The organism is Chryseobacterium sp. BGA-UO-ETr-SB22 (genome assembly GCF_059567885.1).
The window spans coordinates 634,255-691,925 of record NZ_JCAQOV010000005.1 but is presented as its reverse complement, the minus strand read 5'-3'; the positions used below and the strand labels follow the sequence as shown (position 1 = coordinate 691,925).

Annotated in this window: 58 protein-coding genes and 1 riboswitch (2 of these 59 only partly in view); of the genes, 28 read left to right on the top strand and 30 right to left on the bottom strand. The window is 36.2% G+C overall.

The annotated features are described in order from the left end of the window. From AC57AW_RS10410 to dnaA, 4 genes are all read right to left on the bottom strand, one after another. Positions 1–305: the start of an SAM-dependent methyltransferase gene (locus AC57AW_RS10410; RefSeq protein WP_496351803.1), read on the bottom strand. 394 nt of this gene lie to the left of the window's left edge; the window shows 305 of its 699 coding nt (coding positions 1–305); it begins with the start codon at positions 303–305; the stop codon falls past the left edge of the window. Positions 306–309: 4 nt separating this feature from the next. Beyond that, a complete protein-coding gene (locus tag AC57AW_RS10405) occupies positions 310–810 on the bottom strand; it encodes a DUF4440 domain-containing protein (protein ID WP_496351802.1) in 501 nt (166 codons plus the stop codon). Between the two features lie 2 nt (positions 811–812). Further along, the gene (locus AC57AW_RS10400; RefSeq protein WP_496351801.1) at positions 813–1,265 is read right to left on the bottom strand and encodes a low molecular weight protein-tyrosine-phosphatase; all 453 of its coding nucleotides are present in this window, start codon (positions 1,263–1,265) and stop codon (positions 813–815) included. 99 nt (positions 1,266–1,364) lie between these two features. Beyond that, positions 1,365–2,819 (bottom strand): chromosomal replication initiator protein DnaA, encoded by a 1,455-nt coding sequence (gene dnaA / locus AC57AW_RS10395; RefSeq protein WP_496351800.1) that lies wholly within the window; start codon positions 2,817–2,819, stop codon positions 1,365–1,367. Between the two features lie 115 nt (positions 2,820–2,934). Here dnaA and AC57AW_RS10390 point away from each other — a divergent pair, with 115 nt between their 5' ends. From AC57AW_RS10390 to AC57AW_RS10370, 5 genes are all read left to right on the top strand, one after another. Beyond that, positions 2,935–3,366 (top strand): acyl-CoA thioesterase, encoded by a 432-nt coding sequence (locus AC57AW_RS10390; protein ID WP_496351799.1) that lies wholly within the window; start codon positions 2,935–2,937, stop codon positions 3,364–3,366. A gap of 200 nt (positions 3,367–3,566) precedes the next feature. Continuing rightward, positions 3,567–4,415: a prephenate dehydratase gene (gene pheA / locus AC57AW_RS10385; RefSeq protein WP_496351798.1), complete on the top strand. Its 849-nt coding sequence runs from the start codon at positions 3,567–3,569 to the stop codon at positions 4,413–4,415. A gap of 362 nt (positions 4,416–4,777) precedes the next feature. Next, positions 4,778–5,488: a hypothetical protein gene (locus tag AC57AW_RS10380; RefSeq protein WP_318848045.1), complete on the top strand. Its 711-nt coding sequence runs from the start codon at positions 4,778–4,780 to the stop codon at positions 5,486–5,488. A gap of 110 nt (positions 5,489–5,598) precedes the next feature. Continuing rightward, positions 5,599–7,830, top strand: coding sequence for a DUF2339 domain-containing protein (locus tag AC57AW_RS10375; protein ID WP_496351797.1), 2,232 nt, complete (start codon positions 5,599–5,601; stop codon positions 7,828–7,830). Positions 7,831–7,945: 115 nt separating this feature from the next. Further along, entirely contained in the window at positions 7,946–8,383 is a 438-nt protein-coding gene (locus AC57AW_RS10370) for a hypothetical protein (RefSeq protein WP_496351796.1), read from the top strand. A 48-nt stretch (positions 8,384–8,431) separates the two neighbouring features. Here AC57AW_RS10370 and AC57AW_RS10365 read toward each other — a convergent pair whose 3' ends face one another. After that, a complete protein-coding gene (locus tag AC57AW_RS10365; RefSeq protein ID WP_496351795.1) occupies positions 8,432–9,709 on the bottom strand; it encodes a replication-associated recombination protein A in 1,278 nt (425 codons plus the stop codon). Between the two features lie 102 nt (positions 9,710–9,811). Here AC57AW_RS10365 and yidD point away from each other — a divergent pair, with 102 nt between their 5' ends. Further along, a complete protein-coding gene (gene yidD / locus AC57AW_RS10360; protein ID WP_496351794.1) occupies positions 9,812–10,063 on the top strand; it encodes a membrane protein insertion efficiency factor YidD in 252 nt (83 codons plus the stop codon). 443 nt (positions 10,064–10,506) lie between these two features. Then, the gene (gene lgt / locus AC57AW_RS10355) at positions 10,507–11,388 is read left to right on the top strand and encodes a prolipoprotein diacylglyceryl transferase (RefSeq protein ID WP_318848311.1); all 882 of its coding nucleotides are present in this window, start codon (positions 10,507–10,509) and stop codon (positions 11,386–11,388) included. 99 nt (positions 11,389–11,487) lie between these two features. On the opposite strand, the gene AC57AW_RS10350 is transcribed toward lgt, so the two are convergent. Then, complete coding sequence (locus AC57AW_RS10350; RefSeq protein ID WP_496351793.1) at positions 11,488–13,005, bottom strand: NAD(P)H-hydrate dehydratase; 1,518 nt, start codon at positions 13,003–13,005, stop codon at positions 11,488–11,490. Between the two features lie 245 nt (positions 13,006–13,250). Between AC57AW_RS10350 and mscL the strand changes: the two genes are divergently transcribed. Beyond that, the gene (gene mscL / locus AC57AW_RS10345) at positions 13,251–13,628 is read left to right on the top strand and encodes a large conductance mechanosensitive channel protein MscL (protein WP_496351792.1); all 378 of its coding nucleotides are present in this window, start codon (positions 13,251–13,253) and stop codon (positions 13,626–13,628) included. 70 nt (positions 13,629–13,698) lie between these two features. Here mscL and AC57AW_RS10340 read toward each other — a convergent pair whose 3' ends face one another. After that, complete coding sequence (locus tag AC57AW_RS10340; protein ID WP_496351791.1) at positions 13,699–14,658, bottom strand: D-2-hydroxyacid dehydrogenase; 960 nt, start codon at positions 14,656–14,658, stop codon at positions 13,699–13,701. 87 nt (positions 14,659–14,745) lie between these two features. Beyond that, positions 14,746–15,156 (bottom strand): LNS2 domain-containing protein, encoded by a 411-nt coding sequence (locus AC57AW_RS10335; protein WP_318848052.1) that lies wholly within the window; start codon positions 15,154–15,156, stop codon positions 14,746–14,748. A 319-nt stretch (positions 15,157–15,475) separates the two neighbouring features. On the opposite strand from AC57AW_RS10335, the gene idi reads away from it, so the two are divergent. The 3 genes from idi to gcvT are packed head-to-tail and all read left to right on the top strand — an operon-like array spanning position 15,476 to position 17,543. After that, positions 15,476–15,985: an isopentenyl-diphosphate Delta-isomerase gene (gene idi / locus AC57AW_RS10330; protein WP_496351790.1), complete on the top strand. Its 510-nt coding sequence runs from the start codon at positions 15,476–15,478 to the stop codon at positions 15,983–15,985. Then, entirely contained in the window at positions 15,985–16,458 is a 474-nt protein-coding gene (locus AC57AW_RS10325; protein WP_318848054.1) for a hypothetical protein, read from the top strand. The genes idi and AC57AW_RS10325 overlap by 1 nt, the downstream gene beginning before the upstream one ends. Before the next feature lie 8 nt (positions 16,459–16,466). Beyond that, positions 16,467–17,543: a glycine cleavage system aminomethyltransferase GcvT gene (gene gcvT, locus AC57AW_RS10320; protein ID WP_496351789.1), complete on the top strand. Its 1,077-nt coding sequence runs from the start codon at positions 16,467–16,469 to the stop codon at positions 17,541–17,543. Positions 17,544–17,600: 57 nt separating this feature from the next. Here gcvT and AC57AW_RS10315 read toward each other — a convergent pair whose 3' ends face one another. Continuing rightward, entirely contained in the window at positions 17,601–17,789 is a 189-nt protein-coding gene (locus tag AC57AW_RS10315; protein ID WP_318848056.1) for a hypothetical protein, read from the bottom strand. A 166-nt stretch (positions 17,790–17,955) separates the two neighbouring features. Next, entirely contained in the window at positions 17,956–18,309 is a 354-nt protein-coding gene (locus AC57AW_RS10310; RefSeq protein WP_318848057.1) for an arsenate reductase family protein, read from the bottom strand. Positions 18,310–18,430: 121 nt separating this feature from the next. On the opposite strand from AC57AW_RS10310, the gene AC57AW_RS10305 reads away from it, so the two are divergent. The 5 genes from AC57AW_RS10305 (at position 18,431) to AC57AW_RS10285 (ending at position 23,392) form a co-directional block, all read left to right on the top strand. Continuing rightward, a complete protein-coding gene (locus tag AC57AW_RS10305) occupies positions 18,431–18,898 on the top strand; it encodes an acyl-CoA thioesterase (protein WP_109738137.1) in 468 nt (155 codons plus the stop codon). A 101-nt stretch (positions 18,899–18,999) separates the two neighbouring features. Further along, positions 19,000–19,830: a GLPGLI family protein gene (locus AC57AW_RS10300; protein ID WP_496351788.1), complete on the top strand. Its 831-nt coding sequence runs from the start codon at positions 19,000–19,002 to the stop codon at positions 19,828–19,830. A 131-nt stretch (positions 19,831–19,961) separates the two neighbouring features. Next, positions 19,962–20,029: riboswitch (Fluoride riboswitch) on the top strand. A 31-nt stretch (positions 20,030–20,060) separates the two neighbouring features. Further along, entirely contained in the window at positions 20,061–21,368 is a 1,308-nt protein-coding gene (locus AC57AW_RS10295; RefSeq protein WP_496351787.1) for a voltage-gated chloride channel family protein, read from the top strand. A gap of 104 nt (positions 21,369–21,472) precedes the next feature. Continuing rightward, positions 21,473–22,348, top strand: coding sequence for a LysR family transcriptional regulator (locus AC57AW_RS10290; RefSeq protein ID WP_496351786.1), 876 nt, complete (start codon positions 21,473–21,475; stop codon positions 22,346–22,348). A gap of 108 nt (positions 22,349–22,456) precedes the next feature. Continuing rightward, positions 22,457–23,392: a YeiH family protein gene (locus AC57AW_RS10285; protein ID WP_496351785.1), complete on the top strand. Its 936-nt coding sequence runs from the start codon at positions 22,457–22,459 to the stop codon at positions 23,390–23,392. Positions 23,393–23,471: 79 nt separating this feature from the next. On the opposite strand, the gene AC57AW_RS10280 is transcribed toward AC57AW_RS10285, so the two are convergent. The 8 genes from AC57AW_RS10280 to AC57AW_RS10245 form a co-directional block, all read right to left on the bottom strand. Further along, complete coding sequence (locus tag AC57AW_RS10280) at positions 23,472–23,654, bottom strand: hypothetical protein (protein WP_318848062.1); 183 nt, start codon at positions 23,652–23,654, stop codon at positions 23,472–23,474. A gap of 169 nt (positions 23,655–23,823) precedes the next feature. Beyond that, positions 23,824–25,065 carry an MFS transporter gene (locus AC57AW_RS10275; protein ID WP_318848063.1) on the bottom strand — a complete coding sequence of 414 codons (1,242 nt, stop codon included), beginning with the start codon at positions 25,063–25,065 and terminating at the stop codon, positions 23,824–23,826. Positions 25,066–25,138: 73 nt separating this feature from the next. Continuing rightward, complete coding sequence (gene rny, locus AC57AW_RS10270) at positions 25,139–26,707, bottom strand: ribonuclease Y (RefSeq protein ID WP_496351784.1); 1,569 nt, start codon at positions 26,705–26,707, stop codon at positions 25,139–25,141. 229 nt (positions 26,708–26,936) lie between these two features. After that, positions 26,937–27,224 (bottom strand): cell division protein ZapA, encoded by a 288-nt coding sequence (locus AC57AW_RS10265; RefSeq protein WP_103233999.1) that lies wholly within the window; start codon positions 27,222–27,224, stop codon positions 26,937–26,939. After that, entirely contained in the window at positions 27,224–27,526 is a 303-nt protein-coding gene (locus tag AC57AW_RS10260; protein ID WP_318848312.1) for a hypothetical protein, read from the bottom strand. Before AC57AW_RS10260 ends, AC57AW_RS10265 begins: the two co-directional genes overlap by 1 nt. A 138-nt stretch (positions 27,527–27,664) precedes the next feature. Beyond that, positions 27,665–28,447 carry a type IX secretion/gliding motility protein PorT/SprT gene (gene porT, locus AC57AW_RS10255; RefSeq protein ID WP_318848065.1) on the bottom strand — a complete coding sequence of 261 codons (783 nt, stop codon included), beginning with the start codon at positions 28,445–28,447 and terminating at the stop codon, positions 27,665–27,667. Between the two features lie 3 nt (positions 28,448–28,450). After that, on the bottom strand, positions 28,451–29,182 hold the full coding sequence (gene ubiE / locus AC57AW_RS10250) for a bifunctional demethylmenaquinone methyltransferase/2-methoxy-6-polyprenyl-1,4-benzoquinol methylase UbiE (RefSeq protein WP_318848066.1): 732 nt from the start codon (positions 29,180–29,182) through the stop codon (positions 28,451–28,453). 3 nt (positions 29,183–29,185) lie between these two features. Beyond that, positions 29,186–29,755, bottom strand: coding sequence for a hypothetical protein (locus AC57AW_RS10245; protein WP_047376865.1), 570 nt, complete (start codon positions 29,753–29,755; stop codon positions 29,186–29,188). 101 nt (positions 29,756–29,856) lie between these two features. On the opposite strand from AC57AW_RS10245, the gene AC57AW_RS10240 reads away from it, so the two are divergent. Beyond that, complete coding sequence (locus AC57AW_RS10240) at positions 29,857–30,924, top strand: 3-oxoacyl-ACP synthase III family protein (protein ID WP_496351783.1); 1,068 nt, start codon at positions 29,857–29,859, stop codon at positions 30,922–30,924. Between the two features lie 68 nt (positions 30,925–30,992). Further along, entirely contained in the window at positions 30,993–32,198 is a 1,206-nt protein-coding gene (locus AC57AW_RS10235) for a metallophosphoesterase (RefSeq protein ID WP_496351782.1), read from the top strand. Positions 32,199–32,369: 171 nt separating this feature from the next. On the opposite strand, the gene AC57AW_RS10230 is transcribed toward AC57AW_RS10235, so the two are convergent. Together AC57AW_RS10230 and AC57AW_RS10225 are read right to left on the bottom strand one after the other, a co-directional pair. Beyond that, positions 32,370–33,122 (bottom strand): polysaccharide deacetylase family protein, encoded by a 753-nt coding sequence (locus AC57AW_RS10230; RefSeq protein ID WP_496351781.1) that lies wholly within the window; start codon positions 33,120–33,122, stop codon positions 32,370–32,372. Positions 33,123–33,206: 84 nt separating this feature from the next. After that, complete coding sequence (locus tag AC57AW_RS10225) at positions 33,207–34,172, bottom strand: NAD-dependent epimerase/dehydratase family protein (RefSeq protein ID WP_496351780.1); 966 nt, start codon at positions 34,170–34,172, stop codon at positions 33,207–33,209. 215 nt (positions 34,173–34,387) lie between these two features. Here AC57AW_RS10225 and ggt point away from each other — a divergent pair, with 215 nt between their 5' ends. After that, complete coding sequence (gene ggt, locus AC57AW_RS10220; protein ID WP_496351779.1) at positions 34,388–36,076, top strand: gamma-glutamyltransferase; 1,689 nt, start codon at positions 34,388–34,390, stop codon at positions 36,074–36,076. Positions 36,077–36,257: 181 nt separating this feature from the next. Further along, positions 36,258–37,538 (top strand): dicarboxylate/amino acid:cation symporter, encoded by a 1,281-nt coding sequence (locus AC57AW_RS10215; protein ID WP_496351778.1) that lies wholly within the window; start codon positions 36,258–36,260, stop codon positions 37,536–37,538. 182 nt (positions 37,539–37,720) lie between these two features. Here AC57AW_RS10215 and AC57AW_RS10210 read toward each other — a convergent pair whose 3' ends face one another. The 6 genes from AC57AW_RS10210 to gyrB form a co-directional block, all read right to left on the bottom strand. After that, positions 37,721–38,611, bottom strand: coding sequence for a diacylglycerol/lipid kinase family protein (locus AC57AW_RS10210; RefSeq protein ID WP_496351777.1), 891 nt, complete (start codon positions 38,609–38,611; stop codon positions 37,721–37,723). Between the two features lie 4 nt (positions 38,612–38,615). Next, complete coding sequence (locus AC57AW_RS10205; protein ID WP_496351776.1) at positions 38,616–39,440, bottom strand: RsiV family protein; 825 nt, start codon at positions 39,438–39,440, stop codon at positions 38,616–38,618. Between the two features lie 106 nt (positions 39,441–39,546). Beyond that, positions 39,547–41,481 (bottom strand): transglutaminase family protein, encoded by a 1,935-nt coding sequence (locus tag AC57AW_RS10200; RefSeq protein WP_496351775.1) that lies wholly within the window; start codon positions 41,479–41,481, stop codon positions 39,547–39,549. A gap of 2 nt (positions 41,482–41,483) precedes the next feature. Beyond that, entirely contained in the window at positions 41,484–43,376 is a 1,893-nt protein-coding gene (locus AC57AW_RS10195) for a DUF3858 domain-containing protein (RefSeq protein ID WP_496351774.1), read from the bottom strand. A gap of 397 nt (positions 43,377–43,773) precedes the next feature. After that, on the bottom strand, positions 43,774–44,193 hold the full coding sequence (locus AC57AW_RS10190; protein ID WP_496351773.1) for a DUF5684 domain-containing protein: 420 nt from the start codon (positions 44,191–44,193) through the stop codon (positions 43,774–43,776). Between the two features lie 82 nt (positions 44,194–44,275). Next, positions 44,276–46,210: a DNA topoisomerase (ATP-hydrolyzing) subunit B gene (gyrB, locus tag AC57AW_RS10185; RefSeq protein WP_496351772.1), complete on the bottom strand. Its 1,935-nt coding sequence runs from the start codon at positions 46,208–46,210 to the stop codon at positions 44,276–44,278. 234 nt (positions 46,211–46,444) lie between these two features. Between gyrB and AC57AW_RS10180 the strand changes: the two genes are divergently transcribed. The 3 genes from AC57AW_RS10180 to AC57AW_RS10170 are packed head-to-tail and all read left to right on the top strand — an operon-like array spanning position 46,445 to position 49,312. Continuing rightward, positions 46,445–47,788 carry a cytochrome ubiquinol oxidase subunit I gene (locus AC57AW_RS10180; protein ID WP_496351771.1) on the top strand — a complete coding sequence of 448 codons (1,344 nt, stop codon included), beginning with the start codon at positions 46,445–46,447 and terminating at the stop codon, positions 47,786–47,788. After that, positions 47,785–48,789 (top strand): cytochrome d ubiquinol oxidase subunit II, encoded by a 1,005-nt coding sequence (locus tag AC57AW_RS10175; protein WP_496351770.1) that lies wholly within the window; start codon positions 47,785–47,787, stop codon positions 48,787–48,789. Before AC57AW_RS10180 ends, AC57AW_RS10175 begins: the two co-directional genes overlap by 4 nt. A gap of 7 nt (positions 48,790–48,796) precedes the next feature. After that, entirely contained in the window at positions 48,797–49,312 is a 516-nt protein-coding gene (locus AC57AW_RS10170; protein WP_496351769.1) for a ClbS/DfsB family four-helix bundle protein, read from the top strand. A 36-nt stretch (positions 49,313–49,348) separates the two neighbouring features. Here AC57AW_RS10170 and lysS read toward each other — a convergent pair whose 3' ends face one another. From lysS to AC57AW_RS10150, 4 genes are all read right to left on the bottom strand, one after another. After that, positions 49,349–51,046, bottom strand: coding sequence for a lysine--tRNA ligase (gene lysS / locus AC57AW_RS10165; RefSeq protein WP_496351768.1), 1,698 nt, complete (start codon positions 51,044–51,046; stop codon positions 49,349–49,351). Positions 51,047–51,205: 159 nt separating this feature from the next. Continuing rightward, positions 51,206–52,138: a 23S rRNA (adenine(1618)-N(6))-methyltransferase RlmF gene (gene rlmF / locus AC57AW_RS10160; RefSeq protein WP_496351767.1), complete on the bottom strand. Its 933-nt coding sequence runs from the start codon at positions 52,136–52,138 to the stop codon at positions 51,206–51,208. Positions 52,139–52,141: 3 nt separating this feature from the next. After that, a complete protein-coding gene (locus tag AC57AW_RS10155; RefSeq protein WP_318848083.1) occupies positions 52,142–52,516 on the bottom strand; it encodes a c-type cytochrome in 375 nt (124 codons plus the stop codon). After that, on the bottom strand, positions 52,516–52,734 hold the full coding sequence (locus AC57AW_RS10150; protein ID WP_496351766.1) for a hypothetical protein: 219 nt from the start codon (positions 52,732–52,734) through the stop codon (positions 52,516–52,518). Before AC57AW_RS10150 ends, AC57AW_RS10155 begins: the two co-directional genes overlap by 1 nt. Positions 52,735–52,936: 202 nt before the next feature. Between AC57AW_RS10150 and AC57AW_RS10145 the strand changes: the two genes are divergently transcribed. The 5 genes from AC57AW_RS10145 to trpD all read left to right on the top strand — a co-directional run. Next, entirely contained in the window at positions 52,937–53,389 is a 453-nt protein-coding gene (locus AC57AW_RS10145; RefSeq protein ID WP_496351765.1) for a cupin domain-containing protein, read from the top strand. Positions 53,390–53,680: 291 nt separating this feature from the next. After that, positions 53,681–54,322 (top strand): hypothetical protein, encoded by a 642-nt coding sequence (locus tag AC57AW_RS10140; RefSeq protein WP_496351764.1) that lies wholly within the window; start codon positions 53,681–53,683, stop codon positions 54,320–54,322. A gap of 253 nt (positions 54,323–54,575) precedes the next feature. Further along, positions 54,576–56,000 carry an anthranilate synthase component I family protein gene (locus AC57AW_RS10135; protein ID WP_496351763.1) on the top strand — a complete coding sequence of 475 codons (1,425 nt, stop codon included), beginning with the start codon at positions 54,576–54,578 and terminating at the stop codon, positions 55,998–56,000. Between the two features lie 56 nt (positions 56,001–56,056). After that, a complete protein-coding gene (locus AC57AW_RS10130; protein ID WP_318848088.1) occupies positions 56,057–56,656 on the top strand; it encodes an anthranilate synthase component II in 600 nt (199 codons plus the stop codon). A gap of 41 nt (positions 56,657–56,697) precedes the next feature. Beyond that, a protein-coding gene (trpD, locus tag AC57AW_RS10125; RefSeq protein WP_496353879.1) for an anthranilate phosphoribosyltransferase crosses the window boundary here: on the top strand, positions 56,698–57,671 show its 5' portion. 13 nt of this gene lie beyond the right edge of the window; 974 of the gene's 987 nt are visible here — the first part of the coding sequence; it begins with the start codon at positions 56,698–56,700; its stop codon lies off the right edge, out of view.

The following is a 57,671-nucleotide window of genomic DNA, read 5'->3' as shown; positions in this document are numbered from 1 at the left end:
ACAATCAGGTTTCCAGGGTCAGCAATACAGGGTAATCCTGCTTCTGACAACAATCCGAAGTCCTGCCCTTTCAGCATCAGTTCTTGAGCTTCTTTGATGTCTGCATTTTCCGTGTATTTGTCTAATAAGAATAACTTCAGATCAGCCTGCTTCTTTTCAGGAGCAAAAAATTTAACAACCTTTCTCGCTGTTTTTTCATTTTCCACAAAGAAATAGTCTGTCTGCATGATATAATCCTTCAAAACAGGCGAAAAATGGGTAATAGAAGTGTTTTCTGATAAGTAAGCAGGGAGTAAAAAAAGCATTGTATTATTTTTTAGTTCTTTCGTTCAATGAGGGTTGCGTAAAGTATTTTGTAAGATCCATAGAAAAGGTAACGGAAGTAATCTTCCAGGTTCCGTTGATCTTCATCAATGTCCAGATTTCCTTTCCCCAGTTTTCCATTTTACCGTCATACCAAAAGCTGTAATCGAAATTAGCAGAAGCTATTGCTCCATCTTCCACGATCTTAATATTGTCAAATTTCTCTTCAGATTTATCATCTTTAAAACTTTTGATAAAAGCTTTATAGTCATCTGAAAAATAGTAGTCTGCCTTAGGATTTTTCTCAAGGCGTCTGGCCTGCGTTCTGTCTTTGTAAATTCCTGTCCAAAGTACAGGTTCCTGAAATAAAGAGAGGTATTTGGCTTCATCTCTGGTTTTAATACATTCCATAAAGTCATCCATTACTTTACGGATCTCCTTTTCATCTTTGGTTTGGGCAAAAGAGAAATTAAAGCTTACCAGGAGCAGTAACAGCAGTTTTTTCATGATTATGATTGGAGTATTTGGTTCTTAATAGCGTCACATCCTCTATCCAAAAGCTGAAAGACCTTTTCAAAATCACTCATATCACCCCAATAAGGATCCGGAACCTCAGCATTTTCATGATCTCCCAATACTTCCAAAAACAATGATACTTTCTGTCGTTCTTCTTCATTTCTTGTTTTGGAAACCACATCTTCAAATACATCAATATCCATGCAGTAGATCTTATCAAAGGTTTCAAAATCTTTTCTGGTAATGGGTCTTGATTTCTGCTTTGAGATATCAATATTATGATTCGCGGCAGTTTTAATGGCTCTTTTGTCGGGATGTTCTCCTTCATGCATTGAAATAGTTCCGGCTGAGTCTACCACAAAAGTTTCCGGCACTTTTGTTTTCATAATTCCTTCTGCCAGAGGACTTCTGCAAATATTTCCCAGACAAACCATTAATATTTTCATATTCTATCTATTTAAAAAGAGTCTTTTGTCTCAACAAAACTAAATAAAAAATGAAGAATAAAACTATCCTTCATTTCAATTTATTTCTGGTCAACAATATTATTGTTTGATTCTTTCTGTAAGGTCTTTTACGTACTTTTTGATTTCTTTATCAATTTTCGATACGTCTTTGATGGTATCACAAGCATACATTACTGTAGAGTGATCTTTACCTCCCATTTCCTCACCGATTTTACTAAATGTAGAATTGGTTAATTCTTTAGAAAAATACATGGCAAGCTGTCTTGGTAAAGCAATTTCTCTTTTTCTTGTTTTTGAAAGTAACTGTTCTTTTTTGATTCCGAAATAATCACATACCACTTCCTGGATGTAAGGAATATTGATGATTTTTTTCTGGTTAGCTGCAATTCTGTTGATGGTCTCTTTTAACAGTTCAAGACTCAGGTCTCTCTTATATACTGTAGAGTAAGCGATCACAGAGTTGATCACTCCGATAAGTTCTCTTACGTTGGTTTTCGTTTCCACAGCAAGGAAGTCAAGCATATCTCCTGGAAGAACAATTCCGTCTCTGCTTAGTTTATCTTCAATGATTTGTCTTCTTGTAGATAGATCTGGAGATTTGATTTCTGCAGAAAGTCCCCATTTGAAACGGGAAACAATTCTGTCCTGAATATCCATAATATCAGCAGGCGCTTTATCTGAAGTAAGGATGATCTGTTTTCCGTTTTGATGCAGGTGATCAAAAATATGGAAGAAACTATCCTGTGTAGCTGATTTTCCGGATAAGAACTGAATATCATCAATAATCAGTACGTCCACCATTTGGTAGAAATTCGCAAATTCAGTCTGTTTGTGTGCTTTGGCAGCAGAGATAAACTGCTGGATAAACTTTTCAGAAGACAGATAAAGGACTACTTTATCAGGGAACTGGTTTTTTACTTCAAGCCCTACCGCTTGTCCTAAGTGGGTTTTTCCAACTCCGTAACCTCCATATAAGAATAACGGGTTGAAGGCAGTTGCGCCAGGTCTTTTTGCAATGGATCTGGCTACAGTCGCTGCAAATTTATTGCTTTCTCCTTCTACATAACTATCAAAAGAATAGTCAGGCTTAAGGTTTGAATCTATATTTACTTTTCTTATTCCAGGTACTACAAAAGGGTTTACAATATTAGCAGAGAATCCCTGCGGCATTGTTTCCTGTGTTTTTGGAGTAGGAACACTTTGTCCCTTGATGTTCATGGTAACCGGTTTTTCTTCACCTTTTGGTCTGTTTTCCATCACAGAATACCATAATTTCACTCCTTTTCCAATATTTTTCTTCAGGGCAGCAGAAAGTAAGGACAGGTAATTATCCTCTATATATTCCTTGTAAAAATCGCTCGGTACGATAAGCGTAAGGTTGTTTGCTACTAATGAAAGCGGCTGAACCTTATCGAATAACATATCGAAAGATTTTTCAAGTTTTTTCAGGTCAGAATTGTCTTCAGCTGCGTTCAGGTTATCACGCATAAACTGAAGGCATTTCTGCCATATCATCATTAAATTGTCATCCATTTTTTATGCCCCGATTATTCTTTGTTTGTACTGTGTTTAGAAGGAAGACAAAGGTCCAATTTTTTCTTTTCAAAAAAAAATATTGCAGGTATTGATTATTTAAAAATATATTTGTATGTATAATTTAACACCTAAAACGATACACACAACACACTCAATAAGAGTACGTTACGCGGAAACAGACCCAATGAAATATGTATACTATGGCAACTATGCAACGTACTTCGAAGTAGGGAGAGTTGAGCTCTTCAGAAGCATAGGAATTTCATACGATGAAATTGAAAACCAAGGAATTTGGCTTCCTGTTTCGGACTATAAAATTAAATATATCCGACCAGCGTTGTATGATCAAAAATTAGAAATTCATACTTATGTTAAAAAAATTCCGGGAGTAAGGATCGAATTTGAATATGAAATCTACAATGAAGAGCATGTTAAAATAACAGAAGCTTCCACTACTCTATTCTTTTTGGATGCAAAAACCAACAAGATCATCAAGTGCCCTGATTTTCTAATGGAAATGATTGAGAAGAATTGGAATGAGTAATCAGGTGGCAGGAGTTAGGTAGCAGGTTGTAGGGATTAGGCGTTTTAAAGCTAAAGACCCAAGGTTTATGTAACCAGCATCCTGCATCACATAACTCGCATCACGTAACCCGCAACTTTATACCCCGAAAATTGAACTCTATTTATGAATTAATTCGCACCTTTGTACCTTTATTTTAATCATCCCTTATATATTATATTATGAAGATTGCATTTTTGGGACCTCATGCCAGTTTTACCCAGCTTGCCGCAGCGCAGCTTTTCCCTGACGAAGACTTATTACCACAAGCCAGTATTCTGGATTGTTTTAATGCTGTTGAAAACGGAGAAGCAGTAAAGGCAGTTGTACCTTTGGAGAACTCTATTGAGGGAACAGTTTCTATGACGCTGGACTATTTATATAAGACCCCGTCTATTAAGATTGAAGCAGAAGCAGTGATGCCTATTGCGCACCACCTGATGATTCATCCGGAAAATTCTGTTGAGAATATTGAAAGAATATATTCCCACCCTCAAGCTCTGGCACAGAGCTTCCATTTTCTGGATACTCATTATAAGGAAATTCCAAAACAGGATTTTTCTTCTACAGCCGCGGCTGCAAAATTTGTTTCAGAGAATAAGGATCCTGCTATTGCTGCTGTTGCCAATCAGTATGCCGCCAATTTGTATGGACTGAAGATCATCAATCGTAATATTCAGGATTTCGAACAAAACCATACCCGCTTTATTATTATCTCTAAACAACAGTGCATCTACCAAAATAACAATCTGGAAACTTTAGGAGAAAAAGCAGGAATGCTGATCACGCTTCCGGAAGATCATCCCGGTGGGTTACATCAGGTTTTATCTGTTTTTGCATGGCGAAAGATGAACCTCAGCAAAATTGAATCCAGAACATTAAAGACCGGACTGGGAAATTATTTCTTCTTTATTAATGTAGAAGGACCCTGGGAAGAAGTCTTACATGGAAACGCCCTGAAAGAGCTTGAATCTATCAATGCTGATGTAGATTTTCTTGGAAACTATAAAGAATTCCTCTTAGAAAGCTAAAATAAGTTAATAAATACATTAAAAACACTGCCATCTGAGCAGTGTTTTTGCTTTTAAACCTACTAAAAACAGGAAAAAAAACAATTTTTATAAAAAAATATCCGGTGCCCGATAACATACCTTTATCAAATAAATAACCCACACAATGGAGATAAATAATTTTCTCTAAACACCTTATAAACAATCAATTAATCAGAAGTCAAATATAATAACTCGTAATTAAATTATGGGATAATTTTACCCAAAATATAAACATATGTTTAAATATATTACATCATATTAATATTAAAATTATAAATTTCACAATGAAGGGTATAATTTTTATTGTATATTTGCTAAGCAACTAATTAAAAATCTTGATCATGAAAACCAAACTTTACAGCTTAATGTTAGCATGCGCAACTCTACCTTTATTTTCGCAAGTTGGTATCAATACAGCTACTCCATCTGCAACTCTAGATGTTAATGGAACACTTAAAGTTAGAGATACACCCGCAGCTACAGCATTACCTGGCTATCAGGTTTTAGCAATTAACCAGGGGAGCACTCAGGTTTACACTGTAGATCCTGCACTATTAATTGCCGCATCAGGAACCAACACTTCTGTATATGCAGCAAAAAAAACTACAGGAATCAACCTACTGAGCGTGGGAATTTTCCCTGCAGCATTCCAGCCAGTTAACTTTGTGGCAGCTGATCGAAACATAGGTAGTGCCGCTTTATTTACAGACACTGACGGTTCTTACACCATCCCATCTACAGGAGTATATGCTGTTGGATTTGCATTCAGATATGGATCAGGACTACAGGCATCATTATTGTCAGGAGGTCCGGGAATTGGAATCGCAAGAACCAGAGCAGCAGTGTCAACGATAATAGACACTCGTCCTTTCAGTGGTATTAACCTTGCGCTAGCAATCAACCTAACGCTTTCTGATTCCAGCATTAACTCTTTATATTCATTCCAGGCAGGAGATAAAGTCTCTTTTGGACTTGTAGATTCTGGTGTTATTAATGCAGGTCTTCTAGGATCCAGTATTGCATCATTCTACATTTACAAAGTATCCAACTAGTAAAACATATTGTTAGTTATCTATACCATTTAACCCATCACTTATACTGTGATGGGTTAATTTTTTAAATCGCTTTTCAAACATTTCTTATATTTGATAAAACTAATGAAATGAATGAACTTGTTGCTGCCATTATCCTTATAGTAATCTTCATCATTTTCAACAATCTGAATACTAAAATCAGAAGACTTGAAAAGGAAATCACTGACCTTAATTATAAAATCAATAAGGCCCCGGTTCAATCTGAAGTAATTCATAAGAAAGCTTCAGTAGAAGAAACTATTATTCCACAGCAAGTACAACCTCATCAAATTTATCCTGAAGAAATAAAAAACAGGGAAGAAAATGAAGAAATCCCAATACCCGTTCAAAAAGACTGGCTGACTCCCGTTTTTGATTTTTTAAAACAAAATGCACTCACCATCATTGGTATTTTTACCCTTGTTCTCGGAATCGGTTACTTTGTAAAATATGCTATTGATAAAAACTGGATCGGAGAAACTGCAAGAGCTGGTATTGGCTTTTGTACGGGAGCAGGAATTATCATTATAGGACATTTTCTCAGAAAAAACTATACCGTATTTGCTTCTATTATAACCGGAGGCGGAATTGCTGTGTTATATTTCACTGCTACCATTGCTTTCCGGGAATATCATCTTTTTACACAGAATACAGCTTTTGTTATTACCGCACTTATAACAGCGGCATCTATTATCTTATCCTATTATTATAAAAGTGAAGTCTTAATTATTTTCTCATTAATAGGAGGTTTCAGTGCTCCTTTGATGATCAGTACCGGACAAAGTAACTACCCTTTTCTTTTTATTTACCTTACTCTTTTGAATATTGGAATGCTGGTAGTCTCTTTTCTTCAACGCTGGAAAAGTGTGGGATGGACTGCCTATATTTTCACGACCGCTTATCTTTTTTCTTGGACAAATGAAAGCCCAGAGTTTTTAAGCATTACTTTTTACATGATCAGCTATACAATTTTCTATCTTTTTGCCCTGCATGATTACATCAAAAAAAATATACTTTCAACTTCTGATATTTTAATACTTGCTTTCGCTAATTTTTCAAGTGTTCTGGGGCTGCTCTACATTTTTGATACTTTAGCATATGAACCTCCCATTATTTTTCCGCTTGTCTTTGCGGCAATCAATTCTATCCTCCTCTTCAGAGAATATGGACGAAAAAACTTCGGAGTTGCTTATTCTGTATTTGCAGGACTCGTTACCAGCCTTATCACTATCGCTATAGCTATTCAGTTTAAAACCCACCTTATCACCAGTATCTGGGCAATAGAAACCACCCTGCTGCTTTTCATCTGGAAAAAAACAGGTCATAAAATTTTCAAGATATTCTTTTACATCCTTTTTCCATTGGTCATGATCGCTCAGATTGTAACCTGGACAGAATATTTGGGGACAACAAATTTTAATATCATATTCAATCCTCCGTTTATTACCAGTTCGTTTACCATCATTTCCATCATCATCAATTTATATTTATTAAGGAATACAGGAAAAGAATCAGATGAGAAAGGCAATACCCTTTTTGAAGATCTCGTTACTATGGTCAGCTATGGAGTCATTTATATCAGTTTTCTTCTTGAAATCACCTACCATGTTTCAGAAATGCCTTGGTCAGCAATTATCAGCATAGGACTGCTATTCAGTATTTATTATATTTTCATATTATTACTTTTCAGGAAACCTTTGAATATCAGAAGTGATATCCAAACCGTTCTGATGTATCTTTTTTTCTTTCTGATCACTCTTAATGCATCAGTTTCTACACTGCCAATTGTCACAGCAATTTTAACAAAAAAACTACATCTAAGCTTTTATTTACTGCACCTGCTTCAGTGGATTCCTTTCCTATATGTATGCTTCAGAATCATTCCATTCTCAGAATTTCATAAAGCCAGGATTTCCTATTGGATCTTGTCTTTGGCACTTATTATCTGCGTAAGCTGTGAGCTGCATCATTCTTATGTTTTAATGGTTTCTAACAATCTTACGCATTCTTACGAAGCCAGCGCACACTTCAACATGCTTTACCTACCTATTATATGGACCATTCTTGCCAGCATCTTTATTTATATGGGCTTAAAAAAAGATATTCAGGAATACAACAAGGTTGGTTTTGCATTGATAGGGCTCATGGTTTTAAAACTTTACGGTTATGATGTATGGCAAATGGATAATATTTCAAGAATAAGCGCCTTTATTGCTCTCGGAATTATCTTATTATTAAGTTCTTTCGCTTTTCAACGACTGAAAAATATCATCAGAAATATGGTAGATAAAAAAGATAAAAGTGAGGAAACTACAGATTAATAATCAAGATAAAAGTTTTTATTCTAAATAAAATGTAAAACAATCTAAGATTTCATTCACATTTTATAAAAAATAACTATATTTATCACGTTTTTAACAGTTACATATTCTGATTATGAAAAAAATACTCTATTCTTTTTTAATACTATCTTCAGCTACTTTATTTGCACAGCAAAAAAATCCTGCCGTGAAGTTTGCAGTTGCTGACAATGCTATCGGAACAGTAGAATTGTTCAATGCGAGAAAGAACGTATTACAAGTCTCCAAGGTATACAATACTGCGGCAAGCCTTCCTCAAAGTTTAAAAAAATACAGTTCTGTTTTTACAAAAGGGGTGACTGAATACAAGTTCAAGAACGGAGAAAATATATTAGATAGAATGGCTTTATCTAATATGAATACTCAATATAATATTCCGGCAGACAACCCTGTATTTATTGAAGGCTATGAATTTACAGACACCAGCACAATGATCTATCCTGAGATCAAGAAAAAAGCAGAAACAAAAGATTACAACGGTAAGAAAACATTATTTATTTATACTACCGAATAATTTAATATTCATAAAAAGGATGCCGTTTTTCAGCATCCTTTTTTATTTTTAATATTTATTGTTCCATTTTTTCTTAAGCTCCTCATAAATCTTCTTCTCCGTGGAGTTTTTACCGGGCTCATACAATTTCACATTCCTGATTTCCTCTGGGAGAAAGTCCTGTTCTACAAAATTGCCTTCATAAGAATGAGCATACTTATATTCTTTGCCATAATCCAGATCTTTCATCAGTTTTGTAGGAGCATTTCTCAAATGAAGAGGTACGGGCAGATTCCCGGTTTGTTTCACCAAAGCCAAAGCATCATTAATGGCCATATAAGCAGAATTACTTTTGGGAGAAACTGCAAGATATATGGCTGTTTCACTAAGAATAATCCTTGCTTCAGGATTCCCGATCACATTGACCGCCTGAAAACAATTATTAGCAATCACCAGTGCATTAGGATTAGCCAGCCCTACATCCTCAGCAGCCAGAATAAGCATCCTACGGGCAATAAACTTTATATCTTCCCCTCCGGCAATCATCCTTGCCAGCCAATAAACCGCTCCGTTGGGATCACCACCACGCATTGACTTGATAAAGGCTGAAATAATATCATAATGCTGTTCACCGTTTTTATCATACAGCGCCATCGTCTCTTGAAGAACTTCAAGAACATCTGTGTTGATGATTTCTGTTGTGCCTGAATTTTTATATTGATTCAAAACCAATTCTACAGAATTGATTAACTTCCTGGCATCACCACCCGAGTATTGAATGAAAGCTTCTTTCTCAAGGATTTTAAAATCAGTTTCTTCATCTTTATTAAATCTTTCAGAGGCAATATCAATCAATTCTTCAAGTTTTTCATAACTCAAAGCTTTTAAAATATAAACCTGGCTTCTTGAAAGCAACGCTGAAACCACTTCAAAACTTGGATTTTCCGTAGTAGCTCCTATCAGAACAATCCATCCTTTTTCTACGGCATGCAACAGCGAATCCTGTTGAGATTTATTGAACCGATGAATCTCATCAATAAATAAAATGGGTGATTTCCCGGAAAACAAATTCTGTTTTTTAGCATCATCAATAACATCACGAACATCTTTCACCCCTGAAGAAACAGCAGAAAGTTTATAGAACTTCCTTCCTGATTGTTCTGAAATAATTTCAGCGAGTGTCGTCTTCCCAGTTCCCGGAGGCCCCCAAAGAATCAGCGAATTCAGGGTGTTGTTTTCAATCATTTTTCTGATCGTTCCTTTATCGCCGGTAAGGTGTTCCTGCCCCAATACATCGTTCAGGGTTTTGGGTCTTAATTTTTCAGCTAATGGAATATTTTGATTCAAAGTAATTCTATTTTTTAAGATCAATGTTCCGGATTTTCGATCTCCGAAACTTATAACAAAATTAAACTAATTTTCATTTTTTTACCCTATTTTTGCATTGTTTTGAAACTTACATTCAATAAAATCATTACATTTCCGCTGGTAATTTTGATAAAATTTTACCAATGGTTCATCTCGCCCTTACTTCCCAAAAATTGCCGCTACGAACCTACCTGTTCTCATTATATGATTGAGTCTCTTCGGGTTCATGGGATCTTTAAAGGATTCTGGCTGGGATTTAAAAGAATTTTGAGATGCCATCCGTGGGGAGGCAGCGGTTATGATCCCGTTCCATCCAAACATAAATGTCAATAATCAAACTATTAAATCAATAGAAAATGAATACTATTTTTTTCAGAATTTATCTTGTGCTGTTTGCGTTCACAACGCAGTTTCTTTTTGCACAGGAATACCCTGGAGGTTTATCTGACGGAACTTTAGATATCAACGGAAGCAATGTTCCTGTAAAAATCTATTCCACCACAGAAATCGGTGACCTAAGTGCTTTTCCGGACAGAGCCATTAATAATAATGTTGTGGTTATCCTCAACGGATCCAGCCTTGAACCTTCTTATTATAATTATGCGGCTTCAGCATTAGTAAGATTCAAAGATTCCAACTATCAGTTTTTTGATAAAAACTTTAAGCTGATCAATACCGCTGCTACCCAGGAAAATGTTGCAACATTTAAATATGCGGTAAAAACGGCAAAACCTATTGCAGCTTCTGATACAGTAGAACTTGAAACTCCATTCAAAATATGGGATCCTTCAAAAGGTATTCATATCGGATCTTTTACCCTTCACTTTTATAGTTTGATGTTTGTATTTGCATTTGGTTTCGGATATGTTTTAATGACCAGAATCTTTAAGATTGACAATATTAACCAAAGATACCTTGAACCTCTTTTCACATGGACATTAATTGGAACCATCCTTGGGGCAAGATTAGGACATGTTATTTTCTATCAGCCGGAATTGTTTAAAGAGGATTTCTGGAGTGTATTTTTACCCATAAGTACAAAAAATGGTTTTAAATTCACTGGATTTTCAGGACTGGCAAGTCATGGGGCTACTATCGCTTTGATCTTCACGACGCTGTATTATTCATTTAAAATCATCAGAAAAAATCCGTTTTGGGTATATGACAGATTGGGTATTGTAGTTGCTTTAGGAGGTGCATTTGTAAGAATGGGGAACTTTTTCAATTCTGAAATCGTTGGTAAACCAGCTGATCCAAATTCTCCGTTTGCATTACTATTCCCGCAGCAAAGCAGTGAATATGGTCTTACCGTACCTCGTTATCCAAGCCAGCTATTTGAAGCTGTAGGGTATGTTCTTCTTTTCATTTTATTATGGATACTTTACAGAAAAACAGATAAAAAATATCAGCAGGGATGGTTATTCGGACTGTTCTTTATTATTCTTTGGGCCATCAGATTCTCTGTTGAGTTCCTTAAAGAACCGCAAGGTGATGAATTCATCCAGATCGGAGGTCTGAATACAGGTCAGGTTCTTTCTATTCCGTTTATGATTGCAGGAGTTGTTATCATGATCGTTTCTAAGAAATTTAAGATCACTCCGGAAGAAAATGAGAAACCTGAATATATAGAAAAAGGTAAGGACACTACTGGAGTTTAAAGAACTACAGTTTTAAGATAAAAAAGGCAAATTTGTACTCCTACAGATTTGCCTTTTCTTTTTAAGCATAATTTTAAAAGCCATCAGTTCATTTATCTATTACAAACTTCTCGCAACTTTCCTGTTAAGCTCCTCAAAAACACTTCCGAATTCACCAATAACATCCGTAGGAAGCATAGATTCTTTTGAATGCCTTTCCGAAGCAAGATCAGCCGATCTCCCATGAAGCCACACCCCTAGAATACAGGTTTCTTCTTCAGAATATCCCTGTGCTAAAAGTGAAGTCAGAATTCCGGTCAGAATATCCCCGCTTCCTCCTTTCGCAAGACCTGCATTCCCGGTTATATTGTAAAACACATTTCCTTTCGGAGTAATAATTTGGGTATGATGATCTTTCAATACGATATAAATACCATACATTTTTGCCTTTTCTCTGGCTAGCTCAAGCCTTTTAAAAGAATTTTCTGTACTTCCGAAAAGCCTTTCAAACTCTTTGGGATGAGGCGTAATGATTGATTTTTTTGGGATTAATTTTAAATTCCCCGGGGTTTTAGAAATAATATTTAATGCATCCGCATCCAGAATCAGTGGGCTGGTATAGTTTTTCAGAAAGCTCAGAAGACTTTTCTCAGTATCCGGATGAGTCCCCAATCCGGGTCCTATGCCACAAGTAAGGTCTTTGTCTGCCTCAAAGTTTGTTATAAACTGCTTTCCTCCTGCTATAAACATAGCTTCCGGGCATGAGGTCTGCAGTATTTCATATCCACATTCCGGTGCCAGAGTAAAAGTAAGACCAGCTCCGGTTTTTAAGGCCGATTGTGTAGCCAGAACGGCAGCTCCTATTTTTCCATAACTTCCTCCTATAATAACCGCTTTTCCATAGCTGCCTTTGTGAGAGAATTCCTGCCTTGGTATGAATATCGATTCTATCAACAGATCATCAATCACAGTATAGTCTGTTTCAGTCTGATCTGTATAGTCTTTGCTTAAATCAATATTCAGCACTTCCACTTTTCCGGTATACTTTCCGGTTTCAGGGTGAAGAAAAGACCGTTTCCAGCATTGAAAAGTAAGTGTATAATCCGCTTTCAGGACGGAAGGATTATTGTCAAATATATGATCGACAGATAATCCTGAAGGAATATCAATGGATATTTTAATATTCTTTTGGGTATTCAACTGCTCAACAAGCATTTTGTACTCACCTTCCAAAGGTCTGGATAATCCCGTTCCAAAAAGAGCATCTATAATGATTGTTTTATCATCAAAATGATAATGTTCATTCACGTTAATTTTTTTGACTGAAATACCTGAAAGGTCCCGAAGTCTTTTGAGGTTGACTGAACCATTCTCTGATAACTTTTTTCTGGAATCACCTACAAATACATCTACGTCAAAACCTTTAAGGTACAGTATTCTTGCCACAGCTAAACCATCTCCTCCATTGTTTCCGTTACCACAAAATACGGCCAGCTTTTTATGATTTTTACAATGTTCCGAAATCCAATGGGCTGCAGCCATCGAAGCTCTTTCCATCAATTGGATAGATGAAACCGGTTCATGGGAAGTCGTAAACTGATCCCAACTGCGTATCTGTTCTGCGGTGAAAATCTTCATAGGTAAATGAAACTTTTAAGCAAATTACAAAAGATTTTTCATTATGATATCACCTCAATAATAAAAATAAAGAGACCTCATGAATGAGATAAGGTATCTGTATAAAGCTAAAATATTCATTAAAACAAATTCTATAAAATCATCATAAAACTCAATGTTTTGGGAATAAAAAACTATAAAAAGTAGTGTTTTTTACATTTTTTAATTATATTTTTGTCTATATACTAATTAAAAAAATATAAATTATGGGATTTGTAAAAGAATTTAAAGAGTTCGCCTTTAAGGGGAATGTTCTCGATCTTGCTGTCGGTGTGATCATTGGTGCAGCATTTGGTAAAATTGTTTCGTCTTTGGTAGAAGATGTAATCACTCCTCTGATTCTGAATCCGGCATTGAAAGCAGCCGGTGCAGAAAATATTGCAAAACTTACATGGAATGGTGTAGCTTATGGAAATTTCCTTTCAGCCTTAATCAGCTTCCTTTGTATTGCTATGGTTCTTTTCTGGATCATCAAATTAGCCAATAAAGTCAACAAAAAAGAGGCTCCGGCTCCTGCAGGACCTACAGAAGATCAAAAACTACTAACAGAGATCAGAGATTTGTTGAAAAGCAAAAATATATAATCAGTAACCTGATAACAGTATAAAAAATAAAAGCACCTCCATGGAGGTGCTTTTGCTATATCTTTCCGGATTATTGAATCTGTAAAATACTTGAAATCTGCTCAGCCAGGGAAAGTCCTATTCTATCCTGTGCCTCAAGAGTAGAAGCTCCTGTGTGAGGGGTAAGAGAGATTTTAGAGTGATTAAGAATTTCCTTAGATGGAGTCGGCTCATTAATGAAAACATCTAATCCCGCAAATCTTACTTTACCGGAATCCAATGCCTGAATTAATGCTGCTTCATCAATAACTCCTCCTCTGGAACAGTTGACAACAGCCACACCGTCTTTCATCATTTCAAACTCTTTCGCACCAATCATATAGCCCTCTTTCTGAGCCGGAACATGCAGTGTAATAAAGTCTGAATGTTTTAAGACTTCCTGCAATGGCTCAGTTTCTATATCCACATTAATAAACTGGTTGTTATAAAACTTTACTTTGATACTGGCCTTTCCTACATTATTATCAGCAGCAACCACTCTCATCCCAAGCCCTAAAGCAATTCTTGCTACTTCCTGCCCTATTCTTCCCATACCTACAATACCAATTGTCTTTCCTCTCAACTCGATACCGGCAGCATATGCTTTTTTAAGACCTGAAAATTCAGTATCTCCTACCAAAGGCATTTTTCTGTTGGAATCCTGAAGAAATCTTGCTCCAGAAAACAAATGAGCAAAAACAAGTTCAGCCACCGATTCTGACGAAGCTGAAGGAGTGTTGATCACGTGGATTCCTTTTTCTCTTGCATAGTCTACATCAATATTATCCATACCTACCCCGCCTCTGCCAATAATGTCGATAGATGGGCATCCGTCAATAATATCTTTTCTTACCTGCGTAGCACTTCTTACCAATAAAGTACGAATTTTGTGCTCGTTAATATAATCTACCAAAAACTCCTGTGGAACTTTTGTAGTGATTACTTCAAAGCCTTTTTCTGTCAATGCATCTATTCCAGATTGATCCAGGCCGTCGTTTGCTAAAACTTTCATAAAATATCAAGTATATTAAAAAATGAAAGATTTAAAAATTAAAGGAACCGTGTTCACATTTAATTTTTAAATCTTTGAATTATATTTTTATTCGCCGTCTTCTTTGAATACTTCAATGGTCACTTGCTTTTCTACCAAATCCGTAAATCTCCCTTTGTATCTTGTAGCTCTTACCAGGTGATTGTCTATCCAGTGATAGTTTCCTCCTCTTGGTTTTCCGCAAAGCACACTGTGGTATTTGAAACCATGCTTATCCAGCCAGTCTATGGTGATTTGTTTCAGATTTTCGGTTCTTGAAGTAAAAAAGCAGATCTGATGCCCTTCATCATACCATCTGTTGACAGTTTCCAATGCATCAGGATAAGGTTCGCAGGTAACCATTCTTTCCGGTTCTTCGTTTGGAACATCATCAGTAATGGTTCCGTCGATATCTATTAAGTAATTTTTTATGTCATCCTTTAGAATAGGACTAATGTGTTCAATGTATTCTAATTCCATTACTAAATATTAAGTAACAAAGTTAGGGTTTTTACAATTATAAGGCACGTTAAACTTAGTTTATGTTAAAAATATACTACAAAAACTATTATTTAAAGAATAATATCAATATTTTATCAACCATTTTATTGCAAATAGTTAAAATTTTTCGTTTTGAGATTTCTTTTTATGAGTAATATTTAAGAACAGTCGAAAAAAGGTAAAAGTGAATTTGTAGATTTGTCTATAAGCATTCTCTACTTTCTCAGGATTATTACAAAAAGTATGATGTTTATCTAAAAATTTCCAAAATACATTTATTACTCTTACATTTGTAGGAATGGAAGAATTTGTCGTTTTAGTAAATCCTGAAGATGAAGTTTTAGGACTGATGGAAAAACAGCAGGCTCACATCAATGGCCTGTTACACCGTGCTTTTTCTGTATTTCTGTTCAACAGTAAAGGAGAAATGCTTCTTCAGAAAAGGGCTTCAGGAAAATACCATTCTCCCAATCAATGGACCAACGCTGTATGCTCACACCCAAGAGATGGGGAAACTTATAAGGAAGGAGCTATACGCAGACTCAAGGAAGAACTCGGAATTGAGGCAAAACTTTCAGAAAAATTCAATTTTATTTATAAAGCAGATGTAGGCAGCGGCCTTTGGGAGCACGAGCTGGATTATGTATTTGTGGGAAACCATGAAGCCGATTTCAATCTGAATAAAGAAGAAGTGGAGGAAGTAAGATTCATTTCCCCTGAAAATCTGGATAAAGAAATCACTGAACATCCTGAAAACTTTACAGAGTGGTTCAAAATCATCCTCGAAGAATATAAACACCATTTTTAATGATGAAAAAAATATTGTTTTTTTCTGCAATGTTAACGGGAAGTCTGTTTTTTGCCCAAAAAGCAAAAGTATTTGAAAGTCCCAACTACTCTATTAATGTTCCTGACGGCTGGAAATCTACAAATGACAGCGAGATCATCAATATTTTTCCTACCAGCCAGATAGGAGCTATTACCATTTCGGAATATCACGATTTGGCACTTCCGAAAGAAGAAGTGAAAAAATTCATCCTGGCACTGTATCAGTCACAAGATCAAGAGAATAAAATAAAAGACAAAAAGAGCCAGAAAGGATATACAGAATATCTATATGAACACTTTGATGAAAAAGAGAAGCTGTTCTGGATAACCAAGGTCTTTCAAAAAGACAAAAACTTATATTTAGTTTCCATCAATTGTGGCCAGAAATTCTGGAACGGAAACTACATGACCCAATTCAATGAGACTTTTAACAGTTTTAAAATAAAGAAATAAAATTAAATATGAAGAAAACAGCCTTGTACGACAAACATGTTTCTTTGGGAGCTAAGATCGTACCTTTCGCAGGTTTTGAAATGCCTGTTCAATATTCAGGGGTTACAGAAGAGCACTTTGCAGTAAGAGAAAAAGCAGGATTATTTGATGTTTCCCACATGGGACAGTTTTTCATCGAAGGGCCGGGTTCAAAAGATCTTTTACAGTTTGTAACGACCAATAATGTAGATGCTTTGGAAAATGGAAAAGCTCAGTATTCTTGTCTTCCGAACGAAAACGGAGGAATTGTAGATGACCTTATCGTTTACAAAATAGAAGATGACAAATATTTCGTGGTTGTAAATGCTTCTAACATCGACAAAGACTGGAATCATATTTCAAAATACAATACTTTCGGGGCTAAAATGACGAATGCTTCTGATGAGATGTCATTATTGGCAGTTCAGGGGCCTAAAGCTACTGAAATCCTTCAAAAGCTTACAGAAGTAAATCTTTCAGAAATTCCTTACTACCATTTTACAGTAGGAAGTGTTGCTGGAGAAAATAATGTGATTATTTCAAACACTGGATACACGGGAAGCGGTGGTTTTGAGATTTATTTCAATAACGGAAGTGCTGAAAAACTTTGGGATGCCGTAATGGATGCCGGTAAAGAAGAAGGAATTATCCCTTGTGGATTAGCTTCCAGAGACACTTTAAGACTGGAAAAAGGATTCTGTCTTTACGGGAATGACATTGATGATACTACTTCTCCTATTGAAGCTGGTTTAGGATGGATCACTAAGTTTGATAAAGATTTCGTTTCTAAAGATACTTTCGCTCAACAGAAAGAAGAAGGAGTTACAAGAAAATTAGTTGCTTTCGAACTTACAGACAAAGGGGTTCCAAGACATGATTATCCTGTAGTAGATGCTGAAGGAAATGTAATTGGAAAAGTAACTTCCGGAACACAGTCTCCGATGAAGAAAGTAGGTTTAGGTCTTGCGTATGTAGACAAGCCTCATTTCAAATTAGGATCTGAAATCTTTATTCAGGTAAGAAATAAGAACATTCCTGCAAAAGTAGTGAAAGCTCCTTTTGTATAATTGGAAAAAATAGTAAAAAGAGAAGAGGCTGTGATGTGTTCACAGCCTCTTTTTTGTTTAAAGACAGATACAGCATATTTTTCTATCAGGAGAGCAGACATCACCTACTCCAGGTGTATTGGAAATCACTCCGCCTGCACCCCCGCATAATCTATTACAGTTAACCGGAAGAATATTACCTCCACCATCAATTTTTTTTAAAGCAGATCTGTTAAGACTCTTTGTTTTTAAAAAGTTTGTTTTCATATTATAAATTTTGGTAATGACAAATATATACATTTCAACATAAAACTAAATAATAATCAAATACTTATGGAATAAAAACATTTTAATTAAAATAAAAAAATGTCCTGCTCAATAATGAAGAGTATCATACTGAGCAGGACAGATTAGCTATTTAAAGTCTTATGAGTTAATTTACCCCAAAGAATTTCTGCAATTCTTCAACATTCTTTTTATCATTTCCTACAAAGATTTCCTTGTCTGTAATAAAAACAGGTCTTTTCAAAAAGGTATAATGATCTAACAGCAATTCTTTAAAATCTTTTTCAGTCAATGATTTTACATCCAGACCTCTTAATTTGATCTGAGTAGATTTTTTACTGAACAATGCTTCGTATGATTTTGTTTTTTTATGCATTTCAGCCAGTTCTTCTTTGGTGATTGGCTCTTTTTTGATTTCGCGAAGTTCCCAGTCTGCAAGATCAAATTGGGCTAAAATTTTTCTGCAGGTATCACATGTGTTAAGATAAAATACTTTCTTCATTATGGTTTCTAAATCTGTTATTTGTTAAAATTCTCTTTCATTGAACGTTTCGTCTTTCAAAAGTAGGATTTAATCTAAAACTTTGGAAATTATTAAATAACTTTATTAAAATTTTATAAAGATGCAGAACAAGCCTATTACTTTTCAATTTATTTCGGAGCCTTCAGATGTTAATTACGGAGGAAATGTACATGGAGGAAGTGTTATGAAATGGATTGACCAGGCCGGTTATGCATGTGCGACAACCTGGAGTGGTAATTATTCCGTCACCGTATATGTAGGCGGAATCCGTTTTTATGACCCCATCAAAATTGGTGAAGTGGTAAAAGTAGACGCTCAGGTGATTTACACCGGAACTTCAAGCATGCATATCGCCATTAATGTCTTTTCAAGAAACCTGAAGCAGCCTAATTTTGAGAAAAAAACACATTGTATCATTGTTTTTGTTGCTGTAGACGAAAATGGCAAAAAACTTCCTGTACCCAAATGGATCCCAACAACCGAAGAGGAAAAGCAGCAGGAAATATATGCAAAACGCCTAATGGACCTGAGAACACAGATTGAGGATGAGATGAAGCCGTTTTTGTAGAGACTAAGTGCGGGGTGCAAGGGTTTAAAGCTTAAGGTTTAGCGTTTAAGGTTGTTAAAAACTAGATTACCAGCAACTATTAACAAAACTAACCACACTATATGAAACATATTTTCACCTTAATGGCATTGCTTATGGTAGCTTTGGTCCAATCTCAGACCCATCGGTTTATTTATGAACTGCAATATAAGATGGATTCTACGGAGGCCACTTATGAAAAACTGAACATGATTTTGGATATTGCCCCAAAAGAGGTGAAATTTTATGGAAGAAATCTTATGGCTACCGATTCTTTAAATAAGAAATTCGGTATGAATAGCAGTCATACCGATATGTCCGGACAGGTAGTGAAAAGAAAGATCAATTCTTTTGAGAATGAAAATTTCATCAATATCAAAAACGGGTATTATTCCTTTAAAACCACAGATAAAGTAAACTGGACCGTTTCTGATGAAACCAAAAAAGTAGAAAATTATACCTTACAAAAAGCTGTTACACACTTCGGCGGAAGAATCTGGACGGCCTGGTTCTGTAAAGATATTCCTTTTAACGAAGGTCCTTTTAAATTCCGGGGGCTGCCGGGTTTAATTTTTGAACTTTCTGATACAAAGAAAAATTTCATTTATCATCTTATCAAGAGTCAGGAACTTGCAGAAGTGCACCCTACAGATAATTTTCTTGAATCCAATTTCGGCAATAAAGCGATTCCTATCAATGAAAAGCAGAAGCATAAACTGGTCATGGAGTTTTATAATGATCCTTTTGCTTTTGAAAGAAATAATTTCAGCAAAGCTAACAATGATCTGAAGATAAATATCAACGGAAAAGAAATTCGCACCGTAGATGAGCTGAACACGCAGACTAAAAATATGCAGGAAGTGATAAGAAAGTACAACAATCCGCTTGAGGTTGATAAGGCCATACATTATTAAAATCATAAAAGTTGTTTAGCGACAATATCTTTTATCTTTTATCTTTTATCTTTTATCTTTTATCTTTTATCTTTTATCTTTTATCTTTTATCTTTTATCTTTTATCTTTTATCTTTATTTATATATTTGCATAAGCAAAAGGAAATGGTGTTCTTCCTTACCCAACCGCTTTACAAAAGCTGATGACGCCTGATTAAAAGATTATTAACAAATAACTAATCAGGATTATTATGTCAAAAAGTCAAAGAACACTTGGTAAAAAAGTAATTTTTCACACTCATTTTTTCTTCAGAAAATTTCCGGCTCTGCCTTATATTTTAAAATGGTTATGTATTAGTATCATTATTGGAGCATTGGTAGGAACAGCTTCTGCAGGGTTTCTTCAATCATTGGAATGGGCGACAAACTTCAGGGAAAGTCATCTTTGGCTGATCGCTTTGCTTCCCGCAGCAGGATTTCTGATTGGACTACTCTATTATTACTTCGGAAAAGATGTGGAAGCAGGAAACAATCTGCTGATTGATACCATTCATGAGCCTAAAGGAATTATTCCGTTCAAAATGGCTCCTTTTGTTTATCTCGGAACGATGGCAACTCATTTCTTCGGAGGGTCTGCAGGCCGTGAAGGAACAGCTCTTCAGATGGCTGGTGCTATAGCGGATCAGCTTACGAAACCTTTTAAACTTGACAGAAATGAAAGAAAAATATTGATTATTGCGGCCATTGCTGCCGGATTTGGCTCTGTTTTCGGGACTCCTTTGGCTGGAGCTGTTTTTGGACTTGAGGTTTTTCTGATCGGAAGAATACGATATAATGCAATATTTCCTGCTTTTGCCTCAGCCATTCTGGCGGACTGGGCAACCAACCTGTGGAATATAAAACATACTCATTATCATATTGATATCATTCCTAAACTAGAATTTTTGCCTATTCTCTACAGTATTCTGGCAGGAATAGCCTTTGGTATCTGTGCTGCTGCTTTCAGTAAAATCATTCACTGGATGGGTTCTGTTTTCAAATCAAAAATTAAATATCCTCCCCTTCGTCCTGTAGCAGGCGGAGTTATTATTGCCCTGGCAGTTTTTGCAATGGGTACCACCCGATATATCGGACTAGGAGTTCCTGTGATTGTGGAATCTTTTGAGAAACAGCTGCCTTTGTATGATTTTGCATTAAAAATGGTTTTTACCATTGTTACCCTTTCAGCCGGATTCAAAGGAGGGGAAGTTACCCCGCTGTTCTTCATTGGGGCTACTTTAGGCAGTGCCTTGTCTCTTTTTATTCCTTTGCCGTTCGGATTACTGGCAGGAATGGGATTTGTGGCGGTATTTGCCGGAGCCACCAATACTCCTTTAGCCTGTATGCTGATGGGAATCGAATTATTCGGGGCAGAATGTGGTGTCTACATAGCCATTGCCTGTGTGGTATCTTACCTACTTTCGGGACACAACAGTATTTATACCAGACAAAAAATTGGAGAAGCGAAAAACAGAAGATTTGAGAGTCAGCAAGACAAGTCTGTTTCGGATTTTTTATAAGTTGCTTTTTGTTGCTAGTTTCCAGTTGTTTTTGTTTCTAGTTACTTTAAACCCCAATTCCTGCAGCCCTCAACATTTCCAACAATAATTCGTAATTTTACCCCATGTTCGATTACAGATTAAAAGTTTTCCATACGGTGGCTTCCCGATTAAGTTTCACTAAGGCTTCAGAAGAGCTTCATATTTCACAACCCGCTGTTACCAAACACATTAAAGAAATTGAAACTCAGATAGGTGCCAAGCTGTTTGACCGTAAAGGAACTTCTATTCAGCTGACTCAAAGCGGAAAAATACTGTATGAACATGCAGAAAAGATTAGAAATATCTACCGCGACATGGAATTTGAGATCAGCCAGATCAATCAGCAACATAAGGGAAAACTGATTATTGGGGCCAGTACAACCGTTGCACAGTATATTTTACCTGAAATTTTAGCGAAATTCAATACCTATTATAAAGATATTAAGATTGAGCTTCTTACCGGAAATACGGAAGCTATTTCTACCCTTTTAAAAGAAGAAAAAATTGATCTGGGAATTATTGAAGGGGAATCACAGTCTTCTTATTTTGAATATAAAACTTTTAAACCTGATGAAATTGTTCTGGCAGCGAAGTCAGATCACCCTCTTGCTCATAAAACTTTAAACTTAAAAGATCTCTATCATCTGGATCTGATCTTCAGAGAACAAGGCTCCGGAACGCTTGAGTTTATACAAAACAGACTTAAAGAGAAAGAAATCAATATTTATGAACTGAATACCGTTATGCAGCTGGGAAGCAGTGAAAGTATCAAAAACTATCTTCTTCATTCGGATTGTATGGCATTTCTCTCTATCAGCACCATCCTGAATGAACTGAAAAATAATGTCCTGACCGTCATTGATATCAAAAACTTCAGTATTGAAAGAGATTTTCATTTTATCCTTCCTAAAGGAGAACAATCTGAACTGATTAAGCTTTTCCTCAGATTCGCAGAGTAATAAGCAACAAGTAAAGATATAACTTTTAGTTATCCAATATAACAAAATACGATTTATTTCGTAATACTATTTTTCGGAATTTTGATGCAGATTTTAAAAGTTCGCATTATGAAAGATTTCATCCAAAATGAAATGACACGGAAAGTATTTTTTATTGTATTGGCAGTTTTATGCCTTACTCCGCTTATATCATCACCAATTGCCCTGGCTTTGGGTTTTGCCCTGGCCGTTTTTATCGGAAATCCTTTTGAGAAACATCTTCATCACTATATTCATTTACTCTTGCAGATATCCATTGTAGGTCTGGGATTCGGATTGAAACTGGATGAGGCGCTTCATGCCGGAAAAACAGGACTGATGTTAACGGTTGTAAGTATTGTTACAGTCATGGTGTTAGGATATTTCCTTGGGAAAATATTTAAATTAGAAAGACCTTTATCTTACCTTATTTCCGCAGGAACAGCTATTTGTGGAGGAAGTGCTATTGCTGCAGTATCTCCGATTATTAAACCAAGCACGAAACAGATTTCCCTTGCATTGGCTATTGTTTTTACATTAAATTCTATTGCCCTGTTTATCTATCCTGCCATAGGACATCTGCTGAATCTTTCACAGGAACAGTTTGGACTTTGGTGTGCAGTGGGAATTCATGACACAAGTTCTGTAGTGGGTGCTGCTAGCAAATATGGAGATGAGGCTTTGAAAATAGCAACAACTGTTAAATTGGCCCGCGCCCTGTGGATCATTCCGGTTTCATTGATTACGATGTTCATTTTTAAAAGTAAAGATTCAAAAATAAAGATCCCGTGGTTCATCGGTTATTTCATTGCAGCTATTCTTCTGAATACGTATTTCCCTTTTATGGACCGTTTTAGTACTTCAATAACTGTTTTAGCAAAATCCGGTCTGAATCTGACCCTGTTCTTCATTGGTTCCACCCTTTCTCTTCAAACCCTGAAATCAATAGGATTAAAACCTTTATTAACCGCTGTACTCCTTTGGATTACCATAAGTGTCGGCAGTCTTCTTTATATCATCCATTAAAATGAGCAGAACCCTTTTGATATCAAAAGGGTTCTGCATATTAAATGTGGAAATGTTTATTTCGTATTGAAATAATTTCTTAAACCTCTCCGCAAGTATAAACCTGCAAACAGCCCATATATATGGAGCAATATTCCGGTCCTGTTACAGCGCCTGAGCAGCTGCATCCGCAAAGAGACAAATCAGGTTTTCCGCTTACTCCTCCTGTAATGTTTTTCAAGTCTTGTTTTCTCAGCTTTTTAGCGTTTTTCATAATGTTCATGTGGTTTAGTTTTGATTAAACAAATATAGTTTTAGTTACCTTCCAAAGTTAAACAAATATTAATTACACGCAACAAAAATCATTATAAAATTAATAATTTATTGATTTAAAAGTAATTATACTGTTCAAAATAAGTCATATCACATGCTTATTTTTTAAACAACTTAAATTATTCTGTAAATTCAAGGTCTTTGTCATGGGTTTCAGAAATGGTAAGTGAGGAATAAAACGCAAGCCCAAATACTACCACTCCAACTATAGCTGCACTTTCCACAACGGGAAAATGTCCTTTAAGAGAATCAAAAGAAAATATCATAACCGGCACAAGTCCTCTTACCATATTGGGAACAGTTGTGGTTGCCGTATTTCTGATATTGGTTCCGAACTGTTCTGCTGCAAGCGTCACAAACATAGCCCAATATCCTGTTCCGAAGCCAAGCCAGACACAAAACAGATAATATTTTGTTTCTGTATTGGTATTACCAAACAACATGATGGCTACCCCAATCAGGGTAAAGATCAGCATATAAAAAATGGCCATTTTTCGGGATTTTAAGGCATGAGAAATAAAACCACTCAAAAGGTCACCGACAGAAATCCCCACATAAGCCCACATAATTGCTTTTCCGGGGTTGATCTCCTTTATCCCGAATTCAGGGGCAAATTGATTAGCTAAAACAGCCAGAATCCCTATGCAATACCATGTTGGCAATCCTACAGCAATACATTTTAAATATCTTGTCAACCTGTCTTTATTGGTAAAAAAGGATAGAAAGTTACCTTTTGAGACATTTTTATGTTCAATATTCTTATAAATTCCGGATTCTGATACACTTATTCTCAGTACCAATAACATGATTCCCATGATTCCACCGATAATATAAGAGATATTCCAACCTCCGGCCAGTTCTACTGTAAGCTGAGCCACCACAGCTCCCATTAATCCAAAACCGGCGACAACCGAGGTTCCGATTGCTCTTAAACTCTTCGGCAGACTTTCAGAAACAAGCGTAATTCCCGCTCCAAGCTCTCCGGCAAGGCCAATACCTGCAATAAACCTCAAACCAGCATATTGATACAATAAATGTTCTTTTGGGAAATAAGGAAGAAAACCGCAGGCAATATTAGCTAAGGAATACACTAAAATAGATCCGAAGAGCACAGAAAGCCTCCCCTTTTTATCTCCGAAAATCCCCCAAAAAACACCACCGATAAGAAGCCCCACCATCTGACAGTTCAGAATAAAGGTTCCGTCAGCATCCGGATTAAGTCCCAGTGCTTTTAAACTTGGTATTCTAACGATCCCAAATAAAAGGAGGTCATAAATATCTACAAAATAACCTAAGGCGGAAATAATAACGGGAATGGAAAAAATGTACTTCAGTTTTGAAGACATGGACAGTTCTTGCATTTTTAAGTTTTGATAAAAATAAAAAACCTTTCAATTTCTTGAAAGGTTTTTATTAAATATCTTTTTCTGATTATTATCTGGCAATATTCACAGCTCTCGTTTCTCTGATTACTGTTACTTTTACCTGTCCCGGATAAGTCAGTTCATTCTGAATTTTCTCAGAGATATCGTAAGACAGTTGAGAAGCTACTTCATCGTTCACTTTTCCGCTCTCTACCATTACTCTCAGTTCTCTACCAGCCTGGATCGCATAAGCACTGGATACTCCATCGAAGCTTAGTGCTGCAGATTCAAGATCTTTCAATCTCTGGATATAAGATTCCAATACCTGTCTTCTTGCTCCCGGTCTTGCTCCTGAGATTGCATCGGCAACCTGGATAATCGGTGATAATAATGACTTCATTTCAATCTCGTCGTGGTGAGCTCCAATAGCATTTACTACTTCTGGGTTTTCACCGTATTTCTCAGCCCACTGCATACCTAACAGGGCGTGTGGTAATTCTGATTCCTGCTCAGGAACTTTACCGATATCGTGTAAAAGACCTGCTCTTTTTGCTAGTTTTACATTTAATCCTAATTCAGCAGCCATTGTTGCAGCAATGTTTGCTACTTCTCTTGAGTGCTGTAGTAAGTTTTGTCCGTAAGAAGAACGGTATTTCATTCTACCTACGATTTTGATCAGTTCAGGGTGCAATCCATGGATTCCTAAATCAATGATGGTTCTTTTACCCACTTCAATGATTTCCTCTTCGATCTGTTTTCTTGTTTTTTCAACTACTTCTTCAATTCTTGCCGGGTGGATTCTACCATCGGTAACCAATCTGTGAAGTGATAATCTTGCAATTTCTCTTCTTACAGGATCAAAACATGAAAGAAGGATTGCTTCCGGAGTATCATCAACGATGATTTCTACTCCTGTTATTGCTTCTAAAGCACGGATATTTCTACCTTCTCTACCAATAATTCTACCTTTTACTTCATCAGACTCGATGTTGAAAACGGATACTGAATTTTCAATAGCCTGCTCAGTTCCGATTCTTTGGATGGTTTGAATAACGATTTTTCTCGCTTCGTTTTTCGCATTCATCTGAGCTTCTTCCATGATGCTCTGAACGTGTGCCTGTGCTCTTGTTTTAGCTTCAGCTCTCATGGTTTCTACCAATTCTGCTTTAGCTTCATCAGCGGTATAATTAGATATTTTTTCAAGTATTTCTACTTTCTTAGCGGTAGCTGTATCTAATTCCTGCTGTTTTCTTTCAAGGATTTCGTTCTTCTTAGCGTAGTCTGCAATCTGCTTGTCTAAATCTTTTTCAAGTTTTCCGGTCTTGCTAAGTTCATCATTAAGCTTATGCTCCTTGTCTTTCGTTCTTTTTTCAACTTCCTGCATTTTCTTTTCACGGGACTGAATGTCTGCATCATGCTGAGATTTCAGTTCCAGGAATTTTTCTTTTGCCTGAAGGTTTTTTTCTTTCTTTATGGATTCGGCTTGTACGTTAGCTTTTTCTATAAGGTTTTCGGCATTTTTTGTTGCATCATCTATGATAAATTTTGCCTTAGTATTCAGTGAGCTTTTAGAGAAAAACATCCCTATTATTGCCCCAATAACTAAGCAAATAACGCCGGCTATAATGGCTGTTGTCATAATATATATTGAGTTTTAATTGTCTTCATATTCAAATAAAAAAAGCCTACAATAATCCAGGGATTGAGAGTAAACTCCTAATCAACACGATTTGAACTGATTTCCATTGTCTGTAATCCGGAAATCCGGCACGCCATTCGATGGACATTTGTTCGGTAATTGTTTAGCGTTGAGTTTACCTTTAATGTGTTAGAATTATTGTAGGCAGTAATTTTTCAGGAAAAAAAATCTATTTCCCGACTTCATTCAACGATTGATTAATCTGAACTAATCTTTCGTTGGTAGAATTAATATTTTTTTCGTAGTTAAGAGAAACTACTTCTGCATTGGTTCCCAATTTCAGGGCACACATAGCCAAAGCATCCTGTTTATCTCTTACATCGAAGTTCTGTTCAAAATCTTTAATCATATTCTCGATCTGCTTCCCTACTTTACGCAAAGTTTCTTCCTCTGCTGCCGGTACGTTCAGCGGATACACTCTTCCTGCAATGTTGACGGTTATTCTCCTTATCTCCATTATAATCCACTGTTTTGAAGCTGAGCAATACAGAAATCAATTTCTTTCACCAATCTGTTGATATGGTTTTTCATTAATCTATTGTGTTCAGGATTTCCTGATATTGCTGAATAAAGTTTTATATTTTTTTGTTCTTCTGCTAATACCTGATTCTTTCTTCTTTCCTCATCATACTTCTTCTGCAACTCTTCATGCTCAATATTTAACTCTTTTAAATTTTCAGTAAGATTTTTATAGTTCTTTTGAAGAGTCAAAATCTTTCTCTCTAATTCTGAAAAATTGTTTTCTAAATCTTGAAGCATTTCAGGTTTGTATATTCTAACTAGAAGCAAAAATAAAAAAATAATAACACTAACAAAAATAAAACGCTCTATATTTTGATATACCAACAAAAAAGGAGGTACTAATGCACCTCCTATGTATTTTAAATGGAATATTTTTTATTCAAATTTCAGAACAAACATTACGGCTCTTGTCTGTAATGTTGAAACTGCAGAAGCCCAGTACGGAGGTGTAGTCGCATTATCAGCCACTTTCTCGTTATTCATGAAGAATGTTCCTCTGATGGCAGGAGTCAGTTTAAATTTGTTGAAATAAAACTGAATTCCCATTTCCGCAGACCATGCAAAGTTGTGGGTAGTTGATCTGTAGATCCCCTGCATGTTATCATCTGTAGACGTTGCGTTAGACTGAAGGTTTACAACATAGTTCACCCCTGCTGCAACGTAAGGTCTTGAATTGTACCATCTTTGTCCGTGAAGTTCCAAAAGCACAGGAACATCAATCAATGTAGATTTAATTTCTCTTACTTTATCCTTTTCCTGTAAAGGGAATGGCATAAAAGGAGGATTGGTTAAAGAACCACCTGCATAAATGTCATTGGATTGAGTATTAAAAGTCAACTGTCTTTGCGCAAACTGTAAACCTGGTTCTATCCTTACATCAAGATAATCATTCAGTCTCCATTTTGCAATAAGTCCGGCACCGAAGCTATAACTTTCCTTAGATGTGACAAGGTTTTCATTATCATTCATCCCGTATTTCGGATGCAAAACAATGCGGTAATCCAGTCTGTTCCCGTTCAAATAAAACCCCCAACTGAATTTCTGTTCGTCGAAATCTTCCAACTTATCCATTCTGTTTCGGGTTCTGAATTGCGCGTTTGCAAAAACGGCAACATTTACTGAGGTTAAAACCAGTGCTTTTAATAGAAATTTATTCATAGGTTACTTTGTTGCTTTATAAATTGTGGCTATACCTAAACTTAATTTTTTATATTCTACTTTCTTAAATCCCGTATCTAAAAGAATTTGCTTCATCTTCTCCCCGAAAGGAAAAGCATTTACAGAATCCGGAAGGTATGTATACGCCCTATTATCCTTAGAAACCAATCTGCCAATGGCAGGCAATATATTTCTGAAATAAAACATATAAAATGGCCCCATGAAACCCTCAACCTTTGAAAACTCCAGTATATAAACACTTTTGTTATCTTTAACTACTCTTCTTAACTCTGCTAAACCTTTGGGAAGGTTTTCAAAATTCCTTACTCCAAATGCAACGGAAACAGCATCAAATCTATTGTCCTCGAAAGGTAAATTTTCTGCATCACCTTTTTGCATGGAAATTTTGCCGTCTAATTTAAGTTTTTTTATTTTAATAACGCCAACATTCAGCATTTGTTGTGATAAATCTAATCCAACTACTTTGGAACCGGTACCTTTTTCAATGGTAATTGCCAGATCTCCCGTTCCTGTAGCCACATCCAGCACTTCCTGCGGATTGTCATTTTTCATCCATTTTACCAGTTTATTTCTCCACAGAATGTCAATTTTCATGGATAAAACACGGTTCAGAAGGTCATACTTCGGTGCAATATTGTCGAACATATCCTCTACCTGACTCTTTTTTGTAGCCTCTGAATTGTAGGGAGTAACTTTGGTGATATCTTTTGTCAAAACTTAAAACTTGTAATATTCTTTATAATAATTTAGGTAATCCTGCTTTCTGAAGATTTTAGATCGTGATTCCACTTTCTGGATATTCTTGATCACTTTATCATAATCTTCATCTACATTGTAATAAAAATCTTCTGTGTAAAGCTTATTGAAGCGTTTCGCTCCGCCGTAATAATCCTTTCCGTCAATGACTGTTTTATCAAGGTTGGCCAGTAACGAATCTTTTTTAAGATTGTATCCGTAATACTGATCATTTACATAGTAATCCTGATGGGTAATATTAATCAGCCCACGAAGCTTATTCACTTCAAATGCCGAGTCATACAGCATTTTTTTGTTCTGATCAAAAACCTGAATAGAGTTTTTCCCTTTATTCAAATCCACATGCACATACTGCCCCGCAGATATGATTCCTTCAGAACCGTTATTGATCTTAAAGTAATACGTATTCGGGGTAGGATTATCTACAACATAATAATTCTTCTTGGCTAAAAAAAGGAAGTAGATCCCAAAGGCAACGATAAATGCCACAGCTGCAATAAGTAAGCCTTTTAAGGACGAGTTGTTTTTCATAGATTGTAAAGTACAATTTTTGCAAATTTAATAATATTTTTAATTCTCCGTTATTAATATTAATTATTAACTTTGCATCTTTAAAAAAATCATATAAACGAATGCCGAATACGATCATTATTGGCTCTGGATGTTATATTCCGAACAGAGTTATTGGTAGAGATTACTTCATGAACTCCGAGTTCTATACAGAGGACGGAGTAAAGATTGAAAAACCTGCGGAAGAGACCATTGCGAAATTTGTAGAGATTACAGAAATCGAAAACAGGAGATTCATTGAGGATGATCTTTCCAACTCACAAATCGGTTATGAAGCTGCAAAAATTGCCCTTGAGGACGCAAAAGTAGACGGAGAAGAACTAGATTATATCATTTACGCAAGTAATTTCGGGGAAGTTACTGAAAACGGATATGCTGATTTTATGCCAACAATGGCAGCAAGGGTAAAGAATAAACTGGGCATCAAAAACAGAAAATGTGTCACGTATGACATGCTTTTCGGATGTCCCGGATGGGTGGAAGCTATGATTTTGGCTGACAACTTAATTAAAGCTAAAGTAGCAAAAACAGTTCTTGTTATCGGAGGTGAAACATTAAGCCGTGTAACAGATCCACACGACAGAAACAGAATGATCTTTGCTGACGGTGCCGGAGCTGTAGTGGTAAAAGCAACTGACGAAGAGAATGTAGGAATTATCGCACACAATACAATCTGCGACAATGGTCCGGAACTTAATTATCTTGAAAACGCCCCTTCTATCAATAAAGAAGTAGACCAAAAACGTCTTTATGTAAGAATGCTGGGAAGAAAAATATACGAATACGCGCTTAAAAATGTACCTGTTGCAATCAAAGATACGATTACAGATGCAGGTCTTTCTATTGAAGATATAGATAAAATCTTAATTCACCAGGCCAACGCCAAGATGGATTACGCTATGATTGAAAGGCTTCACAGGCTTTATGACATCAAGGAATATGACCATGCGATCTCTCCTATGACAATTCAGGATCTTGGAAATACTTCTGTTGCAACGATTCCTACCATGTATGATTTAATAATTAAAGGAAAAATGGAGGGTCAATCGTTTAAACAAAAAGGGAACATTGTAATGACTTCGGTAGGTGCCGGAATGAACATCAATGCGCTCGTTTACAGATTTCCTTAAAATATTTAATAAACAAAAAAATATAAAAGCACAGGGAAGTTATTCTTTGTGCTTTTTTTAATCAGAACATGCAAAAGAATTTTTTAATCATCGCTGGAATCTTCCTGTTTTTGGAAGTTTATATTTATCAGGCTATCAGAACACTTACTGATAACTCATGGATAAGAATCGGATATTGGGTACTCTCTTTAACCGTGTATGGTATTTTCGCTTATGAGGTCACTCACTTCCAAAGATCAGACAGAAGTACGGTAAGGGCTCAGATTATGATCTCGTTATTTTTGATTTTTATCCTTCCTAAAATCTTCGTAGTTCTGTTTTTATTAATTGATGATATCATCAGAACCGGAGGCTATCTGATCGGTTTTACCCAATCTTCGGAAAATTTATTTCCGGAAAGAAGGAAATTCCTAAGCATTGTAGGCCTGGGAATGGGAGGTGTCCTTTCTGCTCTTTTTATAGACGGGATTACTTTTGGTAAATACCGTCACACCGTAAGAAGGGTAAGAGTAAAATTCAATAATCTTCCGAAAAGCTTTAAAGGATATAAAATCATTCAGATTTCTGATGTTCACAGTGGAAGCTTCTCGGATCCAGGCAAATTACAGCATGCCATTGATCTGATTAATGAACAAAAACCGGATTTAGTACTATTCACCGGAGATATGGTCAATAATATTGCGGATGAGTTTAAACCTTTTATTCCTTTGTTTTCAAAAATCCAGGCCAAAGACGGCAAGTTTGCGGTATTGGGAAACCATGATTACGGAGATTATGTAAGCTGGGAATCTCCTGCAGCTAAAAAAGAAAACCTCGACACTTTGATCAGTTATGAAAAGCAGGCAGGTTTTGATATGCTGAGAAACGAACACAGGATCATTGAAAAAAACGGAGAAAAAATATACATTCTGGGTGTTGAAAACTGGGGATTAAAACCCTTCCCTCAATTCGGAAAAATAGACGACGCGTTAAAAAACGTACCGGAATCCGCAACTAAGATATTAATGAGCCATGACCCTACCCACTTTGATTATGTGGTGAAAAAACACCCTGCAAACATCCACCTGACACTTTCAGGACATACACACGGAATGCAGTTTGGACTTGATCTTAAAAATGTAAAATGGTCACCTGTTCAGTACCGATACCCAAAATGGGCTGATTTATATGAAAGTGAAGGAAAACTACTGTATGTAAACAGAGGTTTTGGGGTATTGGGATACCCGGGAAGAGTGGGCGTATTGCCGGAAATTACTCTTTTTGAGCTGAGCTAGTTGAGAAGTTCAAGGTTTAAAGTTCAGGGTTTATAGTTTTCAGGGTTTATAGTTTAATGTTAGAGGTTTAGAAATTGAATTGTTATTTATCACGAGAAATAGTTCTCCCTAATCCCTTTAACCTAACACCTGCTACCTAAAATCTAATATCTGCAACCTATCACCAGCAACCTAAAAAATATAATCTTTCATACGGGAAGTAGCCATTTCCCTGTCATTGAGAAAAGTAAGGAGAGCATCTAATTTGTCCTCCATTTTTTTACCCGAAAATAAGCTTCTGTAAAAAGGAATATCAAATTGGTATTTCTTAAAATCGGTAAACTGCCATGTATTCAGGTAGATCAGAACAAATTCTTCATTCTGCAATGTTTCCAGAACCATATTCTGATAATACTTCATCGGCAGGATCTGAAACACGAAATCATTATAGGGCAACTGGCTGTAAGGGGAGATACTTTCAGGGACAATACTCAGCCCGTCCTCTTCTGTAATTTCCGTATCTCTTTTGAGTCTTTTGAAAGGGAAAAGAATATTGGCATTATCAATATTGGAAACGTAATTAAATTCCATCAGCTTCAAAATTTCCTGAGAAACTTTTACATCTTTCTGACGAATTCCCCTGATCTGTTTCTCCAGAAGATCCTGAATATTTTTCTTAGCATTTTCAATTTCTTCAGGATTTGAGTCTTTATTATAAAAAGCAATTTCATGCCCTTTGGATGAAATTGCTTTTATTAAATTTTGAAGTTTTTCAACAAGAGAAACCTCTACAAAAAAACTTGATTTGATATCATGAATATCTAAAATTCTAAGAATTGCTCTGGTATTATTTTCTGTAATTTTCAATCGCTCATCATCGTTAATTGGTGAGCCGTTTTTTACTTCAGCTTCAATACAGGTGATGTTAAAAGTCAATAATACCATTTAAATTAAAGTTTATATAAATTCTATAAAATATTATAAATCAGATGTTAAAACAATTATTAATTAAAGTAAAACTTTACATTATTAATCCTTACCTAATTTTACTTTCAGATTCTTGATCATATCCTTTGTCATTTCAGAAATTCCGAAATCATAAGTCAGACCCCAGTCTTTTTTCGCTACTGAATCATCAATAGAAGCCGGCCATGAATCTGCAATTGCCTGTCTGAAATCCGGGTTATAATCGATTGCAAAATCTGGAATTTCTTTCGTGATTTCTGCTGCCAGTTCTTTTGGAGTAAATGACATTCCACCCAAATTATAAGAAGAGCGAACGGATAAACTTTCTTTCGGAGCGTCCATTAATTTCAAGGTTGCATTGATGGCATCATCCATATACAACATCGGCATTCCTGTATCTTCGGAAATGAAACTTGTATATTTTCCATCTTCAATTGCTTTGTAGAAAATCTCAACAGCATAGTCGGTAGTTCCACCTCCAGCCGGAGTTTTCCATGAGATCAATCCAGGATATCTGATACTTCTTACATCTACCCCATATTTATCGAAATAGTATTCACACCACTTCTCCCCTGCCATTTTGGAGATCCCATAAACCGTTGTTGGATTCAATACTACATCCTGTCCCACATCATGCTTTGGAATTCCTTTTCCAAATACAGCGATAGAACTTGGCCAGAAGATCTTTTTAAGAAGCCCTTCTTTCGCCATTTCACAAAAATGAAGCAGTGGCTCAAGATTCAGTTTCCACGCAAAAATAGGCTGCTTCTCCGAAGTCCCGGATAAAAGCGACGCTAAGTGATACACTGTAGTAATCTCGTAATCATGAATCACCTGTCTTACCAATTGTGTATTGGTAACATCCATTCTTTCATAGTGTCCGGCAGAAGTAATTCCTTCCTGCCATCTGTCCAATCCTGAAGCAACAACGTTCTCTGCTCCGTGGATTTCAACAAGTCTGTTCGTAAGTTCGGTACCAATTTGTCCCAAGGCACCTGTAATCAGTATTCTTTCCGTATAGGATTCCATTTTTCAGATTTTTTTAGAATTGTACAAAAGTAAAAAAAACATGCCAACCATAATAAAAAAGGTGTATTTAAAAACACTCCTCCCATAATGAATACAGATATATTCAATTCAAACAGGTAAAATTCTCTTTAAACAATAGAAAAAATCAAATGCAATAATCACAGTCTATGATTAACTTAAAATTCAATAATTTTGTTTCAAGAAAAAACAATCATATGAAGAAGATTTTAATTGCTTCGATTTTACTGGCCACTCAGCTTAGCTGGGCTCAGTTTACCAATTTCAATATCATCAAGGAAGCACAGGTAAAAAATAAAGGTGTTGTAGTGTCTGCACATCCCTTAGCCAGTGAAGCTGGAGCCAAAATCTTAAAGATGGGCGGAAATGCCTATGATGCTGTTACAGCAACACAATATGCTCTTGCTGTAGTGTATCCTCAGGCAGGAAACATAGGAGGCGGCGGATTTTTAGTAGGCGTAAAAAATAATGGGGAAAAATTCACATTAGACTATAGAGAAACTGCTCCGAAAAAAGCTTCCAGAGACATGTACATTGATAAAAAAGGAAAAGCAGATACAGATATTTCCCAAAATGGAAGACTGGCAGTAGGTATTCCCGGAAGTGTGGCAGGTTTTTTTGCTACCCTGAAATACTGTAAACTGCCTATGGAAAAGATTATTCAGCCTGCCATTGACCTTGCAGAAAAAGGATTCGCTATTACAGATAAGGAAGCAGAAATGCTGAATAACCAGAGGGAAAAATTCCAGAAACATAATAAATCTTCTATCATTTTTGTAAAAGATGCTCCATGGAAAGCCGGAGACCTGTTAATCCAAAAAGACCTGGCCGAGACCTTGAAACTGATTCAGAAATTGGGAGCAAAAGGGTTTTATGAAGGGAAGACAGCTGATCTTTTAATTGCTGAAATGAAAAGAGGCAATGGAATCATCACACTGGAAGATCTTAAAAATTATAAGGTTGCCGAAAGAAAAGCTCTTGAATTTGAATACAAAGGAAGCAATGTGGTAACCATGCCTCTGCCATCAAGCGGCGGAGTTCTTCTTGCTCAGATGCTGAGAATGGCAAGTTTTGAAAACCTTGAAAAATATCAGCAAAACTCTACAAAAGCTGTTCAGATCATGACTGAAGCGGAAAGAAGAGCCTTTGCAGACAGAGCAGAATATATGGGAGATCCGGATTTTATTCAGGATAAAACATCTTATCTGATCTCTGACGACTATCTGAAAGGAAGATGGAAAAGCTTCAGTTTTGATAAAGCTACACCAAGTGCAGAGGTAGGTAAAATCATAGAACAACCTAAAGAATCTATGCAGACTACTCATATTTCCGTATTGGATAAGGATGGAAATGCTGCTTCTGTAACCACAACTCTGAACGGTTATTATGGAAGTAAAGTATTGGTTTCAGGAGCGGGATTCTTTTTAAATAATGAAATGGATGATTTCTCTATCAAGCCGGGTGTACCGAATATGTTTGGAGCAGTAGGTGGAGAAGCCAATGCTATCCAGCCTAACAAGAGAATGCTTTCTTCCATGACTCCAACTATCCTTCTTAAGAATGGAAAACCTTATATGGTGGTAGGAACGCCTGGAGGAACTACAATCCCTACTTCAGTATACCAATCTATTGTGAATGTTGTAGATTTTAAGCTGAACGCCAATATGTCAGTGAACACACCAAAATTCCATCATCAGTGGCTTCCGGAAACCATTACCGTAGAAAATAACTTCCCTGAAACCACAATTTCTGAGTTGAAGAGCAAGAATTACGTCATAGAAAAAATAAAATACATCGGAAAAACAGAAATGATTGTTCTTGATGAAAATGGAAGCATCCATGCAGTGGCAGACGGCCGCGGAGATGACTCTGTCGCCGTGGAATAATAATATCCGTCCATTTTACAATACAGCTCCGGCTTCATTCTAAAAGGCTTTTGCCTTTTAGAATGAAGCCGGAGTTTTTTATTAATCAATCCGCCACTATAGATACTTTTCAATGACTTTTATCATGTTTTCAGAGAATTTTTCTTAATTTTCGCCCTTAAAAAAACAAAACGACTGTTCTTTGAAAGCAAAAAAAATATACAATCAGCTTTATTTCCAGGTGATTATAGCAATAGTTGCCGGTATTCTTCTTGGAAAATTTTATCCTGAATTAGGAGAAAAAATGAAACCTCTGGGCGACGGATTCATCAAATTAGTGAAAATGATTATTGCCCCAGTCATCTTTATTACCCTTACGCTGGGAATCGCCCACATGACCGATTTGAAAAAAGTAGGCCGAATTGCCATAAAAGCAATGATCTATTTTTTCACATTTTCAACTCTTGCTCTTATCATCGGACTATTTGTAGGGAATATTTTACAGCCTGGTCATGGTTTAAATATTGATCCTGCTACTCTTTCAGGTGATGTTTCGCAATACCAGGCAAAAGCTCATGAATCAACACTTACAGGATTCATTATGAATATTATTCCGGAGACTTTATTCAGTCCTTTGGTGGGTGATAATATTCTTCAGGTTCTGCTGGTCGCTATTTTAATGGGAGTTTCTCTGGTTTTAACAAAAGAAAAAAGCCATAAAGTAACCGATTTTTTACAGGATCTAGCAACTCCGGTATTTAAAATCGTTCATATGCTTATGAAACTGGCCCCTATCGGGGCATTCGGGGCAATGGCATTTACGATCGGAAAGTACGGGCTTCATTCTGTACTGAACCTTATATTCCTTGTTGGGACATTTTATATTACATCTATCCTTTTTATAGTGCTGGTATTAGGATCTGTAGCCTGGTATAACGGATTTAACATTTTCAAGCTTCTTTTTTACCTTAAAGAAGAACTTCTTCTTGTTTTAGGAACCAGCTCTTCAGAGTCTGCTCTACCGGGAATCATGGAAAAACTTGAAAAAGCTGGGTGCTCCAAAGCTATTGTAGGTCTTGTAGTCCCTACAGGATATTCCTTCAATCTCGATGGAACCAATATTTATATGACACTGGCCTCTCTGTTTATTGCACAGGCGTTAAACATCCATCTTCCTATTGAAAAACAGCTAATGCTTCTGCTGGTAGCCATGTTAAGTTCAAAAGGAGCCGCTGGAGTTACCGGTGCTGGATTTGTAACCTTGGCAGCCACCCTAGCAGTAGTTCCTGAAATTCCAATTGCCGGAATGACATTAATCCTTGGAATAGATAAGTTTATGAGCGAATGCAGAGCGCTGACGAATGTAATTGGGAATTCTGTAGCTACGGTAGTAGTTGCCAACTGGGAAAAACAGCTTGATAAAAAACAGCTTCAATACTGCCTGGATCATCCGGCTGAAGTTGAGAAAAAACTGGAAGTGTGAGAGGGATTAGGTGGCAGATAACAGGTTGCAGGAAAACAGCTGTGAAGTATTGATCAAGATTAACTAAGGTTACTAGTGAATTTTGCTTAGCAAGTGAATGGTGAATTTTATCAGCAACTAACAACCAGCAACTGATAATTTTATACTATGTCCTTGTACCTTTAAGCTCAAAACCTTAAACTTTAAATCAAGATACTTAAGCTTGACGGCTGTACTTTAACATGAATCGGTGATTTGATTTTATTGAATTCCCCGTCAAGATGCCAGTTTTTGGTATTGACTTTAAAAGATATTTCGGAGACTGGAAGATAAGTAACATAGTCATCGTCTTTCAGTCTTTTGGTAAACATTCTGAAAGCAAACAGTGCAGAATAGGTCAAAGGAAACTTTTTCACCAAAACCATATCCACCAAACCATCACTTTTGCTGGCTTTTGGAGCAATGTAAGCGTTGTTGCCAAACTGGCGGGTATTGGCAATATTCATCATCAGATACCTTCCGTTGTACTGCTGGTATTCTTCATCAAAAAACTTCACTTTGATTGGCTTATAGTTGAAGAAAGTTTTTAGGGAAACTTTGATATAGTTTTTGAATCCGCGGCTTGTTTTTTCAAATTCCTTGACAACTTTACCGTCAAATCCTGTTCCTGAAACATTGATAGACAGCCTGTCGTTTACGGTAAAAGTATCAATCTTTCTGGAATTTTTGGTTTTTATTTTTTCTAAAAGTTCATCCAGATTTTTACTGAACTGGGTTTCATTGGAAAATCCGTTTCCTGAACCAGCTGGGAAAATAGCCAGAATTTTTTCTGTATTAATCAGATTTTTGGCTACGGTAGAAATGGTACCATCTCCTCCTATGGCTACAAAAATATCCACTTCTTCAAAATGCGCCTTGATAAACTCATCTGTTCCCGGAATAGATTCTGATACATAATACAACGGGTTGTTAACCTTTGTTTTAAGTTCATTCAAAAACGGCTGATAGTTCTTTTTGGCCGAAAAAGGGTTGATAATAAAAGCTACTTTTTCCATTACTGCAAAATTAAAAAATGCTTCCTGATCTGGAAGCATTAATTTACTTAATTTTCATTCTTTCTTTAAATTCTGGATTTAATGTCCCTTTCAGGTCTTCCCAAGAGATAGGAATTGTGATATCTCCTGCTGCAAAAGCTGCAATTTCGTAAGGACTGTAATGGAAATACAGGTTTTTATCATCAAAATAAAAGTTATCGGATGCCGGAATCTTCTCAACTAACAGCATTTCTGAGTTTTTCACTTCTCCGTCACCATCCATCGTTCCGCTGTTGATTTTATTGATATTTTTCATCAGAATTGCTTCAATTTTATTTTTAGGCATTGAAGTAATATCTTTCAATTCTAATTTTTTGCTGTTTTTAAGATCAAAAACTCTTTCTGAAAAACCATAATTATCATGAGCTCCCCCTTCATATCCGCTTCCTACATACTGAATATGCATATAATCATTTGTATTGGACATCAAATTCATATGTGAGCTTGAATACCAATTCTGAGCATAGGTAACATCTGAAACCCAGTCTTTGTTATCATTTTTCATAGAACTGAAATAATCATTCTTTTCTTTATCAAGATAAGCCTGCAGCCCTGCTTTGGAAAAGTCTTTGATTTTTTCATTCTGGAAATAGATGCTGTCTAATAGCTTTTTATCTTTTAATGAAGGAAAAACCAACAGTTTTGAAGTGTAGCTCACTTTTAAAGAGTCTGTAATTTTTGTAGAGTCATTTACTTTCACAGAATCTACTACAAACCCTTCAGTGACTTTATTTTCAGTTTTTTCTATCGGCTCTGCCTTTTCATTTTTTTTACAGGCAGTCACCGCTAAGAAAGAAGATAATGCTATAACAGCAATCGTATTTTTCATAATTCTGATTTTTGATATCAAATACAAAAACCATTCAAAAGATGAATGGTTTTTGAAAAAACTTTATTTTTTTTTAAAAAAAATCTTATTTAAACTCTCTTAAATATTACTTTTTAATAAGGCTGATTACCTGATTTTCAAACTTAGATGCTACCCCCCAGATTTGTTTAAATGCAGAATAATATTCTTTCGGATAATCTGAACTGCTAATTTTTGTTGTTGTAGTCACTTCCAGTTTATTTCCTTTTTGTTCTACAGAATAGGTATATGCAATTTCTTTATCTTCGGTAACGATTCTTTTGTCTTTAGGCATTTCCTCAATCACATATCCATCAGGGATTTCAAGAATAATCTTTTTCACTTTAGTGATAGGTGATCCAAAATCAATAGGATATTGTCTGACTTCCGTCTGATCAAACTCGTTGGAACTTTTGTTTAAAAACAGCATCGGATTGATGATCATTTTCTTTCCTACTCTATCAATAAGGTTCATTGAAGAAAACTTCATGCTACTTTCAAAATCTCCATTTTCCAAAACTTTTGAATTGATATCCGTAAAGTCCATAGAAAAGTTTTCTTTATACTGCTTTTTATATTTTTCTGCATTATCATCATAGCTATCTTTCACATACATTGCATAAGCTCCCGTATCTCTGTCTGAATAGGTTCCAGAAATACTTCCGTCCTCATTGATTTTAGCATTGGCTGTAAGGAAAGTATTGCTTGATTTTATATTGGCCATCTGAATCTGCAGAACCTTTTCTTTAGTTACCAAAATCCCATATTGATTCCAGTTTTTAAGAGGGATTTCATCCAGCGAGGATTGCTTTGAAGTGGCGTCATAAATATGCAGCTGATTATCAATATTAATCGCAGCCAATACAAAATTCATATTTGAAATATTAGGTGACACAAGATTAATCAATCCATTTTCCACGGTAGAAATCACCAGCGGATCAGCCTTAAGACCGGCCTCACGAAGCATCATCACTAAAAAAAGATTAATTTCTGCCGCATTTCCAACTTTAGTTTCCAACAATTTTTTGATACCATCCTCAGTGTAAACCCCTTTGTCTTTGTTCCATGTAAAAGTTTTCTGAACATATGAAAAAATAGCATTTGCCTTTTCAAGATCGGTTTTCATTCCTGAAACTGCTGCCGGCATATTTTCTTTTGCCAGTTTTGTTCTTTTCAATTCTCCTCCAAAATCGTCGCTTTCGTAAAGTCTTTTCCCAATCTGATCCCATGATGATGAATACAGCTTAAGCTCACCGAAGTTAGTAGAGTTCAGCTCAGCTCCAATTTTTGTTCTGAAATTCCTGTCATTTCTTACGAATTTTTCAGTTTTAAAGCCCTTTAGGTTTTCATAAGCAAATCTGAAAGTTTTGTATTGGGCACCGTACAGATTCCTTTCCTCCATTTCCCTGTGTTTAGGTGTAAGTCCCCCGGTATAGTTTACATTATAAGACATGTTGATAGGAGCATCCAAAACATATTCTGTGTTCAGAGAAGGGGTATCAGATTCTATCAATACTTCCGGAATAATGAATCGAAATGGTGATATTATTTCATACTGATATTCTAAGATAGATCCATTTTTCACGCTCGGAAAAGCAAATTTTGTCAGGGTAACATATTTATTCTCTTTACTTTTATATTGTGAACTTTTTTCCACTTTCACAGGAACCGTAACTCCGTTTTCAAGATTGTATGTAAAAGCCTTGAATTTCCCCAGTGATTCTCTGTTAGTTCCAACATTATAAATAGGAATCTCAAGATTCAGCCAGTCTTCGGCCTTATCTTTATCATAAATCTTAACTCTGTAATAATATTTTTTGTGCAGATTCCCTGTGTTTGCATCCACCATAAAGTATGCAGATTTATACAGAATCTCAGCAGGAGCATTTTCATCCAATAAAGATTTTGTTTTAGACAAATCTGCATCATTGAATTTCGGAGGATTCAGAAATTCGTATTTCTTCTGAGCATTCATCATTATTGCATTGGCAGAGCAAAAGACCAATACTATTAGTTTTTTCATGGTTATATTTTTGTTATTAATATTTTTGAATTATCCATGTTCAGAATTTTCTTTCTGAAACTTATATAATCGTTATATTTTTCTTTTGGGTACAGACCTTTATTGATCTGCATTTTTCTAGTCACTTTTATCTGATTGTCATTTTTAACAAAACTTAGCTTGTATGACCCAAATTCAGAAGTGATGTTTGAATTATCAGGAGTTTCATCAACTTTATATCCCAGAGGAAGCACAAAATCAATTTCATATTCGTCTTCGAAAGACATATTCACCTCAAAAGGAAGTTCACGGTTTTCATCTGTCTTGTAAACAACATCGGAAAAAATGGGTACAGATCTGAATAAAAGACTATTTCCTGCTTTTTTAGAAAAATTATTGGTTTTAAAATCAAGGTCATACGTAATAACAGCATTGTCTCTGTCATTGGTAAAGTTTTTCATTTCCACTTTTTCAAAGTTTAAAATGTCAAAATTTAATTTTACTGCATCATTTTTCTCTTTTGGGTTAAGATTAACAAACCTTAAATTATAATCATACTGGTTTCCTGTGTAGTAAAAATTCCCTGTTCCGGCAATACTGTTATCCTCGTTAAGGTTAATTTTCAATACCTGTTTTTCCTTATTCTGTTCGGCTTTATACACCGGTGTATTGATAAGCTCGATTCCTTTTGGAGTTACTGCCAGTGCATTTCTATCAGTTGTACTGTAGCTTAAATGATTAAAAGCAATCTGCTGAGAAGTATTTTCAAGCCAGATATTTCCTTTTTCAGTCGGAACCATCAGGATAACGTGATTTCCACCCATAGAAGGAAATTCAGGGTCAAAAGAAACCTGCGAACGGCCAGAGGTAATGATACAATAATTGGAAGGAATCCCTGCCTCATTCAGAAGAACTTTCATATAATTCGTAAGTCCCTTACAGTCTCCATAGCCTTTTTTCTGAACCTCATCCGGCAGCATGGGCTGCCAGCCGCCAATTCCTAATGCCACAGCAATATATCGGCTTTTGTTCTGCATATACTGATAAATTTTCTTCACTTTATCTTCTACAGATCCCTTCAGCTGTAAAGACGCCACTTCAGCCTTGATAGCAGGAGTAGAAGCAGAAACAGGTATCAGAAGATCATTATAAATCCAGGTTCCGAAATCTGTCCAGTTATTCAAAGTTCCCTGCTTTCCTGCCAGACTGAACCTTGCCAGGGCAAAGTTTACTGCAGGTAATATTTTAACGGGCTGCGGAATCATAAAAGCATCATCAATGGCAGGTACGTTTTTGTATGAATAGGTTTTATCATTTGTACTGCCACTTTCTATAACAGAGGTATAGTTGTATTTTGATGGATATATCTTAGTTCGAAGTTCAATTCCTGAAGTATTGATGATTTTAAACTGTGCTTCTTCCAGAGATGTTCTAACAGAGTTAAATGGCACAAAATCAGGAATAAAAACTGTATTTTCATCATCCGTTTCATAGGAAAAGTCAACGGTATAAGGGTACTGAGCGGGTGTATAAGAATATACCAAAACTCTGTTATCAGAATAAAAGATCCCCTGAGGGTTGTTTGCTACATCCTGAAAATCGGACTTTGAAACACTTTTAATCTTTTTTCCGGCTTCATCATAAATGGTCACTTTTACATTTGAAATACGTCTTTCTTTATCGTAAGGGATATAGGCAGTAGCATGATCATTTCCATCTTTATTCAGAACAGTGGTTACTGTATTATACTGATATTTTATTTGATTAATTTTATTTATCTGTGCTGTTGTAAAAGCTTTTCGTATCACAACATTAGCATTTTTCTTTAAATTCTCAGGAATTGCAGAAGCAGGATAGCTTTGTGCAAAATATAATGAGGCAACAGACAATGCCCCAAGAACTAATATTTTCATCATAGTTATTAAAATTATGCAAAAATAAGAAAATCTTAATAACTGTTAAAAAAAATATAAAAGGCTTCAACACGTGAAGCCTTAACCTAATACTTAAAAAGTACTTTTTAAATGTACTTATAAGGATATGAACACATTAGCAACTCTCCATTATTATATTCTGAAAAGTTAAAACAGAATATTTATACTCATTCTAGATTTGAAAGGATATTTATTCTGTGTAATGAAGCGATAAAACTTCATATTGTCTGCGTTTCAAATTTAAAATAAATTATGATTAATATAATTCAAAAGCTGTAGAATTAATAGTAAACAGCAGTACAATAAATTCTACAATACTAAAAACCCCAAATAAAAAAAGACCTCATTTCTGAAGTCTTTTTGTTTTTAATTTTCCTTTTTAATCATTTGGAACCAGTTTACTGTCAAAAGGATCACTTCCAAGCCCCAATACAGGGATAAAGATAAATCCCAAAAAGAAAATCAGAATGGTGTACAGAGGAGTTTCTTTGGCAAAACCTTTGGCCAGTCTGTCATATACAACCCAGAAGGCATAAATGTTTACCAATGGAATACAGAAAAGAATAATCCACCATATCGGTTTCTTCACAATTTCAAGCAGAACTATTGAATTGTAAATCGGGATAAAAGCAGCCCAGGCATCTTGTCTTCCTGCTTTCTGAAAGATTTTGTACATGCAGTATCCATAGAAAATATAGCATAGTAAGCCGAAGAACATTGTTCCGATTCCTAATCCGGCTGCTGCGCCAGACACGGCATCTGCCCCATTGTAAGGGTCTGTTTGTAAAAGAGTTAACATATTATTGTTTTTTTGGTTTCTCCAAATATAAAAAAAGCTTCTAAATAATTAGAAGCTTTTTTTATTATATTTTTAAAAACGTTTATGCATCAATTTTTGCATATTTCGCATTTTTCTCGATAAATTCTCTTCTTGGCGGAACCTCATCTCCCATTAACATTGAGAAAACGCTGTCTGCCTCCACTGCATTATCAATGGTTACCTGCTTCAGAATTCTGTGTTCAGGGTTCAGAGTTGTTTCCCAAAGCTGTTCAGGGTTCATTTCCCCAAGACCTTTGTAACGTTGTACTTCTACTCCTTTTCCATCCGGAGACATTTCTAAAGTAAACTCTTCACGTTCTTTTTCATTGTACGCATATACTTTTTTGTTACCTCTCTTTAATAGGTATAAAGGAGGCTGAGCAATATAGATATATCCGTTTTCAATAAGTTCCTTCATATATCTGAAGAAGAAAGTAAGAATCAAGGTAGAAATGTGGGATCCATCGATATCAGCATCGGTCATGATCACAACCTTATGGTATCTTAGCTTCACCATATTCAATGCTTTGCTATCTTCTTCAGTACCTACCGATACCCCAAGAGCGGTATAGATATTTCTGATCTCCTCATTATCATATACTTTGTGAAGCATAGATTTCTCTACGTTCAAGATTTTACCTCTCAACGGAAGAATAGCCTGAAAGTGTCTGTCTCTTCCCTGTTTAGCTGTTCCACCTGCGGAATCTCCCTCTACAAGGAAAAGTTCAGACTCAGCCGGATCTTTAGATGAACAGTCAGAAAGTTTTCCAGGAAGTCCGGAACCTCCCATTGGAGATTTTCTCTGAACCATTTCACGGGCTTTTTTTGCAGCCTGTCTTGCTTTGGCAGCTAAAACAACTTTTTGAACAATTACTTTAGCTTCATTAGGGTTTTCTTCCAGGAAGTTCGTAAGCATCTCCCCTACAATCTTATCAACAGCACCCGAAACTTCAGAGTTTCCTAATTTTGTTTTGGTCTGCCCTTCAAACTGAGGTTCCATTACTTTTACAGAAATTACAGCTGTTAATCCTTCACGGAAGTCATCACCGGTAATTTCTACTTTTTCTTTTGCAGGAAGTCCCAATTCATCTGCATATTTCTTTAAAGTTCTTGTTAAAGCTCTTCTGAAACCTGCAAGGTGAGTACCTCCTTCATGGGTATTAATATTATTAACATAAGAGTGAAGATTTTCGTTGAATGACGTATTATAACGCATCGCCACCTCAACAGGAATATCATCTCTTTCGCCTTCCATGAAAATTACGTGTTCCATGATAGATTCACGGCTGCCATCGATATAAGCAACAAATTCTTTTAAACCACCTTCAGAATGAAAAATCTCAGATTTGAAAGAACCATCTTCTAATTTTTCTCTTTCATCTGTAAGGGTAATTGTAATTCCTTTATTCAGATAAGAAAGTTCTCTTAAACGGGTTGCTAACGTATCATAGTTGTAAACTAATTCTGTAAAAATAGTATCATCCGGCTGAAAGAACTGCTTGGTACCTCTTTTGTCACTGTTCCCAATCTCTTCAACTTCCGTCTGAGCTTTTCCTTTGGAATAAATCTGCTGATAAATGTTCCCGTCTCTGTAAACAGTAGTTACCATTTCGTTGGAAAGTGCATTCACACACGATACCCCAACTCCGTGAAGACCACCCGAAACTTTATAAGAATCTTTATCAAACTTACCCCCGGCTCCAATTTTTGTCATTACAACTTCAAGAGCTGATTTCTGTTCTTTTTCGTGGAAATCAACCGGGATACCTCTACCATTATCACTTACTTCAATTCCGTTTCCTTCCTTGATGCTAACGAAGATAGTATCACAGTATCCTGCCAACGCCTCGTCAATAGAGTTATCTACTACTTCATAAACCAAATGATGGAGACCTCTCATCCCTACATCACCAATGTACATTGAAGGACGCATACGAACGTGCTCCATCCCTTCCAATGCCTGAATACTACTAGCTGTATATTGTTTCTGACTCATATTAAATATTAAAAATCTTGCTCTATGCAAAGACTTACAAATATCGTGATTTTTTTCGAGTTATGAAAGTTAAAAAGTGTCAAAAAAATGTAGAGTTTTCTTATCGAAAACATAAAGAACAGCAATTAATAAAAGATTCAAAATTAAATGGTATTCCTGAAATACCAACTGTTTTAAATCATACTCAACATCAATAATTTATGCGTAAATTTATTTACTGAAAAGTTGATATTTATGGATGATTTTATTGCTGCCCGTGCTCAGATGGCACTTTCTCTGGGCTTTCATATCATATTCTCCTGTGTGGGTATGGTGATGCCTTTTCTCATGGCTTTTGCCCATTGGAAATACCTAAAAACCAAAAATGAAGTATATAAAGGACTTACAAAAGCATGGAGCAAAGGAGTAGCCATCCTTTTTGCTACAGGAGCTGTTTCAGGAACAATGCTTTCTTTTGAGCTGGGGCTTTTATGGCCTGGTTTTATGAAACATGCAGGTCCTATTTTCGGAATGCCGTTTTCACTTGAAGGAACTGCCTTTTTCATTGAGGCTATTGCTATTGGTTTCTTTTTATATGGATGGGATAAATTCAATAAGTGGTTTCACTGGTTTTGCGGATTCCTGGTTGGAGTAAGCGGACTGGCTTCCGGAATTTTGGTAGTGGCAGCCAACTCATGGATGAATTCTCCAACAGGTTTTGATTATATCAATGGACAGTATCTTAATATAGATCCTATTAAAGCAATGCTCAATGATGCATGGTTTCCGCAGGCTCTTCACATGACTGTTGCGGCATTTTGTGCGACAGGATTTGCGGTGGCCGGAGTTCATGCCTTTATGATTATTCGAAAAAGGAATATTGAATTTCATACCAAAGCTTTTAGAATTGCGGTAGGCTTTGCCCTTATCGGAGCATTTGGAGCGCCTTTAAGCGGTGATATTGCTGCAAAATCGGTAGCAGAACGCCAGCCTATTAAATTGGCAGCTATGGAAGCTCATTTTGAAACTGAAAAAGGAGCTTCATTTATTATTGGAGGAATTCCTGATGAAGAAAAAGAAGAGGTAAAATATGCTGTAAAAATTCCGAAGGTTTTAAGTTTTCTGGTGAGTAATGATTTCAATGCTGAAGTTAAAGGTCTTAAAGATTTCCCGAGAGATGAATGGCCTCCGATTGCAGTTGTTCATTATGCTTTTCAGATCATGATTTTCTTTGGAGTGGTCATGATTGGTATTGGAGTCATTTATTTATATTCTTTCTTCTTCAGAAAGGAATGGCTGAGTAAAAACTGGCTGTTAAAAACGTTCTTAATAGCAACACCATTCGGATATATCGCTCTGGAAGCCGGATGGACAGTTACCGAAGTGGGAAGACAGCCTTGGATCATTTATGGGATCATGAGAACAGTAGACGCCGTCACTCCCATGCCGGGAATACAGTATTCTTTCTACTTCTTTACCGCTATTTTCATATCCTTATCATTAATTCTTATTTTCCTTTTAAAAAGACAAATCCAAATGGTACCGAAGCTTTACGATCCTACCGATTCTCAGTTTAACGATAAAAACAAACAATCATGATCTACGTTGTAATAGGTTTTCTCTGGCTATCCATCTGTCTTTATATTATTCTGGGAGGCGCTGATTTCGGAGCCGGAATTGTAGAGCTTTTTACTCATAAAAAAGCCAGAAATAAAACTCATGAAATCATGTATGAGTCTATTGCTCCTGTATGGGAAGCCAATCATATGTGGCTGATTATTGCGATTGTAATTCTCTTTGTAGGATTTCCCGAAATATATACTACCATGTCTACCTATCTGCATATTCCTTTAGTCCTGATGCTTGTAGGGATTATTGCAAGAGGAACGGCATTTACCTTCAGGCACTATGATGCCGTGAAAGATAACTGGCAGGTTTTATATACCCAGATCTTCTATTACGCAAGTCTTTTAACACCTTTCTTTTTAGGATTAATTGCTGCTGCAACGGTTTCACACTCTATCAATCCTGACGCGGTAAGTTTTGTGGACTTATATATTTTTAGCTGGCTGAACTGGTTCGGGGTTTCTGTAGGTTTATTCACTGTTGCATTGTGTGCTTATCTGGCTTCTATCTTTTCATTAAGAGAAACCCGTGATAAAGCAGATCTTTTATTGATGATAAGAAAATCTAAGCAGACAATGATCTTTGTGGTAATTACCGGAATTTTGGTGTTTTTTACAGCCTATATTTCAGATATTCCTCTTTTGATGTGGGTATTTTCCAAGCCTTTGGGTATTATGTCTATTGCTTTTGCTACTATTGCATTATTGCTTATTTTAAGAGCGTTGAACCGACAAAAACTTCTTCCGGTACGTGCGTTGGCAGGATTTCAAATGGTCATGATTTTAGTAGCTGCAACGTATCAGCACAATCCGAATATCATTTTATTAGGAAACGGACAACATCTTTCATTACTGGAACATATGGCCCCCGAAAAAACCATTGCAGCATTGGGATGGGCTTTGGTGCTGGGCTCCTTATTTATTCTTCCGTTTTTATTTTATCTGATGGCTTCTTTCAGTAAGCTGAGAAAATAGGTGAAATATGCAGAGTTATAAGGATAAAAAAGAGCTTATTGAAGAACTGAAGAAAAGATATCAGCTTTATGATCAGGAATTTGATGACATCCAAGAAACCGAAAAGGATCTTTTGCAGCCTGGAGTTGACAAAACCCCATCGCAGAATATTTCCTATCAGCTGGGATGGACACATCTGCTTTTGCAATGGGAAGCCGATGAAAGAAAAGGAATTGAAGTAAAAACACCAACTCCAGAATATAAATGGAATAACCTGAAGGGATTATATCAGTCATTTTATGATCAATACGGATCTTATAGCTTACAAGAGCAAAGAACATTATTACAAAATCAGGTTAATGAAATTATTGCATGGATAAAAAGCCTTGACGATGATACATTATTTATTCCCGGACAAAGAAAATGGGCAACTACACCCGCCCAATGGCCGGTCTGGAAATGGATTCATATCAATACCGTAGCTCCTTTTAAAAACTTCAGGACACAGCTTCGGAAATGGAAAAAAGAAAAAGGTACAGAATAACTCTGTACCTTTTATATTTATATCTTCTGAGAAATCTTAAGCCAATTTCATCAAAACATTTTCGTCAATCTTCTCTACTTTCACAATATTGTTCTTTGTCAGAGTTTTGGAAGCTTTATCCCATTTTTTACCGGATAACTGGCTTCTTTGTTTTACTTCAGCTAAAGACATTGCTTCTTCCTGAGAATTAAGGATTTCAAGGATTACCTTTTCATCTTCTCCTAATTCAATTTGTGGAACCGCTTTTTCAGGTCTCATCTGAGGGAAGAATAATACTTCCTGGATCGATGGATTGTTCGTTAAAAACATGATTAATCTGTCCATACCAATTCCTAACCCTGAAGTTGGCGGCATACCATATTCCAATGCTCTTAAGAAGTCCTGATCAATGAACATTGCCTCGTCGTCTCCTCTTTCAGATAAAGTCATTTGTGCTTCAAAACGCTCTCTTTGATCAATAGGATCATTAAGCTCTGAATACGCATTGGCAATTTCTTTACCACATACCATCAATTCAAAACGCTCTGTTAAGCCTTCTTTACTTCTGTGTTTTTTCGTCAACGGAGACATTTCGATCGGATAGTCTGTAATGAACGTCGGCTGAATGAAGTTTCCTTCACATTTCTCACCGAAGATTTCATCAATTAATTTTCCTTTCCCCATCGTCTCATTTACTTCAATACCGATAGACTTGGCAAAATCATATAGCTCTTTTTCCGTTTTTCCTGTAATATCAAACCCTGTATATTTCAGGATCGCATCTGTCATAGAAACTCTTGGGTAAGGAGCTTTCCAATTGATTGTGTGTTCACCAAAAGTAGATTCTGAATTTCCATTAACCTGAGTGGCACAGAATTCCAATAATTTCTCAGTGAAATCCATCATCCAATTGTAGTCTTTGTACGCTACATAGATCTCCATAGCGGTAAACTCAGGGTTATGTGTTCTGTCCATCCCTTCATTTCTGAAGTTTTTTGAGAACTCATATACTCCGTCAAAACCACCTACGATCAATCTTTTCAAGTATAATTCGTTGGCAATTCTTAAATATAATGGAATATCTAATGCATTGTGGTGCGTGATAAACGGTTTTGCAGCAGCTCCACCAGGGATCGACTGTAGAATAGGTGTTTCCACTTCAAAGTATCCTGCATCATTAAAGAAAGTTCTCATCGCATTGAACAATTTTGTTCTCTTCACGAAAATTTCTTTCACCTGTGGATTTACCGTTAAATCTACATAACGCTGTCTGTATCTCAGTTCAGGATCTGTAAATCCGTCATGTACGACACCATTTTCGTCAGTTCTAGGTTGAGGAAGCGGACGTAAAGCCTTTGTAAGAAGCGTAAAGTTCTTTACTAAAACGGTCATCTCTCCTACCTGAGTGGTAAACAATTCTCCTTCGATACCGATAATATCACCGATATCCAAAAGGTGCTTGTATACTTCGTTATATAGTTCTTTATCTTCACCCGGACAGATCTCGTCTCTGTTGAAGTAAACCTGGATTTTTCCTTTAGAATCCTGCAACTCAGCAAAAGAAGCCTTCCCCTGAATTCTGCGGGACATCAATCTACCGGCGATCTTCACCTGTTTACTTTCAGAAAAGTTCTGTTTTATAGATTCTGTAGTATCTGTGATTGTGTATTCATCCGCAGGGAACGCATTAATCCCCATTTCAGTAAGCTTATTCAGCTTTTCTCTTCTAATGATTTCTTGTTCTGATAATTGCATTTCTTATTTTTCTAAAAGCGTACAAATTTAGGCATTTTTGAGTTGACCGTCAATTGATTTTTCAGAAATTTTAAAATGTGGTCCGTGAATGGAACTGAAATGCGGGATACGGGGTGGTGAGATTCGGGATTTAAACACTCATGCAATTAACCTTGAACGTTAAATTTTGAACCACATTTCCCTATCCTTCTGAGGAATAAACGTCCAGGCCAGCATTCTGCTTACTTTTTGCCCCTGAGCCATATCGATCGTTTTCACTTCAATTGCTTTCACCTTCTTTAAAAGATTCGTCAGCTTACTCAGGTTTTCTTTTTTGGAAACCAAACATGTAAACCAAAGAACCTGAGATGAAAACAATACACTTTCATGAATCATCTTAGTGATAAAAGCCAATTCACCACCTTCACACCATAGTTCTGACTGCTGACCACCAAAATTGAGCACAGGCTGCCTTGATTTTGCTATTTTAAGATTTTTTGTTTTTCTGATGTTTCCTTTCATTGCAGACGCTTCAGAATCATGAAAAGGAGGATTACACATCGAAAAAGTAAACCTATCACCAGGACCAATAATATTTGTAAAAATATGATCGGCATCAGGCTGATTTTTCAACTGAATATAAGATGAAAGATCCGGATTTTGATTTAAAATATGCTGGGCATTAGTCAAAGAATCCTGATTAATGTCGGTCCCCAACATGGTCCAGCTGTAAGATTTATGACTGATTAAAGGATACACAAGATTGGCTCCTGTTCCTATATCCAAACCTTTTACAGAATTTCCTGTCGGAATTCCATCAAGATTTTCAGCTAAAAGATCGGCAATATAATGTACGTAATCTGCTCTTCCGGGAATGGGAGGACATAGATTGGTATCGGGAATATCCCAGCCTTTAATATGGTAAAAATGTAAGAGTAAAGCTTTGTTGAGGAGTTTTACTGCTTTGGGAATACTGAAATTAATGGTTACCGTCTGGTAAGCATTCTTAAAAACATAATGTTTCAGTTCCGGCACACAAGAAATAAGCTCATCAAAATCATAAGGATTGCGATGCAGATTTCTTGTGTGCAGACTGGATTTTTCAGCAGACATATTTTATTTCTTCTGGCTTAAAATATATTCCACCATTTTTTTGGCATCTTCTTTAGATACCTGTGGATGGGCTGCCATAGGCACGCTTCCCCAAACTCCACTTCCGCCTTCTATAATTTTGGAAGCCAGCAATTCTGTATCCTTTTCAGAGTACTTTCCTGCAATTTCCTTATAAGAAGGTCCTATCATTCTCTCATTTACAGCGTGGCATCCTGAGCAATCCAATGTTTCCATGATCTGATCACCTGAAAGATTAGTTTTTGCCGGTTCCGAAACAGTAGTTGTTTCAGAAGAAGCTGCCACTTCTGCTGTATTTTCTTTTTTAGAACAGGAAAGAGTCATAAGACCCAATATTCCTGCTAAAAGTATTTTTTTCATTATTTCTTCGCTGTAGAATCTGTTTTAGCAGCTTCAGGAGCAGGTGTAACCGGAGTTGCAGCAGCAGGAGCAGTAGTTTTAGCTGTAGAATCTACAACAGTAGTTGCTTCTGGCTCTTCCATCATAGTGTTGCTATCCTGTAAAGAGTGATCTGGCTTTTTTTTGCAGCTTGCTAATAATAAACCTCCGATAAATGCGATTGCTAATACTTTTTTCATTTTTTCTAATTTGATAGCAAAAATATAAAAAATAAAGTTTTAAACTTATGACAAATGTTTTCTTTGATAAATATTTTTTAAGGACTGAACCATAATCAGATTAATAAAAAATAATTCAAACAGTAGGGAAATTTAAACAGGCTTGTTATTTTTGTATCACGGATGATCCGAACCAAAAATCAATCTATTAATTAAAAAGTTTATGACTAAAAAAAATCTATTGGGTACAGCTTTCTTTGCTTTACTCACTTCCCTGCTTCTTTCCTGTGATAATTCATCGAACGAACCACAATCAGAATATACTGATAAAATAGAATCAGTAACCCTTTTAAAAACGACAAAGTCATGGGATGGAACGGTGTATCCGGCTTATCCCACCACACAGCCTGAAATTTCTGTGCTTAAAATTGCCGTACCTCCCAACAAAGCTCTGGACTGGCATAAACACTCTGTCATTAATGCTGCATATGTAGAAAAAGGAGAAATCCAGATCGAAAGAAAAGAAGATGGCAAAACACAATGGGTAAGAAAAGGCCAGGTGCTTCCTGAAATGGTCAATATTGCACACAGAGGAAAAACCGGAGATAAAGGAGCAACTCTGATTGTTTTCTACAGTGGAACGCCTGATATTCCTTTGTCTGAGCCAGTAAAATAGTTGTTTTAAACGTCAGGTTCACAAAGTAATGATGATTAAAATCTATTTTTTTGGTCGCAAAGGCACTTCGTTTAGCTAATGATGGCGGACATTGCTAAGTGAAACGCCTTTGCGACCATTTTAAATCTTTATTCCTTGCGATCTCAGCGTTTAAATTCTTTAAATTAACACAGCAATTTAAATTATCTCCTACACATCTTACTGAATGAAAAGCTTTTGCTACAATTTTAATAATAATTTAATAACATCCTTACCATCTCAGCGTTTAAATAAAATAATTATATTTAATACATGGTTTTAATTTCAAAAATTCTGTTTTTCACCAGTCATCATGGTTTTTATACTGTGATCCTGCTGTTCGTGTTCTTTGGTCTTCTCTCGTATCTGACTAAAAAAGCATGGTTTCTGATCCCGATTATTCCATTGGCTATATTAAATGGGTTTGGAGGACAGTTTTTAAATGCATGGTTCTTAAACAAATACGGAGTGGAAAGCACCGCAATCATCACGTCTGATGTAGAAACCAATTCTACCCTAAACGAAATGTATATCCATGACTATGAAGCTATTGTAAAAAAACAGGACGGAAAATACACCACTACTTTTTTCTCCACTACTTCTGCAACGATTTATCCTATCAGTAATTCGATCAGAATTCCTGGTGATAAGGATATTCCTGTAAAATACATTCCAGGATATGAAAAGAACATAGTTATTCTTTATGATCAGTCCAGAGAAGGCAAAATTCTGCGACAATATGAGAAGCAAGCCCCTGTCAACTCTGCAAAAACCAAGTATGAAGCAGATAGAACCAATAAGGAATTCATTGAAGAATACATTGCGGCATTGGAAGAGTATGTAAAATATTATGATGATGAAACTTATAAAGAGAAAATCAAAGAATTACAACTTGAGCTTAAGCGGCTTCAATAGGATATTCTTATATTAAGTTTTTGTATTTTTTACTATTTTTTAGTTTTTGTATTAAAAAAATTTCTACATTTGTCCCATGTTTAAAATGAGCAACAATATTTGGTGGTGGCTTTCAAACTCTTCGTCGGGTCTGGAGGTATTGTCATGTTGCTAATCATACAGCAGAAATAATCAAAAAACAATATATAGGCTTTGACGGATACCGTTGAAGCCTTTTTTTATTCCTTAATCTCACAAAAAATACAACAACAAGATGTTTACAGACACAATTAAAATAAAAACTGTTTCGAAAAAAACGCTGGGAGACCTTCATACTCCCATGAATATTTACCTTAAGATCAGAGATAAATTCCGGGATACGATCCTTCTGGAAAGTTCAGATTCAAAAAGTATTGATAACAACTTTTCCTTTATCGCAGTGAATGCCATTGCAGGAATTGAAGTGAAAAACCTCAGCGAATATGAAATTAAACTTCCTGCTTCGGCTCCTGTAAAGCAATTTATGATGGAGCGCAATATCACAGATATATTTGAAGAATTCAGGAATATTTTTAAATGTGAAGAAACCAACGATCCTATAGAACAGACGGCTCAGAGTCTTTTTGGATATACAAGCTTTGAAGCAGTACAGTTTTTCGAAAAAATCAATCTTAAAGCACAAAGTAAGGAAGTTGAAATTCCTATTCTGAGATACAGATTATATCAATACGTGATCGCTATCAACCATTTCAACGATGAAATGCACATTATTGAAAATTCTATTGACGGGGTAAAATCTGAGTTTCATCTGTTGGAAAACCTTATTAAGAATCAAAATACGCCGGTGTATCCTTTTGAAAAAACTGATGAGGAAACGTCTAATATTACCGACGAAGACTATATTGAACTGGTAAAAACAGCCCAGAAACACTGCATGCGTGGAGATGTCTTCCAATTGGTTCTGAGCAGAAGATTTGAACAGAAATTCAAAGGAGATGAATTCAATGTATATAGGGCTTTAAGGAATATCAACCCTTCTCCATATCTTTTCTATTTTGATTATGGAAATTACAAATTATTCGGATCAAGCCCTGAAAGCCAATTAATTATAAAAGACAATAAAGCAATCATTCACCCGATTGCCGGAACATCCAAAAGAACAGGAAACTTTGAAGCTGACCTTCAAGCTATTGAAGAATTGAAGGCAGACCCCAAAGAAAATGCAGAACATACCATGCTGGTAGACCTGGCAAGAAATGATCTTGGAAAACTCGGAAAAAATGTAACGGTGACCAAGCTTAAAGAAATTCAGTTGTTTTCTCACGTTATCCATATGGTAAGTGAAGTAACAGCCGACGTTTCCGAAACCATCAATCCTCTTGAAATGGTATCTGCAACATTTCCCCAGGGAACTCTCAGTGGTGCACCAAAGCATAAAGCGCTTCAACTTATCAATCAATATGAAAAAGATTCCCGCGGATATTATGGCGGCTGTATAGGAATTATCGGATTAAATGGAACCTGCAACCAGGCCATTATGATCAGAACTTTCTTAAGTAAAAATAATACACTCTTTTACCAGGCTGGTGCCGGTATTGTGGCAAAGTCAGTTCCGGAAAATGAGCTGCAGGAAGTCAATAACAAACTGAATGCGCTTAAAAAAGCTGTAGAAAAAGCAGAAAAAATAGTTGAAAAATAACAGTTCCACTCAACTAGCAACTAGCAACTAGCAAAAAAACAACCTAACAAAAAGAAATGAACAACAATATAAACACTCAGCAGCCACTTAAAGTTCTCGTTTTTGATAACTATGACAGCTTCACTTATAACCTGGTCCAGATTATTGAAAGAATTCTGAATCAAAAAGTGGATGTGGTAAGAAATGATGAAATTACCCTGGAAGAAATCGGAAAGTATGACAAGATCATCCTCTCTCCAGGACCTGGAATTCCTGAAGAAGCAGGTATTTTATTAGACCTTATTAAGGAATATGCCCCTACAAAAAGTATCCTGGGAGTGTGTCTCGGACAACAAGCCATTGCTGAAGCTTTCGGAGGAAATCTGATCAACCTGACCGAAATCTTCCACGGAGTAGCAACCACTACTGAACTGGTAAAAGAAAATACAAAGCTATTCAAGGATCTAAGTTCAGGACTGGAAGTCGGAAGATACCACAGCTGGGCAGTAAATACTGAAAGTTTCCCGGAAGAACTGGAAATCACAGCTGTAGACAAAGACGGAATGATCATGGCTTTACAGCATAAAACCTATGATGTACACGGAGTACAGTTTCATCCTGAAAGTATTTTGACACCCGAAGGAGAAGTAATCATTAAAAACTTTCTATTGTCATGAATACCTTAGAAAATCCTTCAACAACAATAAAAACCCCACAAATGAAAGAAATACTGCAATACCTGTTCAACCATAATACGCTTTCAAAATCAGAAGCTAAGGCTACCATGATTGAGATTGCACAGAATAAATTCAATGCTGCAGAAGTTACTGCTTTTGTCAGCGTTTTCCTGATGAGAAATATTACCCTGAAGGAAGTGGAAGGATTCAGAGAGGCTCTGCTACAGATGGCTGTTCCTGCAGACATAGATGCCAGTGATGCCATTGACATTGTGGGAACGGGAGGTGACGGAAAAGACACCATCAATATATCAACATTAGCCAGCTTTGTGGTGGCAGGAGCCGGGCAGAAGGTAACCAAACATGGAAATTATGGAGCTTCCACTATCACCGGTTCATCCAACGTACTGGAAGAACTGGGCTATCAGTTCAAAAACAGTTCGGAGCAATTGAATGAAGACCTTGAGAGAGCCAATATCTGCTTTTTACATGCTCCTTATTTTCACCCTGCGCTGCAATCTGTTGGATTATTGAGAAAATCTTTAGGATTAAGAACATTTTTTAACCTTTTGGGACCATTAGTTAATCCTGCAAAACCCAAATATTCAATGATTGGAGTATACAACCTGGAAATTGCAAGAATTTACCAATATCTCCTGCAAAGAGAGGAACGCGAATTTATCCTGGTACATGGCCTTGACGGATATGATGAAATAAGTCTTACTGACGACAGCAAAATCATTACAAAAAACGGAGAAGAAATTTATTCTGCTGAAGATTTAGGTTTCAATCCGGTAACGCTGGAAGATATTAAAGCTGGCAGCTCTGTTCAGGAAACGGCAAAAATATTTATGAATATCCTGGAAGGAAAAGGTACGGAGCAACAAAATTCTGTGATTCTGGCTAATGCTTCAGTCGCTCTTTACAACACGCACCAGTTCGGAACGTATGACGACTGTCTTCTTTTAGCTCAGGAAAGCCTGCAAAGCGGAAAAGCATTAAACAGTTTTAATCT

Bases quoted from the DNA above. Each gene is read 5' to 3' on its own strand.
- AC57AW_RS10295 (WP_496351787.1), top strand. From the start codon at position 20,061: ATGTCAAAAAGTCAAAGAACACTTGGTAAAAAAGTAATTTTTCACACT.
- AC57AW_RS10310 (WP_318848057.1), bottom strand. From the start codon at position 18,309: ATGAAGAAAGTATTTTATCTTAACACATGTGATACCTGCAGAAAAATT.
- AC57AW_RS10390 (WP_496351799.1), top strand. From the start codon at position 2,935: ATGTATAATTTAACACCTAAAACGATACACACAACACACTCAATAAGA.
- AC57AW_RS10400 (WP_496351801.1), bottom strand. From the start codon at position 1,265: ATGAAAATATTAATGGTTTGTCTGGGAAATATTTGCAGAAGTCCTCTG.
- AC57AW_RS10190 (WP_496351773.1), bottom strand. From the start codon at position 44,193: ATGTTAACTCTTTTACAAACAGACCCTTACAATGGGGCAGATGCCGTG.
- AC57AW_RS10230 (WP_496351781.1), bottom strand. From the start codon at position 33,122: ATGGTATTATTGACTTTTAACATCACCTGTATTGAAGCTGAAGTAAAA.
- AC57AW_RS10405 (WP_496351802.1), bottom strand. From the start codon at position 810: ATGAAAAAACTGCTGTTACTGCTCCTGGTAAGCTTTAATTTCTCTTTT.
- AC57AW_RS10235 (WP_496351782.1), top strand. From the start codon at position 30,993: ATGCAAAAGAATTTTTTAATCATCGCTGGAATCTTCCTGTTTTTGGAA.
- AC57AW_RS10195 (WP_496351774.1), bottom strand. From the start codon at position 43,376: ATGATGAAAATATTAGTTCTTGGGGCATTGTCTGTTGCCTCATTATAT.
- porT (WP_318848065.1), bottom strand. From the start codon at position 28,447: ATGAATAAATTTCTATTAAAAGCACTGGTTTTAACCTCAGTAAATGTT.
- ggt (WP_496351779.1), top strand. From the start codon at position 34,388: ATGAAGAAGATTTTAATTGCTTCGATTTTACTGGCCACTCAGCTTAGC.
- AC57AW_RS10340 (WP_496351791.1), bottom strand. From the start codon at position 14,658: ATGAAAGTTTTAGCAAACGACGGCCTGGATCAATCTGGAATAGATGCA.
- rlmF (WP_496351767.1), bottom strand. From the start codon at position 52,138: ATGTCTGCTGAAAAATCCAGTCTGCACACAAGAAATCTGCATCGCAAT.
- pheA (WP_496351798.1), top strand. From the start codon at position 3,567: ATGAAGATTGCATTTTTGGGACCTCATGCCAGTTTTACCCAGCTTGCC.
- AC57AW_RS10280 (WP_318848062.1), bottom strand. From the start codon at position 23,654: ATGAACATTATGAAAAACGCTAAAAAGCTGAGAAAACAAGACTTGAAA.
- AC57AW_RS10375 (WP_496351797.1), top strand. From the start codon at position 5,599: ATGAATGAACTTGTTGCTGCCATTATCCTTATAGTAATCTTCATCATT.
- AC57AW_RS10135 (WP_496351763.1), top strand. From the start codon at position 54,576: ATGTTTACAGACACAATTAAAATAAAAACTGTTTCGAAAAAAACGCTG.
- gyrB (WP_496351772.1), bottom strand. From the start codon at position 46,210: ATGAGTCAGAAACAATATACAGCTAGTAGTATTCAGGCATTGGAAGGG.
- idi (WP_496351790.1), top strand. From the start codon at position 15,476: ATGGAAGAATTTGTCGTTTTAGTAAATCCTGAAGATGAAGTTTTAGGA.
- lysS (WP_496351768.1), bottom strand. From the start codon at position 51,046: ATGCAATTATCAGAACAAGAAATCATTAGAAGAGAAAAGCTGAATAAG.
- AC57AW_RS10265 (WP_103233999.1), bottom strand. From the start codon at position 27,224: ATGGAGATAAGGAGAATAACCGTCAACATTGCAGGAAGAGTGTATCCG.
- AC57AW_RS10140 (WP_496351764.1), top strand. From the start codon at position 53,681: ATGGTTTTAATTTCAAAAATTCTGTTTTTCACCAGTCATCATGGTTTT.
- AC57AW_RS10350 (WP_496351793.1), bottom strand. From the start codon at position 13,005: ATGAAGATTTTCACCGCAGAACAGATACGCAGTTGGGATCAGTTTACG.
- AC57AW_RS10260 (WP_318848312.1), bottom strand. From the start codon at position 27,526: ATGCTTCAAGATTTAGAAAACAATTTTTCAGAATTAGAGAGAAAGATT.
- AC57AW_RS10180 (WP_496351771.1), top strand. From the start codon at position 46,445: ATGGATGATTTTATTGCTGCCCGTGCTCAGATGGCACTTTCTCTGGGC.
- AC57AW_RS10145 (WP_496351765.1), top strand. From the start codon at position 52,937: ATGACTAAAAAAAATCTATTGGGTACAGCTTTCTTTGCTTTACTCACT.
- AC57AW_RS10300 (WP_496351788.1), top strand. From the start codon at position 19,000: ATGAAACATATTTTCACCTTAATGGCATTGCTTATGGTAGCTTTGGTC.
- AC57AW_RS10285 (WP_496351785.1), top strand. From the start codon at position 22,457: ATGAAAGATTTCATCCAAAATGAAATGACACGGAAAGTATTTTTTATT.
- AC57AW_RS10305 (WP_109738137.1), top strand. From the start codon at position 18,431: ATGCAGAACAAGCCTATTACTTTTCAATTTATTTCGGAGCCTTCAGAT.
- AC57AW_RS10200 (WP_496351775.1), bottom strand. From the start codon at position 41,481: ATGAAAAAACTAATAGTATTGGTCTTTTGCTCTGCCAATGCAATAATG.
- AC57AW_RS10370 (WP_496351796.1), top strand. From the start codon at position 7,946: ATGAAAAAAATACTCTATTCTTTTTTAATACTATCTTCAGCTACTTTA.
- AC57AW_RS10325 (WP_318848054.1), top strand. From the start codon at position 15,985: ATGATGAAAAAAATATTGTTTTTTTCTGCAATGTTAACGGGAAGTCTG.
- rny (WP_496351784.1), bottom strand. From the start codon at position 26,707: ATGACAACAGCCATTATAGCCGGCGTTATTTGCTTAGTTATTGGGGCA.
- AC57AW_RS10290 (WP_496351786.1), top strand. From the start codon at position 21,473: ATGTTCGATTACAGATTAAAAGTTTTCCATACGGTGGCTTCCCGATTA.
- AC57AW_RS10175 (WP_496351770.1), top strand. From the start codon at position 47,785: ATGATCTACGTTGTAATAGGTTTTCTCTGGCTATCCATCTGTCTTTAT.
- AC57AW_RS10130 (WP_318848088.1), top strand. From the start codon at position 56,057: ATGAACAACAATATAAACACTCAGCAGCCACTTAAAGTTCTCGTTTTT.
- AC57AW_RS10170 (WP_496351769.1), top strand. From the start codon at position 48,797: ATGCAGAGTTATAAGGATAAAAAAGAGCTTATTGAAGAACTGAAGAAA.
- AC57AW_RS10205 (WP_496351776.1), bottom strand. From the start codon at position 39,440: ATGAAAAATACGATTGCTGTTATAGCATTATCTTCTTTCTTAGCGGTG.
- AC57AW_RS10380 (WP_318848045.1), top strand. From the start codon at position 4,778: ATGAAAACCAAACTTTACAGCTTAATGTTAGCATGCGCAACTCTACCT.
- AC57AW_RS10150 (WP_496351766.1), bottom strand. From the start codon at position 52,734: ATGAAAAAAGTATTAGCAATCGCATTTATCGGAGGTTTATTATTAGCA.
- AC57AW_RS10275 (WP_318848063.1), bottom strand. From the start codon at position 25,065: ATGCAAGAACTGTCCATGTCTTCAAAACTGAAGTACATTTTTTCCATT.
- AC57AW_RS10155 (WP_318848083.1), bottom strand. From the start codon at position 52,516: ATGAAAAAAATACTTTTAGCAGGAATATTGGGTCTTATGACTCTTTCC.
- AC57AW_RS10210 (WP_496351777.1), bottom strand. From the start codon at position 38,611: ATGCTTCCAGATCAGGAAGCATTTTTTAATTTTGCAGTAATGGAAAAA.
- AC57AW_RS10225 (WP_496351780.1), bottom strand. From the start codon at position 34,172: ATGGAATCCTATACGGAAAGAATACTGATTACAGGTGCCTTGGGACAA.
- AC57AW_RS10245 (WP_047376865.1), bottom strand. From the start codon at position 29,755: ATGAAAAACAACTCGTCCTTAAAAGGCTTACTTATTGCAGCTGTGGCA.
- AC57AW_RS10240 (WP_496351783.1), top strand. From the start codon at position 29,857: ATGCCGAATACGATCATTATTGGCTCTGGATGTTATATTCCGAACAGA.
- mscL (WP_496351792.1), top strand. From the start codon at position 13,251: ATGGGATTTGTAAAAGAATTTAAAGAGTTCGCCTTTAAGGGGAATGTT.
- gcvT (WP_496351789.1), top strand. From the start codon at position 16,467: ATGAAGAAAACAGCCTTGTACGACAAACATGTTTCTTTGGGAGCTAAG.
- AC57AW_RS10315 (WP_318848056.1), bottom strand. From the start codon at position 17,789: ATGAAAACAAACTTTTTAAAAACAAAGAGTCTTAACAGATCTGCTTTA.
- dnaA (WP_496351800.1), bottom strand. From the start codon at position 2,819: ATGGATGACAATTTAATGATGATATGGCAGAAATGCCTTCAGTTTATG.
- AC57AW_RS10335 (WP_318848052.1), bottom strand. From the start codon at position 15,156: ATGGAATTAGAATACATTGAACACATTAGTCCTATTCTAAAGGATGAC.